This window comes from candidate division KSB1 bacterium (assembly GCA_034521575.1).
In the GTDB taxonomy this organism is placed as follows: Bacteria; Zhuqueibacterota; Zhuqueibacteria; order Residuimicrobiales; family Krinioviventaceae; genus JAXHMJ01.
Genome location: JAXHMJ010000002.1, coordinates 865,070 through 922,740, shown reverse-complemented (window position 1 = coordinate 922,740; position 57,671 = coordinate 865,070). Strand labels below are relative to the sequence as shown.

Genomic DNA, 57,671 nt, shown 5'->3' with positions numbered 1-57,671 from the left:
AGTTGCTGCTCAGGCAGTTCAAAAGCGTGGACAATATCAAAGCCGCCGGTTTAAAAGAATTGAAAAATGTGGATGGCATCTCAGAGTCCATTGCTGAAACCATCTATAATCACCTCAACTCCGGCGAAGGCGAATGATCAGTCCGCAGGACTTTGTTCCAAGGTATCCTCAAGCGCTTTGGAAAATGTTCTAAACTGTTCGTAAAACTCCCGGGGATGCGATGCCAAGTAATTTAACGTGGTATCAAACTGCGCCGCTGTCATAGTGTGAGCCGCCAGAGCGGAATCCAGTATTGCGGTCTTTTGCGAATCCGTCAGGGCCTTGCTCTCGGCGAGGAGCAGATATGTTTCATAGACCTGAAAAAATTGATCCACATCAGGTTTAATTTGCGGTGTCTTTTTTTCTGCACATGCGAGCAGGAGGGTGGTGACTATCGCGATGACCGCTATATGTTTCATGGTTTCAAATCCTGTTGATTTTTTCAATCAAAATATACGAAATAAAAGTGTAAAGAGTCAATAATAGTTACCCATTTTGTCATACAGCTTGACTGCTGGGCGACAACTACACGGGGCAGGGACAGCCGTTTCAAGTTCTTGCTATTTACACACGTTGTACCATAAAAATAGAGTTTAACCTAAACTGAGCGATTCTTCGAAAAATAAAAAACCTTTTGGGATTATAATGGATTGTTATTATTTTAATTAAGACAAAATCAACTAAAATCAATCCACGCACCCAAAAGGTGACAATAATATGAAGAAAAAAACCAATTCAAAGCAAGTAAAAATTTCAAAAATCGAGGTCACAACTGAAAAAATGAGCGGGCGCGGCGGCCTGTTTTTCTTTATCAAATATGTCGAAAACATTGGTTTTTTCAAGCTTTTCGAACAATGTCTTGGTTCTCTAAAAGGTTCGGCCAAGGGCATTAGTTGCTTTCAGTTTATTAAACAAGTTGTGGGCTGGTTCATTGATGGCACCGACCGTTCCATGTTAGGCTTTGATCGACGTAAAAACGACGACGCTTATGCCGCGCTCCTAGAGAATGAGCCTTGGCACATGGCGACATCGCATCAGATAAAGAGAATGTTTCGCCGACTTGGTTTTGTCGGACAATGGCTCTTTCGTTCTATTTTGCTCAAGCTTTTTATCTGGCGCCTTCATGTTGAAAAGCCCAAAGTGATCATATTATTCGCTGATACGGTGGTCTTTGACAATGACGATGCCCAAAAACGTCAAGGCGTTAAGCCAACTTATAAGAAGAAAAGGGCTTTCAGCCGCTGCAAATCAGCTGGGGGCCTTATGTGGTGGATGCATTGTTCCGTCCTGGCAATGTGCACTGCAATCATGGGACAGATTTGAGAAAAGCTGTTGGACGTTTGGTCAAAGCGATTCGAACCCATTATGCTGATGTGCCAATCATACTGCTTAAAGACAGCGGTTTTTTAGATGATAAGAATTTCAGATTTTTTGAAGAACGCCTCGGCATTCATTATGCGTGCAGCGGAAAGCTCTATAAGGGTATTAAACAATATGTTAAAGAAGTTCCTGTTGATCGATTTCACTTGTATCAAATGTCGTGGTCGTTTGTTGAATTTGGTAACCGGCTTGACACGTGGTCTACATTTCGGCGATGCATTTTCACATCACAAGAAACCGAAGATAATGGCCAGATGACCTTTGATTTTGCTCGACCGGACAATGTGATTTATACAAACATTGGCCAGAATAAAGAATGTGATGAAAAGCTGGTGCAGGCAGTTGGCGATGACTATTTAAAGGCGGAAAAGATCATTGAATTGGATCATAGTCGCGGCAAGGGTGAACTTGTTCATCGTTCACAAAAGGATTTTGTCGTATGCGAGCAGCTTCCCTTTAAAGGCTTTGGAATGAACAGAGCCTTTTATTACATTTTTTGATGAGTCATTTTCTATACGAAGCTTTCAAGCGTGATATGACCCAGGATGTGTTACCGGTTACGAGCTATCCCAGCACTTTTCGCCGGACTGTAATTGATTTTGCTGTCAAGATAATATCGACGAGTCAACAGGTAATCTTGAAAGTCACCCAAGCTACTTATGATGCATTAAAAATTCCACTTTTATGGCAGGCGATTCGCGAACAAAAACCAGCTTTCATGACATAGAGCAAAATGTTTCCAGAAAATTTTATTTCACAGGATTGATACGCCCTAATGTTAGTTTTTTCATGTTTTTAGGCATAGTTCATTTTAAAAACAGGTAAAAAGACTTTTGTAACATGAAAACAGAATAGAATTTACACAAATAGACATGACTGGCTCCCTTTTGAGCCAGTTTATTTTGTTCTGTTTTAAAATCGCTCAATTTAGGTTTAATATAATTTTTGAATTGAGATAATACGGTTGTTCGTAACGGCCCGTCGATGTCCGCCGGTCGACCAGCCTGGTCGACCTACATTCAAATCGTTCCGCCAGTCTCCTTGGCGGAATGCAGCCCGGACACTCTGTGTCTGCGGTCTGTTTCTCACCCGGCGCACAATCCGCCCCCAAACACCTCAATTGGCTTGCCCGTAGCTTCGAAATCCCGTGGTCCGGCTTTCTTTTAGTTTTCGAACCCTTGACATTAAGCATAAAATATGTTATCTTATGAAGTTTGTATACATATAATATAATATAATAGAAAATATCGCAAATAATTTAGGTATTTCGCAATGAATGATCAAATTATGACCGTGGAAGAAGTGGCAACGTTTCTCAAGGTCTCACAGCGCACGGTCTATGACTGGGCGCAGAACGGTGAGATTCCCTGCGGCAAGCTGGGCACATCCTGGCGCTTCAAACGCGACGAGATCGAAAACTGGGTATCGCGCAAGCTGACGCCGCGAATCCGTTCGGATGAATCGCATACCATGACTTTATCATCGATTTTCTCACCCGAGCGTTCGCTTGTACTGGAGGAGACGCGCAAGCAAGCCGTACTGAACCGGCTTGTTGATGTGTCTGTCGAACTGCCCGGGGTGCGCAATCGCGCCGAGCTGGCGGAAGCGGTGTACAATCGCGAAAAACTCATGAGCACCGGCATCGGACTGGGCATTGCCGTGCCGCATGTGAGGCTCCCGGAGGTCAAAGAAGTGATGGCTTCAGCTGCTGTGTGTAAACATCCGATTACCGATTATGAATCTCTGGACAATACGCCGGTACAGATTGTCATATTGATTATCGCCGGACGCAATCAGCATGCAGAATATATCCAGGTGCTTTCGTCTGTAGCTTCCATGCTCAAACAGGAGCATGTGCGTGAGAACCTGCTCGGCTGCAGCGAACCGTCTGATATTTATGAAATCCTGGGAGAGCGCCATGTCTGATACACTGAGCGGCGCCGGTGTTTTGATTCTTTTGGGGGCCGGCGTGTTCGGCGGCATCATGAATGCCATACTGGCCCGACGTATCAGTATTCCTCAAGTGCTCGGTTATATGGCGGCCGGTATTCTGCTGGGCAGCAGCGGACTCAAACTTATCAAGCCGGCTGATATTGAAATGCTGGCGCCGATCAATTTGTTCTGTCTCAGTATCATCGGATTTCTGGTTGGAGGCGAGATCAAATTCGGTACTCTGAAAAAATACGGCAAGCAGTTTGCCGCCATTCTGATAAGTGAAGGTCTGGGTGCCTTTATTATTGTAAGTGTTTCCACAGCGGGCGTTGTTTACTGGGTGAGCGGCAATGTTTCCATTGCCCTGGCCGCCGGACTGGTTTACGGCGCTATCGCGTCAGCCACGGACCCCGCTTCCACCATGGCGGTGATGTGGGAATACCGCAGCGCCGGAATTTTGACCACCACGCTCACCGCCATCGTTGCTCTGGATGATGCCCTGGCGATGACTCTGTACGGACTGGGCAGCGGCGTGGCGCAGTTCATCGGTGGGGGAGAGGCGCATATTGGCAAAGAACTGCTGCATATCGGATTTGAACTGTTCGGTTCCATCGGACTGGGTATCGCTCTCGGGCTCACCATTGCGCTCATTCTTAAACGTTCCGGTTCACTCGATGTGGCCACAGCGTCCACGGTCGGGCTGCTCATGGTGATCACCGGAATCACGGATTATTACGCCATGGATATCATCCTGGCTGCTATGGCCGGCGGCATTACCGTGGTCAACATGACGCCGTTCTATTATGAAAAACTGTCCGAACGCATCAATGCATTCTCTACATTTATTTATGTGCTGTTCTTTCTGTTCGTAGGCGCCCGGTTATCGCTGCAGTCCATGCCGGTCTGGCTGTGGTGGATTGTCGGATTGTATGTCATCGGACGCAGTATCGGCAAAATGGGCGGCGCCTGGCTGGGTGCTCGGTTGTCCAAAGCGGACCCGGTGGTACAGCGTTACAGCGGTCTGGGTCTGCTGGCCCAGGGCGGTGTGGCTATCGGATTGTCCATTATGGCGGCGCATAAACTTCAGGGCATCCAGGTGGCTGACGGTTTGGCCCTGGGTGATGTCATTATTTTTGGAATCACCACCACCACGTTTCTGGTGCAGATCATCGGACCGGCCTGTGTGAAACTCGCTGTGAATCGGGCTGATGAAGCCGGGCGCAATATTACAGCCGAAGACATTGCCGCCTCTCTGCGCCTGACCGAAATAAAGCTGTCCAAAGAACATCTGGTTCATTCTTTTCCCGTATCCGGGATGTCATTGCCATGTTTACGGAAACCGGCGCCACAACTATCCCCGTCGTTGATGCGGAGGATCGACTCGCAGGCGTCATCGGCGTAGAAGAATTGCGCAACCTGATTCTCAAAGAGCAAACCTGGGACTGGCTGGTGGCCGAAGATGTGCTTGTCAAACCGCGTGCCACCCTGCATCCCGGCCAGTCGGTGAAAGAGTCGCTGGGTACATTGGATCAACTCGATATATCAGAGGTGCCGGTTGTCGATGATGACGGACAGTATCTGGGAAATGTTCATCGCTCGGGTATGCGTGAAATGATTAATAATCGGCTGATTCGAAATCAAATTAAAACCACCTGATCATTGAAAATCAAAATGTCGGACGTATTCTGAACGGTGTTGTCAATGCCATGAACGGCTGGTCTCTGCAGCAGAAACGCTCTTTTTTACTGGACAAGCAGGGCGAACAGGTGGGCAGCAAGCTGTTCACGCTGATCGACGATCCGCATATCGTGGCCGGCCTCGGCAGCGGTTTGTACGACGGCGACGGTTTTGCCACGCGCAAGCGCGCCATGATTGAAAACGGGGTGCTGAATCAGTTCTACATCGACTGGTACCGCAGCCGCAAACTGGGTGTGCAACCCACCACCGGCGGCACGTCAAATCTCATCCTGCCGCCCGGAAAACGCTCGATTGACGAAATTATGAAAGATCTGGGACGCGGTATCCTGATCAATGGATTTATCGGCAGCAATTCAAACTCCAATACCGGCGATTTTTCAGTCGGCATCACCGGAACCCTGTTTGAGAACGGTGAACTGACGCAGCCGATCGCGGAAATGAATATCGCCGATAACCATCTGAATTTCTGGAACAAACTGGCCAAAGCCGCCAATGATCCCTGGATGAACAGCAGCTAACAGATGCCCCGTCTGGTGTTCACCGATGGGGTGGTGGCCGGTGTGTAGCTAAAGCATTAGATTCTTTAAAAACCCTGGCTGACGGCCGGATTCATTCGAGTCCGGCCGTTTTTTTGTGGAACGCCTGGAGTGACAAGGGCAGCAGGAGGGGAAATGTGCAAAGTCGAAAGGTCTGAAAGTCAAAAAGTCACAAGGTTGGTTGCTTTGAAATCCAGGCCCGCAGCTGTAAAATGGTTGAATTGTAAAAGCTGTCGAATTTAACGGCCTGTGCACGAAAATAGAGCAGCGAACGAAACGAACAAGACGAACTGAAAATGAATCATGAATAACCCATGTTAAAGAGAATACCGATAGAGGTATCAAAGGGAGGGCAAATTTTGAATCGAGTCATTTGCAATGTTTTTTCCAGACAGTATATGCTGGAGTATATACTGTTGCATTCCTATTGATCTGATTGACTGACCCGGATCTCACAAGTCAACTTCCCGGTTGTGCCGCGAGACTGGATTTATCTTTAGCAAGATGTGAATATTTATCACAAAAATGGAGGTAATATTGCAGCCACTTTAGAAAAGACGGAATTTTATCAACTATTATTTTATTTTTTTTAATTGTTCAAGATAACGTTTTCTGATGGATTCCGGTAAGTTTAGCAAAACAACCCCCTGTTTCCGTTTATCATTACAATTGCAATGCTAAACGATCTGTTTAGCGCACAAGCGAATAAGAAATTTATTTGATAAAAGCAATGATTTTTATTGATTTTATAACTAATATTGGGTAGTTTCTTTTGAATGCTCATAAGAAACTGTATACTTACTGTTGGCTGGAGAGGACGATAGCGACATGACACCAACGGATCGACAATGCGACGAACCCGAGCTGCCGACTACGGAGTACTCGACGTTCGTGGACTTCTGCAAGTATTCGGGCGGGATAGAGACCGCTCAGATTTCAGTGTTGTTTGCAGTGATGTCGGGGCTCGTCTACTCTCCTCTTTGGCGATAAGGCACCAAGCGAACCTTTGCTCACCTGGATGAAGGCCAGTGCAGCTGTCCTCGCGATGGGTCTCTGGGTGATTGAGGAGAGCCACGCCTACCTGGCGAGTGCTTTCTTCTGCCGCGCGCGTGAACTCGAGTCGGACCTCGATTTCCGGTGATTCACTCGGCTTCCGAAGGTAACGCCGTTCTGGCAGGGGCCGGCGAATTGGGCATTTCGGCTTCTGTACGCTGGGTTTGTCATGTTCTGGATTGTGGCTGCCTGGAAGACGTAGATCCGGGCTTCAGCCAACAAATGGGTGCTGCCTGAAGCCGCACCCCGCCGCGCCCTTCGGTCGCTCTGGGGTCCGGCGCAGCAGACCCTTGCGTTTGAACGAAACCGCTTTGCGGTAGCATAAAAAATAAAATAATGGATTTTTATGAACATAACGAATAATCAAAAAGATCAAATAAAGACGCAAATCAAGGATCGGCTTGCAAAAGAGCGAGAAATCCAGAAAATCGTAATTTTTGGTTCGTTCACAAAATCGAATGAGCCGAACGATATCGATATTGCAGTTTTTCAAAACAGTGATGAATCGTATTTGTCTCTTGCCTTGAAATATAGAAAACTAGTACGAGACCTTTCCAAACTATATCCGATTGATGTGATTCCTTTGAAAACCAATGCTAACGGAAGTTTTTTAGATGAAATAAAAGATGGTGAAACGATTTATGAAAGATGAAACCAGAATATGGTCGATTTATGCCGGGGAAAATCTTGAATCCTCCAAGATCCTTCTTGAAAGTAGATTATATAATCCTTGCCTTCAAAATATTCAACAAGCTGTTGAAAAAGCATTAAAATCAATATTTATCGAAAAATCGATAAAGCTTCAACGAACGCATGATATACTTGAGCTCAAGCAAGTGTTGCTCAAACATAACATTGAAATTGAATTATTCGACGATGAATGTGATTTTCTCAATTCAATCTACCTGCCGTCAAAATATCCGATTGGCAGTGTTTTGGCTGATTATGAGCCAGATGAGGGTATTTGTCGGGAAGGGATTGAAATTGCGGAAAAGACATTGCGGACTGTTAAATCCATTATTGAATAAAATACTCTTTGAAATACGATTGAAAGTTAGGACAGGCCGCGTCAGCTAACTAATTGTTTCAGCTAAAATGCAGCCGCCCGGAAGCTGCTAACAATAAGCTTTACCTGACACGCGGGACGTGTGCCTTTTGAGTTTTTATCGAGTGATTTGTAGATTGGATTTTTCTGCGCAGTCTGTACCGATTCAACCCGCGTGCAGGTTAACTAAGCGAACAATAAAAACAAAGATAAAACTCTAGAAAAAGTAAAAAAAAATAAAAAAAATGACGGGGTATACTGGATACTATAAGCTTAGGTTTGGTGATCATAAAGTTGGTTTAAAATATGAAAACAAGATGATAATATTTGAAAGAGTATTACATCGCAAAGATATTTACAACTATTTTCCATAAACATTACTAAAAATATCAGCATTGTTTCAATACCGAGTTTTATCTTGTACCCATTTTGCGGTTTAACTTTTCAACAAGGCAATTATTTTAAGTATCAGTATCAATAGCAAGCATATAACTTAAAATGCAGCCGACCGAAACACGGAGGATTTTGGGTTGTGTTGAGGGCTGGGTTCGTACAAAGTTTGGATTTTTGTTTGAATTTTGTGCGTTTTGTTTCGGCGTTTGATTAAACGTTATATGTAAAAAATACCTTATATTAACAGGCACTGTCATGAAAACATTTGTGCTCAATCTTTGGGAATCGCTTAAAACCAGCTTTTGGTTTCTACCCGGCTTGATTATTATTTCTTCTATAATTATCTCTTATTTGGCTATCGCTGTTGATAAAAGCTGTAACGCTAACGCTTACCAGCTTCCCGGGCTCTTATTTACAGGCGGCGCCGAGGGAGCGCGGACTGTTTTAGCCACTATCGCCGGCTCCATGATAACCATTACCGGTGTGACATTTTCAATCACAATTGTTGCGCTTACATTAGCATCGTCGCAATTTGGACCCCGTTTAATGCGGAATTTTATGAAAGACCGGGGAAATCAGCTTGTGCTGGGGATTTTTAGTGCAACCTTTATCTATTGCCTCCTCGTGCTTCGAGCGGTTCATACGAGTGAAACATTTGCTTTTATCCCCAACATCTCAACATCGTTCGCTATTGTCCTCTCCGTACTCAATGTCGGCATTTTGATCTATTTCATCCATCATATCTCATCATCCATTCAAGCTGACTCTGTTATATGGTCAGTCTACAAAGAGCTTGTGCAAAGCATCGAACGCCTTTTTCCCGAGGAATTAGGCCATGATTTGGAAAAAGATGAGCTTGATGCGATTGATTTTTCAGTCCAGGAAAAAGCCTTTCAGAACTCTCAGGTTCTGTCGGCCAGCCAAAGCGGCTATTTGCAGGCTGTCATTAATGAAACGCTGATGGATTATACTACGACAAAAGATGTGTTCATCAGCATTCATTACCGGCCGGGTGAATATATTATTTACGGCAGCCCGCTGGTGACTGTCTATTCCAATAAAGCCTTCGATGATGATACCGAAAAGATCATTCAATCATTTATCATAGGAAACAAGCGAACGCCCGAACAGGATGTCGAGTTCTCCATTCATCAACTTGTCGAAGTTGCAGCACGAGCACTATCACCCGGCATTAACGATCCGTTCACGGCAATAGCCTGCATTGACCGGCTGGGCTCTGTCTTGGGCATTTGTGCAGCAAAAATTTCCCTTCTGCCCGGCGTTTCGATGATCAGGGTAAACTCCGGATAATGACAAAACCATTTACGTTCGCCGGTATAACAAACGCCGCTCTCGATCAAATCCGCCAGTATAGCCAAACGAATCCGGCTGTCACCATTCGGCTGTTGGAAATTCTGAACACAATTGGCCCGCTTACCTGCAACCGGCAGCAACGCCAGGCGCTTCTCAGACAGGCTGAAATGATAGAAAAAGCCAGCCGTGAATCATTGCCAGATGAGAATGACAAAAAAGATGTGCAGGAACGCTATAAAGCCCTGCTCGATGCGCTTAAATTTGAAAACGAAAAATAGCAAGTATCTATTTATCAGGGAGGCCACTATGAAAATATTTTTTTCCGCGATTGGGCTTCTGCTTTTGGCCGCAGTAAATCCGGCCAATGCTCCAAAACTTCGCCTTCGGACCACTTTTTTCAATCGGTTTCATTTTCACATTTTAACTTTTAGCTCGGAGGAATCAATGATGAAAAAATAATCTTGAAAATTTTAGCCGGAATGATTATCGTGTCGAATACTGTCTTTGCGCAGGAAGAACCACTTGCCAGGCAAATTCAATCCATCACGCAACACGAGGCATTCAAAGTAAATGCACTGCTTCAGGCAGGTTTCAGGTATTCACTTGCCAATGATGAATTTCAGGGCGGTCGCACCTTCAAAGCCGCCAATGCCCGGTTGAGTTTCAGGGGGATGCTCGACGGCAAGTTTTACTATCGTGTATTTTTCAACATGGTCAGTGAACCCAATCTGCTGGATGTTTTTATTGGCTATCGCCACAGCGATGCGTTACGCATTACAACAGGGGCTATGAAACCGAGACAAACACAGGATTACATTCCTGATCCGGGCTCTACGGATTTTATTGACAGAACAAGAATTACCGGACTTTTGGTCCAATCCCGTGAAATTGGCATTTCTGCCGAGGGTGATGTGAACGGACTTTACTATTATTCGGGACTATTTAACGGCAACAAGATGTTATCAAATAGCAATAACAAATTTTACGGCATCGGACGGTTACAATATACGTTCAGGAATATCATTCCCGGAACGCTGCAATTAGCCGTTCAGGGTTCGCATGGCGATTCTCCTGACGTCCGCAGTGGTAGTTTTGGCCCGATGTTGAGGGGTGAACGGACCATTTACGGCGGCGATATGAGATTAGAGACGGACCACTTTTTGCTTGCCGCTGAATATCTTGCAGGTCAGCTTAAAACAGAGGATATTGCTGATAAAAAAGAAGAGATCAGCGGTTATTATGCCACAGCGGGTTACAAGCTCTTTAAAGAAACCATGTTCCTGGGACGCTGGCAATCGTGGGGCTATAAGGAAATGAATTACAGGGATAATCAATTTACTTTTGGGATTAATCAAAATTTTACCAGCATCACCAGTTTTCAGTTAAACTTTGATTCTTATTTCCCGGAGAATGGAGACAAGCAGCATGGTCTGTCTGTCTGTCTCTTATTTTGCAGGTACAATTTTAAATCAAGTCCTTGATGAATAAAATTATTACCAACGGTTAACAAGTTTACCAAAGCCAACGGAATAATACTTTACCACCTAAAGTGGAGCACATAGATTCTCTTACAAGACTCTGTAAAAAAAACAGTTCTTTGGCATAAAATATCAATTATATTTTTATATTTTTAAAATGAAACCAGATTACTATTTATTTTTCTGTCGATAAGATGGTCCTTCCATCAGTATAATCTCCGAGTTTTTAACGAGCCGGTCTGCGATGGCTTGAGCGATTACAGCACTTTGAAAATCTCTCCCCAGCGGCCAAAGGGCAGATTGGTGGTCACGATTGTACTCACACGTTCATGCCTGGCACTGAGCACCTGGAAAAAAAGATTTGATGACTGTTCGTCAAGCGAAAGAAAACCCAACTCGTCACAAACAAGCAGACTTGGAGTTTGATAAAATTTTAGTTTTTTTAACAACGACTGATCAGCTTGAGCGGCAATGAGGTGATTAATCATATCAATAGCTGTTGTGAAGAGTACACGTTCATTTTTCAAACAGGCTTGATAAGCTATGGTTTTTGCTAATCGGGTTTTTCCGGTTCCGGGGGCGCCAATAAAGATCACGTCTTGTTTTTTATGAATAAAATCACATTCGGACAAACGCAAAACAAGGGATCGGTTCTGTTGTCGGGAGACATGGAATTTAAAATCAAAGTCACTTGGCAAGCATTTATCAATCAAATGCGACGCTTTGATTCTGTTTTCAACAGAGCGTTTCCAGCGTGATTCGTTTTCCAGGTCAAGCAAATAATCGAGCAGCCACAGAAAGCCGTTGTTCTGCTCTTTTTCTTTTTCAAAGGCATCTTCGAGATATTCGGCCATGGTATTGAGTCGCAACTGCTGCAATTTGTGGATTGTATTTTCAATTTTTGTCATCATTGTTCCTGCTTTTTTTCAAAGTAATGGCATCATAGATTAACAGATCGGGTTCCTGTAATTGTAACTGATTGAGCGTTTCATCTTTGAGGGTAACTTTGGGGTAATATGTTTTAATATGCATTTTTTGATGCAGGATATTCTCAACATAATCGACGCCATAGGCTTTGTATTTGAGGGTTATTTCAACGGCCTCCACAACTGCTTTGGCTCCATATTGTTCTCTTAATTCCAGGAGATGACTGGATGCCCGGAAAGGCTTTTCCCGGCCTTGGCCAAATTTTCGATGAATAGTTTGATGGGTTCACCCATTGAAAACAAGAGTTGTTCTTGTCTGGTTAACCTTGCCTTTTTACGTGTTTTCAAAAGTTCTGAAATATGGTTCGGATTTTCAATAACAGCCCGGCGTTTCCAGCTTCGCGTGTGTACAGCAACAATTTTGTTTTTATGGCCTGCCCAAATTGTATGGTTATCCGCTTTGACACTGACTGTTTTACCGGCCATCCACCAAGGCGCTGAATAATAATTTGCATCAAATTTAAACCGGCAATCGGAATGGACTTTAGCTTCTGAATGATCTCTGGTATCCGGCAATACATCCGGCAATGGACGCAGGGCTTTCGGCTGAAAACGTTCAACCGGTTTTTCATTCGTTGTTGCGTGAATACGTGTATTTGCAATGTGATCGCGCCATTTGCAGGCTTGCACATTTACATCATCCAGATCGGCAAAGGTGCGGCACGGCCAAAAGTTATAGCGAACGTAATGAACACCGCCTTTTTCTATCTTGCCTTTTGCGGATGCGTCCCTTATGCCGCACGCGTAAGGTCTGATATGAAAAGGGCGCAAGAAATGCAAATAATCTTCGTTGAACCGGATAATATCGCCGATTCGTTCAATGACCGCTGTTTTCAAATTATCGTGCACCAGTTCTTTGGGAGCGCCACCAAAGAATAAAAAAGAATTCAACAGGGTGCGCATCACAGCTTCTTTGTTTTGACTATGTGTGAACTCGATGTAGAGCATTCTGGAATGGCATTCTATCACCGTCATGCAGTACAGTTTTCTGGAGGTGTTGCCATAAATGAGACTGCCGAAATGCCCCCAATCAAACTGACATTGTTCACCAGGGCTGCTTTCAAACCGAATGTAGGCTTTGGATCGTTTCTTACCTCCTCGTTTAGCAAGGAGGTAATCGCGCAAAATCGTAATCCCTCCGGTATAGCCTTTTTCGTCGATACGTTGTTTAATAACAACAGCGCTGGCGTTCGGCCAACCTTCCAGCAGTTCATCAATATAATTATAGAACGGTTCCAATTTACCTGGCTTTGGACGTCTGGGAGGTGTGGCAATATCCGGGGAGTTGAGATATTTTTGCACAGTTGGTCTTGAAATACATAACTTTCTGGCAATTTGGCGTTGTTTCATGCCCATATCAGCCAATTTGTGAATTTCAAAGATGATTCGTTTATTCATCATGACTTTTGGCCCTTTCAAGAGATTCAGTTACAAGTTTACGGATCGTCATGGGGTCCCAGTTTTCAAAATCGGAGCGGGTAGTCAAGGGTTTTGAAGGCAGTGCAACCGGCTTTTTCGGCAAAGAAAGCACCTGAAACATAAACCCGTCAAAGGCAATCAGGGATTTTTTGATCAAAGCGTTTCTGGCAGTGATAAAATCATCAAGACTTATCCTCAGCATCGTGCAGAGCCGGTCCTGACTGTAATAAGACAGCCCGTGCCGATCTCCGACAAGCACGAGCAAAAAGTAAATCAAAAGCTCGTGTTGATTCAAACTGGTAAAAAAATGGTCTGTGATAAACCGGTGTGGAATAAAACTAAATCCCCCATCAATGTTACGCACCCGGTCGGGAATAAGGGGTTTTTTGGTGATTTTCATCATTCTGCCTCCCAATAATAGATCACGTACAAATTCAACTGAAATCTACTATACCACAAGGCAAATAGCAATAGCGTCCATTTTTACAATTAAATTCTTAAAGACAAAAAAAGGTCAATATTTTTATGTAAATCAGCCAGTTGCACGATTAACGCGTCCATTTTTACAATTTTCCCGGATGAATCAATTTTATAAGGATTCATTACACAAGTGTATAATTTTTCTGACTGCTTTTTTAACGCGTCCATTTTTACAATTTTAATCAGCTCCGCTTTTTTTGACTGGTTCGCATTGCGTTTTTTCTGAAGGTCTCGGTTTCTTTTCACATAGTCTGGATGCTTTTTACGATACTCTTTTTGATATTTATCTAATGGATAGGTCTTGCGCCATTTCTTTAAACATGCGACTTGCTGTTCGTGATACTGAGAATCCTGAATCATTTTTTGTTTTTGCCAGGCACGTTTGCGGGCTCTTTGGCAGTTGGGGGCACTGCAGTATAACTGATTGCCTTTGAGCCGGGGATTAGCAGGTTTTTGCTTACAGCAATTCTTGCAAATAATGGTTTTCTTCATCACAGACACTCGTATTGGTGGAAGGATAGTTAGGGCTGAGAACCAACATACAGCCAAAAACAAGCCCAATAATCTAAAGTGCCATAAAAATTAATTTGTGAAAGGGGGAAAAAGAGAATAAAACGAATGATATGAAAATAAGAGAAAATTAGATGGAATTTTTATGAATATTTATGAAAATGAATTAAATGAAAGAAAATGTATGGTAAAGTTTTAGACCGGTGAAAATGGTAAAGAATTAAAGTGGTGGTAATATAAAATTGCGTTCTGCTGAATTTACCAATTGTTTAGCAGTTTTTAAGCTTTTTGAAAAATAATAATTTAAAACCAAACAAGGAGAACTAAAATGAAAGATCGAAAAGAGTATATCGACAAAATGTCGGCCAAACTGAAAGAATGGGAGGCCGAGATTCAGAAACTTGAAGCAAAAGCAGACAAAGCACCGGCAGATACCAAAGCTGAATATCGTCAGCAAATCGAGGATTTACGCAGCAAGAAAGAAAAAGCGCAACAAAAGCTCGATGAAATCCAGCAAGCGGGTGAGGATGCCTGGGAAGATTTGAAAGATGGTATCGAACAGAGACTGGAAAACACTGGGTGATTCCATAAAAAGTGCTTTCGGTAAATTCAAACAGGACAGCGAATGAAAAAACTAAAAAAAAATAAAAAAATAGGATTGGCTCTTGGGGGCGGCGCTGTTCTTGGCGCCGCCCATATAGGCGTGTTAAAAGCGCTTAAAGAGCATGACATTTCAATAAGCTACGTCTCGGGAACCAGCATCGGAGCGTTTGTCTCAGCGTTTGTTGCGTTCCAAAAAACCTGGGAAGAGGTAGAAGAAATCACTAAAGATTTGAATTGGCTGGATATTTCCGGGATTTCCCTTTCAAAATTTGGCTTGCTTGCAAATAAAAAACTGGGCGAGCTTATAACGGATCATGTCGGTGACGTCAATTTTGAGGACGCTAAAATCCCGGTCGCAATGATGGCAACAGATATTACCAGCGGCGACAAGGTTGTTCTGAATAAAGGCAATTTAGCTCAAGCTGTAATGGCAAGCACATGTATTCCCGGTATTTTTGTTCCTGTGGAAATCGAAAACAAATTGCTCGTTGATGGCGGTATCGTTGAAAATGTTCCCATTACACCGCTTGAAGATATGGGAGCTCAAGTTACCATCGGTGTTGATTTGAATGCCGAACACCTTTACAAAAAGCCGGAAAACATCATTGAAGTAATGCTAAGATCATTTGATTTCTTGATTAAAACAGCCACTGAGCTACAAACCGCGAAAGCGGATATTCTAATCAAACCTGATCTCTCGGATTTCAATATGGTCGATATTGAGCAAGCAGATGACCTCATTAAGGTGGGCTATAAGGAGGCAACCAAAATTTTGCAAAAAGTAACCTGATAACCACATCAAATTGATATCTTGGCAAGGACCACTGACAATCTGTCGACAACTGTAAATCCGGCTACAATAGCCATAGATTATTATCTTTGGCATCATTTTCGGGTGATAAGAAGGGCACTTCCACCTTTACATTCTCAAACTTTGTAAATGCTGACCGCAATAAAGACTGTCCACGAATTACTGCGATATCGAATGCGCTCGGAGGCGATAAATAAAAATCAAACTTGAAAGGGAGCGGAATAAATTGTAGATTATGATCGGTGTGATAAGCTTGATGAATGTGACAATGTGAGAGAACAGCGGGAGACCTATGAAGAAGAAAAACAGTGGTCTATTCCACCGGCCAAGGCAAAACCTGTCCGAATTGTGAACAGCCTGTAGATGAATGTGTGTGCAAATCTCAAACAAAAAATGCCGGGTCAGGCGCGCCGGTGATCAAAATCCGCCGGGAAACCAAAGGTCGCGCCGGTAAGACGGTGACAACGATATTCGGTATTGTGCCGAATCAGCAAAAAGACATCGCGACGCAATTGAAACAGCAGTGCGGCACCGGCGGATCGGCCAAAGATGGAGTGATTATCATCCAGGGCGATCATCGAACAAAAATCAAGGCATTTCTGGAAAAAAAAGGCTATACGGTCAAACTCGCCGGCGGTTGAGTTTAGCTGCGCTATCCCGCCGGCTTTTTACATGTTTTATTTCAGGTCCTGCCAGGCCAGGGTGGAGGCGCCCAGCGCAGCTGCGTCGTCGCCCAGTTTCGCTTCAATAATATGAATATTGCGCAGGGCGATATCAAAGACATTCTGGCGCGCCACTTTTTCGACAATCTCTACATAGGGTTTGCCCAGCGCTTCGACAACCCCGCCGCCCAGCACGACATATTCGGGATTAAAGATGTTTACCAGGGAGGCCACAGCGTATCCCACATAGATGGCGGACTGATGAATTGCCATGACAGCAGCCGGATCCTGATCCTTAAAGGCTTTGGCCAGGCGTCCGCTTCTGATGCGTTCGTCGCGGTCTTTACCCTTAAAGATTTTGGTTTTGACGCCCCTGGTTTCAGATTGACGGATGACGCGTTCAATGGCGGTGCGGCTTGCAAACGCTTCCAGACAACCGTGATTGCCGCATCCGCACAACGGGCCGTTCGGGTCCATGATCATATGTCCGAGTTCACCGGCGTTCTGGTTAAATCCGTGCAAGGGTTTGCCGTCAATGATAATGCCGCCGCCGACGCCGGTGCCGATGAATAAACCGACAACATGTTTCGCTTTTTTAGCTTCTCCGAATGCCCATTCGCCGATCAGGCCGGCGTTCGCATCATTTTCAACTTTGACAGGTTTGCCGGTCAGTAATTCCAGGCGCTCTTTGAGCGGCGCATTTTTCCATTTCAAGTTGGGCGTTTCGATTACAATCCCTTTGTCCATATCCAGAGGGCCGGGGGAACCGATGCCGATGCCGGCCACCTCTTTTTTGAAATCAAGTCCGGACTCTTCCGCCGCTTTGAATATACATTTTGCTATGCGCTTGACAACGGCTTCAAATCCTTTTTCGGGTTTTGTCTTTTTTTTTGGCGCTGCCGATAATTTTCCCTTTTTGGTCCGTTACGGCGGAATAGATTTTTGTGCCTCCAAGGTCTATACCAATCACAAAAGAGTGTTCTGTCATAGATTATCCTGGTTTTTTCGATGGTCAGTTTTGATATGATAATATGAGCAAAAAAACCGGTTAAACGCAAGAAAAAAATGTAAATTCGGGATGTGCCGGCTGATATTATTTTATGGTGAACTTTTACTAAACATAAATCTGTCCGCATGATTGAACAGTATTGACAATGTGCATATAAACGATTATATTTCATGTTCCAGAGTATTGAGAACAAACACGAAAGACGTTTATATGAAATTATCTCATTTCAGAGCAGCAGGAATGGTTTCATTCATTTTAATGGTTTTGATATCAGCATGCAGCCATCTCAAGCAGGCGCATGAATATTATGATCAGGGGTCGTATTCTCAGGTGGTGCGTCTGTGCCGCGAGGCCATCCGCGCCGATTCATCAGATACGCAGGCCTACTTTCTCATGGGCAATGCCCTTGAAGAACTGGACTCGCTGCAGGCTGCTGAAGAGGCATTTACGGCCTGTGTTCAACAATATCCCGATAATATGAACTATCGTCAGTCTGTTAATTGTGTGTTGCTGAAACGCGCCCGTACTGCGAAACAGGATTCAAACTATTATGATGCTTTAAACATGATCGAGCGGGCGGAACGCTTTCATACGGATTCAACCCGACAGGTAGCGTTGAAAGCAGATGTTTTGCGGGACATGGGCAAGCACGATCAGGCTGTAAAGCTGTACCATGTTTTACTGACATTCAAAAAAGACAGTATCCCGATTTTGCGGATTCTGGATGACCTGCAGACGCGAAAAGAGCGGGCGGAGCAATGGTTTGAAAAGGGAAATCAGTATCAATCGAAACGCCGATTTGAAGCGGCGATCGACCACTATGAAAAAGCTTTGACCTCCAAGCCGGATTTTGAGGAAGCGCAATATGAGCTTTATATCACCAAGGGCAGACTGTATTACAGAATGGGCAGTTCTGAAGATTTGTGGGAGTCCATTATGCAGTTCGGTTACGCTGCGAATATTCATCCGGAGCGGGCGGAACCGCACTATTATATGGGATTCGCTTACCACAAAAAAGATCGAAAAGAATATGATAATGCGATTCAGGCGTTTGAAAAGGCCGCTGACTTGCAGCCGGACAGTGAAATCGGACAAAAAGCGGTCAATAAAGTCAGAGAACTGCGCGCGCATCAAAAGAAAATGCAAGAGTTTTGGAGTCATTAGCCGTCATTTATTATGCAATCTTGAAAAAATATACTATAGATAGGGTGTTAGCTGTATGAAAGTTACAAAAGCGCTGAATGATTTGACGTGGGAAAAGGTCGCCCGGTTTGATGAACAGGCCACAAATGGCGAGGCCTGGTCCTACTGCGAGAACAGCCAGGTACGTGACGCAACCGTTTATCAAAATCATTTATTCGGACGTGTCGGTAATTTTGTTGAAGAATTTCAGGTTCAGATCGCTGTCAGTGATCAGGAAATATCCAGTTCCTGCACCTGCAGCAGTTCGCGGGAGACCTGCATCCACGTCATTGCTCTGTTGTATACCTGGGTGAGTGATTCCGAGGACTTTATACATGTGGACCGTGTGTCTGAACGACTTAAACATTCAGCAAAGATGAACTCGTTTCCACGATTGCCCGGATATTACGCACCTATCCGCAATTGACCGAGACGGTTCTTGGAAAAGATTTAAAAGACTGGGATAAAATTGACAGGGATCCCAAAACCGAGTTTTAACAGGAAAGCGTTCTTTTCAACCAAGCCGGAATGGAGCAGTGATGAAGCGGAAAATTACTTTTGGAGCGCGAATGCTGCATGTGTGTTATGTTCTTTTCATTTTATTGTTGTTTAGCGTTTCTGCAAGCGCGTCCGGAGCAGAAACGTTGCCTTTGCCTGAACCCTTGAAGGACAATGTCAGGTTCTGGATCAAGATATTTACTCAGGTATCCTCGGATCAGGTTGTGCTGCATGACCGAAATTATCCGGATATCATTTATACGGTCATACCGATGGACAGCACAGAGGACTGGGAAAAGGTGACGAGAATACGCACCTATATTGAAGAGAATCTCAAGGCACTCTCTCAATCCGGAGTGGTTGAAAATGATTCGCTGTCCCGGTTTCAGTATGACCTGTATATGCTCTGGTCCTCTGTACAGGATTCGGCAAAATTCGTAAAAGCATCGGAAAATATCAGAGCTCAAAGAGGCTTAAAAGACCGGTTTCAGCAAAGTATTGTCCGGTCTGGACGTTTTCTGCCGTATATAAAATCTGTTTTTAATGAATATGATATTCCGGAAGCCCTGTGCTATCTGCCGCATGTGGAATCTTCATTCAACTGGAATGCGCGCTCCAAAGTCGGGGCCGCCGGGATGTGGCAGTTTACAGCCTACACGGCGCGTAAATATATGAGGATCAATTCAATTGTGGATGAACGCTACGATCCGATCACGTCCACGATTGCAGCGGCCAGGCTGTTAAAAGACAACTATAATGAATTACAGTCGTGGCCGTTGGCGATCACTGCGTACAATTACGGTCTGAACGGCATCAGACGCGCCAGTGAAAAACATGCAACGCGCGAGCTGGATGAGATAATCGCGCAACATAAAAGCCGATTGTTCGGGTTTGCATCAAAAAACTTTTACGCTGAATTTTACGCGGCCTGGAAAGTGTCAACTCAATACAAGATTTATTTTGGCGAACTTGATCTACTGCCTCAAGTCGAGTACAAATCGGTGGTTTTGGACCGTCACGCGACCCTGGACCAGCTGTCTCTGGAGTATGATATTGATGCACAGACGATTCAACAATACAATCCGGCTTATCGGATTTCAGTCAAAGTGATTCCGGCGGGATATACGATACGACTGCCAATTACAGCGGGCAGCTTGAACGATCAGAGTTGAACGGGTGTCCGGGTTGCCGGCGATTATTAATGCTGGTTTGTCATTAAACTGTGGAGCTTGACAACAAGTGACTTTGAAAAGAAAAAGCTTTCATGCCAGTCCCTCTCAGATCTCTAAATACCCACAATTGCGTCATGATCTTGAGCCGTTTCATGTCTATGACCGCAAAGGCCGACTGTATTATGGTTTGAATGATCCGCTGAATCTCGGCGACGAACAGCTGCTCATTTCTTCGGATCTTTATTATCTGCTGCAGTTTATGGATGGAGAGCATTCACAGGATGAGATACAGGCGGAATATCTGTCAAAATTCGGCAACCGGATCGAGGCGCAGCGTTATTTTAATCTGCTGAAAAAACTGGACAGCTGTCTTTTGATGATGAATGACCGTTTCCGGCATACATTGCGGCAGGCGCATACTGAGTATAAAAAGACAGATACACGATTGCCGGCCTGCAGTGAGCACAGCTATCCGGAGGACCCGCAGGAACTCACCCAATTTATGAACGAGTTGACACGCAACGCCCAATCCCATCTGGAGCTTGCCACCCAATTGGTGAACCGTACCGTCAAAGCTGCAGTAGCGCCGCATATTGATGTGCGAAAAGGCGGAAAGATGTACGCCCAGGTGTATAAACTGTTGGCCTTGTCCAAACCGGCTGATCTCTATGTCATTCTCGGAACCGGACATATGACCATGCAAATGCCGTTTGCTCTGACCCGAAAACATTTTCAGACCCCGCTTGCCAAGGTGAAAACCGACTGGGAAATGGCGGATCATATCGCCCGTCAATGCGAATTTGATGCGTATGCCGATGAGTTTGCGCATCGGAATGAACACAGTATCGAGTTTCAGACTCTGTTCCTTTCACATTTTTTCGAACCCACGTTTAAAATCCTGCCTGTGTTGTGTTCATTCCAGCATCAGCAGGATGATGAAACAGAAAAAATGTTAAAGTCCTTCACCCGGACCCTGAACAATGTTCTAAGTCAGTTCAAGGGCAGCATTTGCGTGATTGCCAGTGTAGATCTGGCGCACGTCGGTCTTGCCTATGGAGATACTTTCAAGCCGGATCCGCGGTTTTTAGCTGATGTGGAACGCAGTGATAAAAATACTTGATATTGTAGCCAACCAGGATAAACATCAATTCCAGCGCTATTTCCAGCAGAACGGCAATGAATATCATGTGTGCGGCTATGCGGCGCTGCGGACCTTTCTCGAAATACTTCCGGACGCAGAGGGTTATTTCCTGGATTACGATAATACAATCATGGATAATAATCGTTCAACCGTCACGTACGGCGGGATGATTTTTTTCTAAAAATGTGTTGATTTTTTTATATAAAAGTGTTACTTTTTAAGAAAATGTAACACGGAGGTTTGAATGAGTTCACTGTTGAGGTTTGGTGTTTCTCTGGATTCAGATTTACTGTCAGAGTTTGATAAACTGATTGACAGACGCGGTTATGCGAATCGTTCAGAGGCGATTCGTGATTTGATCCGGGATGCGCTGATCAAGGATGAATGGGAAAATCCCAAAGACAAGGTTGTCGGTACCATTACCGTTATTGTCGACAATTGTCTGAATACGATCACCAAAAAGCTGGCCCAATCCGAGCAAGGGCCCCTGCAGGAAATTATTTCCACCATGCACGTGCAGCTGGACGAGAATAACAGTCTGGAAGTCTCGGCGGTGCGCGGCTGTGCGAAACGGGTGCGTCAGTTGGCTCAGGAACTGATGGGTATGAAAGGGGTCAAACATGGTGATTTGGTGATGACTACGACAGGTAAAAAATTAAAATGAGGCTAATATGAAAAATATTAATGTAATGCTTACATTGACCGTTTTGCTATTCTCACAAACCGTAATTTCAAGTTCTGCTGATGTGGATTCTGTGAAATACCGGTTCAATCCGGTTGTGGTGACGGCGACTAAGGTTGAAGGCGCGCAGCGGGATATTGCCGCCAGCGTTTCCGTCATTGACCGGGAAACCATTGAAAAAGCCACTGCATACTCGGCTCTTGAATTGATCAAAGAACAAGTGCCTGGTGTCTTTCTTACAGAGCGCGCTCTGATGGGATATGGTGTGGCGAGCGGCGCTGCCGGGGGAGTCTCCATCCGCGGGACCGGCGGATCACCGGTGACCGGGGTGCTTGTTCTGCGTGATGGTCGGCCGGATATCATGTGGGAATGATGGGACATGCGATTTCGGATGCTTATCCCCTGGAAGGGCTGGAGCGTATTGAAGTGGTACGCGGCCCGGCTTCTTTTCTCTACGGCACCAATGCCATGGGCGGTGTCATCAATCTGGTGACGCGTGATGTGGATCAGCCTGGATTTGAAACCGGTATTGCCGTTGGAGCCGGCTCGTTTGATACCCGAAATTTATCAATCAGACATGGCGGGAAAGCGGGGAATTTCAATTATCATCTCTCCGGCGGACTGCGCGCAACCGACGGTCATCGTGACAATTCTGATTTTGACGGAAATCATATGACGGCGCATATGGGATATGAATTTTCTGAAAAAACCCGTCTGGAGATCAATGCCAATTATTCAGATATTTATCTTTTGGACCCGGGGACAGAGACCGAGCCCTATCGCGAGGAAAAACACTGGTATCAGCTCTATCGTTCCGGCGCCGATTTGACGATAGATCATGAAAGTGGTTTGGGACGTTCTGTGCTCAAACTGCATGGAAATTTCGGGCGGCACCGTATTTTTGACGGCTGGCGATCGAATGATCAAACATTGGGAGTCATGTTTTATCACAATATGGAATTGTGGCGGGGCAACACCACGACGGCGGGACTGGATTACAAGCAGTACGGCGGAGATGCGGAGGACACGATCAACAAGGTTCCTTATATCCAATATGATGAAAAATTCATGAGGGAATACGCCCCGTATGTCCATATGCAGCAGTTGTTGTACCATCGCTTTATTCTTTCCGCCGGTTTGCGCATGGAGCAACATGAGCTGTATGGTTCGCAAGTTCTGCCCAAACTCGGGTTGGTGTCGCATCTGACGTCAAATACATCGGTACGTGTATCCGCGTCAAAAGGCTTTCGCAGTCCTGCGATTCGGGAATTGTATGTGTTTCCGCCGCGCAATAAAGACCTGAAACCGGAAGAGATGTGGAATTCTGAATTCGGAATTCGACATCGAATCGGTGATCGCGCTGTTTTGGAAGGTGTGGTATTCCGCGCAAAAGGCAGCAATATGATTAGAATGAATTTTATAGGCGGCAAACCGCAATTTCAGAATTCAGGAGATTTTGTCCATACCGGATATGAGCTGAGCGCCCACTGGTTACCTTTAAATGATCTCCAGGTTACGGCTTCCTGGTCGGATATGGACCTAAAAGACGAAACCCGTGGATATCCGGAACGAAAACTGACATTGAATGCCGGCTATGTTTATAACATTGCCCGTTTCTCGGTATCTCTGCTGCACGCACGCGACTTGTTCGGTTCCGATGGTCGACAGGATCCGTTGCCGGATTATACGATTGTCAACACCAGCGCTTCAGTTCAGATTTGCAAGTCGGTATCTCTGGCGCTGCATTTGAAAAATGTGCTGGACAGCTCCTATCAAACCCTGCTGGGGTATCCGATGCCCGGACGTAGGCTGCTCACCCGTCTCAATTATTCGTTCTGATATGCCGGGAATGACCAGACATATCACACTGAGCGCTATGTTTATGGCGCTCAGTGTGCTGTTTCCGATTCTGTTTCATGCTGTTGGGCTGGGTCCGTTTTTTCTGCCCATGTTCTGGCCCATTGCCATCAGTCTGTTTTTTTTGCCGTTCGGATTTGCTGTGGCTGTGGCGGCGCTTTCGCCACTAATTTCTACGCTGATTACCGGCATGCCGCCTGTTTCTCCGCCTATTATTTATATCATGATCGCAGAATTAACGGTGATGGCTGTTGTTGCCAGAGCACTGTTTAATTCGACAAAACTGGGGGTGTTCTGGGTCCTGGCAGCCGGTCTTGTCGCCTCCAGAATCGTATTGTTTTTTATGGTAACGGTTTTGGCGTCACTATTGGGGCTTCCGGAAGCGTTTACTTCCATCCTTTGGGTCCTGAGGGGGGCGCCGGGACTGTTGATGATACTGGTTGTCGTACCGATTCTGGTGCGTCGTATATCCCATCATTCAGTCTTTATGCAGCGCCGATAACAGGGAACCCGACTCGAATAAATCATAAAAAGGTGAAACAAAGATTGGGTTCACCCGTACTGGATATTTTAAAGGGGCGCGTTCCTCTGTATAAAACAAACATGATAATTTTGAGGAGATGAAATGCAAAAGCTGTTTGCAGTTAGTTGGATTATTGTATTTATATCAGGCGTTCTATCCGCCCAAAGTTCGGGTACGATCAGCGGATTCGTCTATGATGATCAGACCGGGGAAGCGCTGATCGGCGCCAATGTCTTTATACCGGATACGTATATCGGTTCTTCGACCAATTCTATGGGGTTTTTCTCGATCCCGGATATTCCGCCCGGTTCCTATGAATTGACGTGCCGATACATGGGCTATAAAACCCGGCTTCAAGACATCAAAGTGAGACCGGGGCGCAAACAAGAAATCGAATTTTTTCTCAAACCAGCTGCAATTTATTCAGAAAAAGTGACCGTGGTCGCGGATTCGGCGCGCACCAGTACAAAGTTGTACCGTAAACCGATATCTGAAATCAGCGTGACTCCGCGGCAGATTGAGAGCATACCCCAGGTTGTGGAAGCCGATTTACTGCGATCATTGCAAACCATGCCGGGGATCGCGGCAGTCTCTGACTTTTCGTCTGAACTTTATGTGCGCGGCGGCACACCGGATCAGAATTTGTATCTGATTGACGGTACGGACGTATATAATCCCGAACATTTATTCGGATTATTTTCAACGTTCAACACAGATGCCATCAAGCATGTCGAGATTTCCAAAGGCGGATTCGGGGCCGAATACGGGGGACGATTGTCCTCGGTGCTAAATGTGACCAACCTGGACGGCAATCGGCGCAGTTATACCGGAAAAACCAGTATCAGCCTGTTGTCCGCCAAAACCACCCTGCAGATGCCGCTGGGTGATCTCGGAGCCTTGTCCGGGTCGTTTCGCCGAACCTATTTTGACAAAACAGTTGCCAAACTTCCGGCTTTTAAAGATGAGAACATACCGAATTATTATTTTTATGATGGACATCTGAAAGCGTATCTTGATCTGGGCCCTCACGATAAACTGACACTGAGTGTATACAAAGGCCAGGACGATATGGATCAGGTTTTTGATGCCGAGAATGACAATTCGCAATCTTTATTATACCGCTGGGGAAACACCACAGCCAGCGCCCGCTGGACTCATATATTTTCGTCAAAGCTGTTTGCAAATTTTTGGTTGACATCCAGTTCTTTTGATTCCTATTTTGAATTTGCAGACAATATTGATGAGACCAACAATATTGATGATCGAACATTAAAGGGGAATTTAGAGTATTTTTATAATCAAAAGCTGAATGTGAAAGCGGGATTCGAATTCAAGCAGCTAAACGGGGTATACACATCTGTGTTTCCCGGTGGTGAAACCGATGTCACACAGTCACCGGTGCATGCTGCGGCTTATATTCAGACAGAGTGGACACCGAGTCCGTTGTTCGAACTGCAGGCCGGACTGCGCTATAACGCGTCCTGGAATAATGTAAACCAGCAGGATATCGATCCGCGTCTGAGCTTGAAATACCGTCTGTCTGAAACCGTTAATTTAAAGGCGGCAACCGGGCGATACCATCAGTATTTATTCCGGATTCCCAGACTGTTTGTGGCTGACATCTGGTCCGCCTCAGATCAGTATTACGATGTTTCTCAGTCCGATCATTATATTGTGGGTTTGCAAAAAGAAGTTGCGGAGAATTATTCTTTGGAAATAGAGGCATATTATAAAAACTATGACAATATCTACCATTTTGATCCGTTTTTCTGGATTGATTTGCGTCCGGACAGCTACAATGACAAAGGCGAACCCCTGTATACCAGCGCCAAGGGACTCTTTCATTCCGCCAGCGCTAAAGCGTACGGGCTGGAGGTGTTGATGCGCAGAGATCAGGGACCGTTGACCGGCTGGCTGTCTTATACACTCGGGCGGGTTGAAAATACGGTTCCCGAGTTGAACAGCGGCAATGTGTTTGTTCCCCGGCATGATCGGACTCATACGTTGAACCTTGTCAGTAACATTGATGTAAAAAATGCGCTGCGGGGTTTGCGGGGTCAGCCGATGCACGCCGATAAAAAAAGCTGGCAGTTTGGAGTCAATTTTGTCTATGCAAGTGGTCAGCCGATTACGACGACCAAGTCTGTGTATGTGACGCAGCGGATGCCGGATCAGGCTTTTTATACCGGCTATTATTTATATCCAACCGAGCGCAATAATTTCCGGCTGCCTCCGTACGTACGCCTGGATTTGAGCATGACCTATAAGCGCCAATTTAAAAATTTTCGGCTTGAACCTTATCTTCAGATATTCAATGTAACCAATCGCAGAAATGTGTGGTTTATCGATTATCAGGATGAACTGAACGATAATCGAATTGTACAGAATATCGATACCCAGGGCATGTTACCCATACTGCCTTCAATCGGAATGAATCTGATCTTTTAACAAAGGAGACTGATTGTGAAACGTTTATATATAAATTTTGCAAGTACCGTCATGATATGCATTCTGGCCTGCGGGGATGTGCCGGTCAATGTCGATCAGGATACCTATAATCCCAAAATTGTTGTCGACGGTTATCTTTTTGCCGGAAAACGTCCGGCCGGTATCCGTATATCCAGAAACTATCCTCTGAATAGGGAAATCAACATGAGCGATTTTATTCTGACAAACGCGGCGGTCAGTGTCACGGATTTGCAAACCGGTGAGGTTTACCCTCTGACTTTTAACCCGTTGGCCATGAGTTTTCAGTATGACGGAACCGATTGTATTGTGCAAAGCGGTCAATCCTATCGCCTGCATGTGCAGGCGCGTGTTGACGGCCAACAGCTCTCCGCATCCAGCGTCACGCATGTACCGCAAACCGGATTTGAGATTCAAGAGTCCGCATCCAATCTGGAGCCGCGTCAATATGATTCAGCAGTGGCGAACAGCGACCGTTTTCAAATAGCCTTTAATCGGTCACCGTCAACCGGCTCGTATATTGCATCCATCGTGGCTCTGGATGCGTCAGTGGAAAATTTTATCGAAAAAAATGTTCTCGGATTGGACAAAGATGAACTCGATGATCTTTCGGATACTGATGAACAGCAATTCTTTAACTATACCAAAAATCAATGGCAATGGCATCAGACCCGCGTCGGAAATGGAAAAGAGTTGTCTGTGCTGGATATCGAGTGGTTTTCGACCTGGTTTTACGGCAAATATCAAGTGATTTTATACGCTGCTGATCAAAATTTTACGGATTATCTATTGACGGCTGATAATATTCAGGAAATAGACGGCAACCTGCTGGAACCCCGGTTCCATTTTAAAGGTGACGGAATTGGTGTGTTTGGATCGGCTATTGGTGATACCACAGAGTTTGAAATTTTGCGATAAAAGATGTATCCGGGCTGCAAAAGTTCGGCCCGGATCAAATCCGGAAAAATATCAGCTATACGAAATAAACAAGCTGTTTATATTTGTTCATAGAGTAAAGCCCTGAATTTTAGACCTCCGAGAATGCATATTTTGCGACCGTATTCGAGTCTGTATATAAAAATAATATAAAAGGAGGTTTGCATGCGATCTGTCAAAAAACATTATCTGGCCATTCTTTCCGTCGAACTGGATGATCTCAAAGAAGACATTGAGCATCTTATCACAGAACTGGAACAAAGTAAAAAGCAGCATCGCTGTACCGAACATGTTTTTCTGCATAACCTGACTCTGTTTCGCAATGAGCTTTTAGGGGTAAACGCATTTCATAAAATCCTGGATGAAATTGATCCGGCCGACTATGCGACACTGGAAGAGATGATACACGAGATTAAAACGAGATTCAAATTGCGGGTTGAAATGTACGGATTGGCACAAGTGATTAATATATTGATCGAACGCAAATTGAACAAAGTGGCCAGGTATGTGGGACTGGGGCAAATAGCAGCAGAGCATGAATAAAAATGCATCGATCGATTTTTTTAATCGTCTGAGGGGTGGGAGACCGTTCTGAACGTTTATAATGCAACTATCGGGGCAATACTTATATTTTGTTTGCATATTGTTTAAAATAGTGGTAGATTCCGTCATAAAAATTAAATTATACCATTAATTCAAGATCGAGTAGGAGGGGAGTTCTATGAAGTCTTTATGTCTGATGGTTGCAGGGATTCTTACTGTTTGTTCGTTGTACGCGCAACCCACTTTTACCGGTTATCTTTATGAGGGCCCGGAGGGATCGACCTCGCGTCCGATTGAGGGAAGCACAATAAGACTATTGAATGTAGAGTCTGGCAGCGGTGTGCTTTTGGATACTGATGTGACATCCGCAGACGGATCTTTTTCCGTATCCATCAGTGGTTCAACCACTCCCAAAACGATTCGTATTGTCCAGGATGACTTGCCGGGACACACATCGATTGCCGCTCAAACAATTGGCGGTAGTGTGTTTAATTCTACCGCAGTAGAATATACGGGCAGTCAAATTCTCAATGGCCCGTATCACGGCAATAACTTTTGGGACAACCCACCCAATCGTGCGCCGGTTGCTGACGCCGGCGGACCTTATCACGGACTGGTCGGACAATCCGTTAGACTGGACGGATCGGGCTCATATGATCCGGATGAGAGGGATTACATCGCTCAGTGGTTATGGGATTTGGATGAGGACGGCATGTTTGGCGATTCGGATGAGGAGACGTTTAATCAGACCTGGGCCGCCCCCTTTGAAGGTCAGGTGTATCTTCGGGTTTATGATTCACATGATCAAAAGGATGAGGATTCGGCCAGTGTGATCATCTCGGAGAACTGGGATTTTGGCGACGCGCCGGCGCCGTATCAAACCACGTATGCGGATAACGGCGCCTCACATCGACGCGGCAGCGCTGTGCTGGGATCAGAGTGGGACGGGGAAAGCAGCGGCAGTCCGTCCGCCAATGGTCTGGGCGATGATACCAACGGCTCGGATGATGAAGACGGCATCCATTTCGAATCCATGACACTGTATCCCGGACAAACCTTGACGGTTCCCTTTACCGTCAAATATCAACCGACCGAAGGCATGCCGCCGCTGGGTGGCGCCGCTACTGTTTCTGTATACGGCTGGATGGACTACAACCATGACGGTGAATGGGATGCGGGTGTTGGTTCTGAGGAAATGATTTGCGAGCAGAGCATGACTGTATCATCCGCCTTGCCTGTTTATAATTCAAGTTTTACATTTACGGTTCCCGGGGACGTCGAGCCCGGGCATACCTACGCCCGGTTTAGATTATATGTAAATGATGCAGATCCCGGCGGTCCTGTTGATTTTATTTCTTCTGTCGGTCACGGCGGTGAAGGTGAAGTTGAGGATTATTTTTTGAATATTCTGCCAGCAAGGGATAGAGATTACGGTGATGCACCGGATTCCTATCCTACACTGGAAGCGGATGGAGGCGCCTGTCATTTTGTTGGCGCTCTTTCATTGGGTGAACATATTGATGCAGAAATTGACGGTATACCATCAGCGTTGGCAAGGGGTGATGATGATCATGGAATCGATGATGAAGACGGAGTCACATTCAGCAGAACTTTTTTTCACCGGGATGATGAAATTGATGTGCAGATTACTATACACTCTGAAGATTCATCAAAACATTGTTTGGTCCAGGGCTGGGTGGATTTTAACCAGAACAATGTTTTTGATTCGGATATGCTGGGATACAATGAACTGGTATATTTTTCCAGTGATGTGGTATCTGCGGGTGCGACAGCCACCCATGACTTTACACTGGAAATCCCTGAAGATGCCGAGTTTGGGCGTATAGCAGCACGTTTTAGATTATTCACCGGCCCGGATGCTTCCGAAGTGGTGCAGTGGAATGTTAATTCTCCGACCGGAATGGGAGGATATGGCGAAGTCGAGGACTATATGCTTCAGTGTTCTCCCCGCCAGACGGTGCAGGTCTATGATCTTGGCGATGCACCCGAACCGTATCCAACCCGCTGGGAGGATGAAGGTGCGGCACATACTGTGCATCCATTCGTACGACTTGGAGAGCTGATTGATCACGAGGGAGACGGACAACCGCATCGAACAGCTGAAGGTGATGATGATTCCGGAGAGAATGATGAAGATGGCACTACTTTGCCCCGGATGGACTATTATCCCGGTGGAACATTGGAACTGACCACACAAGTTCATTCAAATGCGCCCGAAGGCACTGAATTGTATTATTATCTGATACGCTGGATCGATTTTGATATCAGCCACACCTGGGATGAAGATGAAATGTTCTTAACCGGCCCATTTTTGATGACCGGAGGTGATACAGATACCTGGCCTCGTAGCATCCCGATCCCGGAGGATGCTGAAATCGGACATACTTTTATGCGCACCCGTTTATTTGTTTCAGACAGTCAAAATACGGAATTTGATCTGCTTCCAACAGGATATGGAGGAGATGGAGAAGTAGAAGATTATTTTCTGGTGTGTATTGATCGGGAGGGTACCGATTACGGCGATGCCCCGGTCGGCTATCCGGAAGCCTGGAATCCGCTCGGCGGTCCCTGGCTTGGCGGTGCGAGTGATCGACCGGATGACGACAGCGGTATGCAATGGAATATGATCGCTGTGGGTGATGATGAGGACGGCAATGATGATGAAAACGGTTTGACCGGCTCTTTTTTGGCGCCGGGCGTTCCGTCTGTTGTGTTTGTTAATATCACGCCGTTTCAGGATCATGATGCCGATCAGGTGTCCATGCAGTTGTGGATCGATTATAACCGCAACGGGCAGTTTGATGAAGGGATGGGAGAAACCGTCACGTCCAGGACTTTTTCGCGTGAACATTTTGACGGCATTGTTTCACAACGCATCCCCGTACACTTTATCACCCCCGGTTTCGTTACGCCCGGCCCCATCGTTGCGCGCTGCCGAATCTCTGTGGGCAACTCGGCGATGGTGATGATGCCGCCGTATGGTGAGGGTCTGGCCGGTGAAGTTGAGGATCATATACTGCAAGTACATGAGCTGTCAATGGATTTTGGTCAGGTCGCCGTGATCGGATTCAAGTTCAATGATTTGAACAGAGATGGCATCCTGTCCGGTGGGGATGAGGGACTGGAAGGCTGGAGAATGTATCTGGATGCCAATGACAATGCTCGGCTTGACCCCGGTGAAGCGTCAGCCGTGACCGATCATCGAGGATTGTTTGCTATTATTGATCCGGATTACGGACATTACAAACTGCGGGAACAGCTGCAGCCGGGCTGGCGGCAGGTTTATCCGGGCCCGATTCCGTATTACGATATCAATATCGATGCGGATGATTTTTATGCGCCGTATATATTTGGAAATGTTTTGACCGAGTTGCCGGGGGGTACGGATACTCTCAAATGGGCGCAACCGCCCCTGCTGCCCTTGCGGGCTCCAAGAGACTGGTTTGAAGGAAAAGCCATATCCAGCCGATTCGGTTCGCATCTTTTAGCCGATGACTGGTATTGCAGCAATTCTGAACCCGTAACCGGCGTAACCTGGTGGGGTGCGTACGATAATTGGGATGAAACAACCCCGCCTGCGAATGCACCTGACAGCTTTCTCATTGCCATCCTTGATCATGAAACGACAACCGAGGGCGAAGGGCCGGCCAATGGAATATACGGCTGGCTGGTCGGCCGGGATCAGTTTACCGAGACGCTGGAAGACAGCATTCACGTACCGGGTAGCTCCGATGATCCTCAAAGTTGTTTCAAATATACCTATCATATTCCGGATGATGCGGACTGGTTCTATCAGCTTGGTGATTCCAACCATTACTGGATCTGCATTGCACCGATTTATGAGGATATTCCTGATGCGAATGAATGGGGCTGGGTCTCGCGTCAGCATTATTTTCACGAGGATGCGGTGCGGATTACCGAACCGGTGAATACCGCCGAGCCTGTGGAAATTACTGAATACGCCCCTGTAGGAACTGATGTGGATCTGGCTTTTCTGCTGCATACCAACCGGTACGGCGTCCAGTATGACTTTGGCGATGCAGCCGGGGTACTTTATCAAACCCTGGATGCCCACAACGGCGCCAAACATCTCCAGTCCCCGGATGTGTATCTTGGTGAATTCATTGACATGGAAAAGGATGCCGGGATTCTGAACAACGCTACAGGTGATGATGCCCGGGGTGTGGATGATGAAGACGGCATCGAAGAGCCGATTGTTTTATTAACCGGTGAAAACTTTTACAGTTGGATGGATGTGTCTGCTGCCGGATATCTGAACATCTGGATTGACTGCAACAGTGACAGCGCCTGGAATGACGGGTTTGAACATGTACTGCAGGATTATGAAATGGATGCAGGACAGGATTTGGTGGCCGTCCCTGTTCCTGCTGTTGCGGATTCCGGCAATACGATGATGCGCGTCAGATTCAGTACCGAACCCAACCTGCCGTATTACGGACTCGCATTGGACGGCGAGGTTGAGGATTATGCTGCTGTTATCAAGCCGGGAGATACAGCGCATCTGCCGGACACCTGGAAATCCGTACGAAACACCGGATATAATGCTACGATCGTCCTGCCGCTGTCGGCAGAACCGAGGGTGGATGACATATCTCTTGCAACCGGCAATTATGTGGGTGTGTTTAGCAGTGAAGGTATTTGCTGCGGTTATTCCAGATGGCAGGGTGAGAATATGCAAATTACGGCGTGGGGCGATGATCCTGCTACAGCGGATGTGGTTGAAGGATTTACAGCCGGTGAAGACATACAATACCGGGTGCTGCAACCCGAAACACAGCGGGAAATCCGTGATGTCCAGGTGACCTATTCCCAGGGCAGCGGTGTTTACCAGACTGATGCACTTTTTGTCATTGCAAGTTTCAATACTTCTTCTGATGTGACATTCGAAAAAGCATTCTCCACAGGCTGGAACGGATTTTCCTACAATATCACCAATGATGATAACAGAATCGATACCGCTCTTGAAGGCATTAGCAGTCATATTCAGATTATGAAAGACGGATTGGGAAATACCTGGCTGCCTGAATTTGGGATTAATAATCTCGGTGATCTGAATTTTACCAAGGGATATAAAGTATTGATGAAAACCGAACAGACAATAGAGGTCAACGGGACTCCTGTCGATTCGGACTTTTTGATTCAGCTGCAACGCGGCTGGAACATGATTGGTTATCTGCCGCAGTTCCCCGCTCCGGCGGCTTTCTGTTTCTCGGAATTAGGATCAAAACTTTTGCTGGCCAAAGATATGCAGGGCAATTCGTTCATTCCCGAATTTGGTATTAATACGATCGGTGAACTTGAACCCGGCGAAGCTTACAAGCTGTCCATGGCCGAATCCGCGAGTCTGAGATTTCCGCTGGTTGTGACGATATTGGGAAAATCAAAATCCACGCAAACCGCTCAACCTGTGCATTTCACCGTTAAAGGGAATACCGGCGAGAATGCCAGTCTGGTGATCCCGACATCCGCCAATCCGGTGTTCTCCGACGGTACCGCATTAAAAGATGGCGATGAAATCGGAGTTTTCAACTCGGACGGACTCTGCTGCGGCGCTTCGGTCTGGGAAGGAGATAATCTGCTGATCACCCTGTGGGGTGATGATGGTATGACATCAGTCAAAGACGGTTTTTACGCCGGAGACAGCTTGTACTTTAAAGTCTGGGACCATGAAACAGAATATGAGTACCGGGCGGAGGCGCAGGCTGATTCGATGCCGATTGTTTACCGGCCGGATCAGATGTATGTATTGACCGGATTAACAGGCGGCGCCGGAACAGCTGTGGATTCGAGAGCAGAGAGACCGGACAATTTTGTACTGAGACCGAATTTCCCGAATCCCTTTAATCCGGTGACCCGGATCAGTTTTGAGACCCCGGTGCGTACTCTTGTTAACATCAAAGTGTTTAACATGAGTGGCCAGTGCGTTGCGACTCTGATGAATAATGTGATGAATGCGGGGTATCACAGTGTTGAATGGGATGCTGCTCAACAGCCGTCAGGTGTGTATTTGTGCAAAATGACAGCTGAAATCGTTTTCCAGCACTCAAAAGATGCTGCTGATTAAATAGTATCAAGATTCCAACCGGCCGTCTGTTGAATACAGACGGCCGGGAATGAGGGGATGATCCAGCTCATTTATATTGTTATCCGCATTGAATGTTTAAAAAACTGTTTCTATTCCCCGAAAATGTTTTTATTTTATAAAACAATAAAAAGCAAACCATAGTCAGACGGGACAGGTTATGAATCGCGATAAAATGCTGGCGCAGCTTCAGGATCAAAAAGGTAAATGGGATATTATTATTATCGGCGGGGGAGCGACCGGAATGGGCGTTGCGGTGGATTCGGCCGCGCGAGGATACAAGACTCTGTTATTGGAAAAAGGTGATTTTAGTCAGGGTACCTCAAGCCGCAGCACAAAACTGGTTCACGGCGGCGTACGCTACTTACAGCAGGGAAACATTACGCTGGTTCTGGAGGCACTTCGCGAGCGCGGCATTCTGATGCGCAATGCTCCGCATCTGGTGAGTGATTTGCCGTTTGTTGTGCCGAATTATGACTGGTGGGAGGGACCTTTTTACGGAATCGGGCTCAAAATTTATGATATGATGGCCTGCAGGAGGGGCTCGGTAAATCAAAATGGATTTCCAAAGAAAAAACCATTGAGCGTATTCCGACGATTGAAACCAAAGGACTTGACGGCGGTGTTATTTATTACGACGGACAATTTGATGATGCGCGTCTGGTGATTAATTTGGCCCGTACTGCCGAAGAACAGGGCGCTGTTGTGGTGAATTACATGCCGGTAACCGGAGTGATGAAAGAGAATGAAATGATCTCGGGAGTGATCACCGTAGATCTTGAAACCGGCAGAGAATACGAATTGTCAGCGAAAGCCGTTATCAATGCCACCGGCCCGTTCGCAGACGGCGTTCGAAGGATGGATGATCCACAGGTGCAGCCGATGATCCAGCCCAGCCAGGGCATACATCTGGTCCTGGAACGCGAGTTTCTGCCCGGTGATACGGCTATCATGGTGCCGCATACGGCGGATGGCCGGGTGATGTTTGCCATTCCCTGGTACAATCACGTCATTGTCGGGACGACGGATACACCTGTAGAAACGCTTGATGTTGAACCCGTACCAATGGATGAAGAAATAGGATTTTTGCTCAAACATGCGGCGCAATATTTAAGCAAAGACCCGGATATGCAGGATATACAAAGCATTTTCACAGGGATTCGCCCCCTGGTTCTTGATCCGGAAACCAAAAATACAGCCGCGCTCTCCAGAGATCATGTACTTACTATTTCCAATTCCGGACTGGTTACTATTGCCGGCGGTAAATGGACCACTTACCGCAAGATGGCTCAGGATACCATCGAAAAAGCTGCGCTGGTTGCTAATCTGCCCTCAAAACCCTGCAATACTGAAAATCTGCTCATTCACGGTTACCATCAGCATGCTGAAATATTCAAAGAATTAAAACACTATGGGGCTGATGCGGTAGAAATCCGTAATCTGCTTCGGGAAGACAAGAACTTTGATGAGAAACTGCACGAGCGACATGATATCCGTGCCGGAGAGGTCGTGTGGGCGGTGCGTGAAGAAATGGCACGCACGGTAACGGACTTTTTAGCGAGACGAACGCGGGTATTATTCCTGGATGCCCGCGCAGCAAAAGAAATGTCACCCAAAGTGGCCAGAATTATGCGTAAAGAGCTTGTAAAATCAGCTGCCTGGGAGAAACAGCAAATTGAAGAGTTTGCCAAACTGACGAGAATCTATTTGCCAAATCTTTGAGTTCCCTGATCGATGAAAATGCACATGTGCAGGTTCTGTTCATGTTGTGCAATACTGCCAATTAACGATCATCGGGAAAAAGGCCCTGCTCACAGATACAGGACCTTTGTTATTTATATTGAATGAACTTGGGATGTAAAATAATCAACATAGCTTGTGTCATCAGTCTCGAGAAACTCATAATGCATCATCCGCTGATACAGCGAATCCCGATTTGCTTTCAATTCAGCGCTGCTGATATTTAAATCCGGATGATTCGCTGCATATGATTCAAAGGCGGTATAAAACTCGATAAAAATGGATTTGATGATCCAGTTATCCAGTTTGTCGTCAATATCGCTGGTATCAATTCCTGCCTTTATCCATTTGATTTCCTGTTCAGTGAATTCCTGCTCCAGAGGTATACCCCGGAACGGAAAGATAGTCTGGAATGTTTCACTGTAATAGAAAAATGTATAGAACCAGCGAAATGCCTTTTGCCAATGTGCCGAACTGCTTATCGCGACAGAATCATCCGGAAAAACGAGCTCCTGATTCATTTTTTCAACGGAAAAGAATGATTTATGGGCTGATACAAGATAGGTTGTATCCTGATTGCTTATGTTCTCCTCCAGATCAGTCTGTTCAGCAAAACTTGGGCAATCATCATTAATGGATTGGTGATGCTGATGCCAGGCGCATCTCATTTGATCGTAGCACAAATTGACAATAATTTTGTACAACCAAGTACTGAATTTTTTGCGGTTGTTAAATTTCTCCAGGTGTTTCCAGACCCGGATAAATGCTTCCTGTACGACGTCGTGTGCATTTTCCTCATGACACAATAGACGAAATGCCACTCTGAAAGCAAACATCTGATGCGCTTCAACCAACGATTGAAAGGCTATACTGTCTCCGGTTTGAGCTTTTTCTATGATTTCGCGCATGAATTCTTTTTGTGTGCTGTTCTGTTTTCATATGATACGATATAACAGTAAAAAGGTCAAAGAAATATATCCTGCAGACAAAAAGAATGGTTTCATTTTGCTGTTATGTTTTATATCTTGCAAAAATGAATGTCGGTTATTATCTGTTTTTGTAAAAAGAATAATCATTACATAATCTTGCGGAGATTGATCATGGACTTTGAGAAAAAACATATTGTTATTACCGGAGGATCGCGCGGCATTGGTGCCCAGGTGGCCCGCTGCCTGTCGCAGCAGGGGGCGGTGTTGTCGATTTTATATCATACCAACACAGAGGCTGCCCGCGGGTTGATCCAATCTCTTGGAGATGCGGCTGCTGTGTTTGCGTTTGAATGTGATGTGCGTGATCGGGATCAGGTTGCATCAGCATTCCGTGATATCTATGCTGATATCGGTACGATTGACGCATTGGTGAATAATGCCGGCGTCTGGCTCCCTACGCCCATAGATCACATTGAAAAAGAGATTCGCGACAAGATTGTGAATGTTAATTTAAATGGGGTCATGAATTGCTGTGAATCTGTTTTACCCTATATGAAATCCGGTGCAGCCATTGTGAACATATCGTCCACAGCCGGTCAACGCGGCGAACCCCGGTATTCCGCTTATGCGGCATCCAAAGGGGCCGTGATCAGCTATACCAAATCGCTTGCGGTAGAATTGGGAGCACGCAATATTCGGGTCAATGCCGTGGCGCCGGGATGGGTCTATACCGATATGACCAGAGACGCTATTGATGCACGCCGTGAAGAAATCCTATCCGAGATTCCTTTAAAACGAGTTGCCACTGTTAAAGATATTGCGGAACCTGTCTGCTTTTTGCTTTCGGACGGTGCCGGGTTCATTACAGGTGAAGTTTTAAATGTCAACGGAGGATCTGTATTGCGCGATGAACAACAGTTCTGATAGTTTACCGCTCGGCAAACTGGATCATGATCTGCTGGATCGTCTCATCAAAAAGTATACCCGGCACTCCGATCGTGTAATACAGGGCGCACGATTGGGTGAAGATGCCACGGTTATCGAAATGACAGACCGGTATTTAATCTGTAAAACCGATCCTATCACGTTTGCAACTGATCAGATCGGTTATTATGCCGTGCATGTTAACATGAACGATATTGTCTGTATGGGCGGTGTTCCCAAATGGTTTATGGCGTCGATCATTCTGCCGGCGGGTACAACTCAAGACCAGGCCGACGGGATATTCAGGCAACTGTCAGAAACCTGTCAACAGGAAAATGTCATCTATTGCGGCGGACACACTGAAGTGACTGCTGATGTTCCGCGTCCGATCGTATCCGGTCATATGATTGGAGAAACGGATTTCGACGGACTGATTTTAAAAAAGAACGCACGGGTCGGAGACCGGCTTGTCCTGGCTCAGCCCATTGCTGTGGAGGGCACATCGATCATAGCCAGAGAACATGCTGCCGGGTTGAAAAAAAAATATTCACCGGAATTTATCAAAGCATGTCAAAATATGCTTTTCGACCCCGGGATTAGTGTAAAAAGAACCGCCCTTACAGCCGTTGAAACGGTCAATGTACATGCCATGCATGACCCCACTGAGGGTGGACTGGCAACCGCAGTATATGAACTGGCCAGTGCCGCCAATTTGGGAGTACGACTGGACCGCGACAGAATACCTGTTCTGGAATCTACTCAACTACTGTGCGGCGTCTATAATTTGGATGTTTTGGGGCTGATTGCCTCCGGGTCACTGCTGATTGCCTGTGCGGTTCCGGACGTGGATACGCTCCTCACTGCGCTGCAGGACCAGGGAATCGTTGCAGCTGATATCGGTGAACTGTTGCACCCGGACAAGGGGAAACGGATTTTGCAGGATGGAAAAGAGACAGAGCTGCCGATATTCAGTCAGGATGAGATTGTCAAGGTTTTCAGCTGAGCAATTGTATGATTGACCTGATATTTATTTTTTGAGGGCATCAACCCACTGGAAAAAAAGCAGATCCCTGGCTATGGATTCCGTGAAATCTGCTTTTTAAAAAAGGCGCGGATCATCAGAATTATTTTTTGCGTTTGGGACGATATACATGTGTGCTGGTTCCGTATATCATCTCGGCAGTTTCCATCAAAGTTTCAGAGAGAGTGGGGTGGGGATGGATGGTCATTTTAAGGTCTGTTGCGTTGGCAGCCATTTCGATGGCCAGGGTACCTTCGCCGATAAGTTCGCCGGCGCCCGGGCCCACAATTCCCATACCCAAAACACGTTCACTTTCCGGATCAATGATCAATTTGGTCAGACCATCTGTCCGGTCCATAGTCAACGAGCGTCCGGATGCCGCCCATGGAAAACGGGCGACCTGAATCTCGCGCTTCTGTTTTTTGGCCTGTTCCTCGGTCAGGCCGGTCCAGGCCAAATCTGGATTGGTAAATACGACCGCCGGAATCGCCGCCGGTTCAAACGCTGTTTTTTCTCCGGCAATGGCTTCAACGGCTGTTATCCCTTCATGCGAAGCCTTGTGCGCCAGCATCGGTTCGCCGGCAATGTCGCCGATAGCATAGATATTCTCTTCATGGGTACGGCGCTGTTCATCGATTTGAATAAAGCCGCGATCCGTGAGCTTGATTCCGGTGTTTTCCAGTCCCAGGTTTTCAGAATTGGGTATTCTGCCGATGGATACAATCACCTTGTCAAATGTTTCTTGTTTATTTGTGTCACCCTCCAGGGATACCTTGATTCCTTTACCCGTATCCTCAATTTGGGTCACCTTTGTATTCAGCATGATGGATTCGAACCGTTTGTCCAGGGTTTTCTGCAAAACTTTGACCAAATCACGATCTGCGCCCGGAAGAATGCCCGGTAACATCTCCACCACGGATACCTTGCTTCCCAGTGATGCATAGACGGTACCCATTTCAAGACCGATATACCCGCCGCCAATGATCAGGAGTTTTTCAGGCACATTTTCGAGTTCCAGGGCACTGGTTGAATCCATAACCCGGTTACTGTCAATTTGAAAGGCAGGTAAAATAAACGGACGCGATCCGGTGGCTATGATCGCTTTATTGAACGATAGTGTTGATTCATTTCCTTCAGTATCTGTAATATGCAGTGTTTTATTATCAGCGAATGCGGCCGTGGCCTGGAGATGATTGACTTTACGCTGTTTAACCAGCTGGCCCAGTCCGCCGGTCAGCCGTTTCACAACTTTATTTTTAAAGGCCCGCAGTTTGTCTATATTTATATCTGGTTCGGAAAACGTGATGCCCCAGTTCTCAGCTTCCCGCGCTTCTGCGATCAAGCCGGATACGTGAAGCAGAGCCTTGGATGGAATACAGCCTCTGTAAAGACACACACCGCCGGGATTTTTAGCCGGATCGATTAATGTGACATCCATTCCTTGATCGGCTGCATAGAATGCTGCGGCGTAACCGCCGGGCCCGCCACCAATGACGACAAGATCGGCTTTTTCTGAACTCATAGTTCTGTCTCCAAATTCAAGTGATTAACATATTTATTTTCTTTCATTACCACGGTCTGTAAACAAAAAATCAGACATGGCGTCAGCCTTCCAGTAATACAGTGAATGGTTCTTCAAGCGCTTCACAAATCCAGCGCAGAAAGCGTACGCCGTCCGCACCATCGATTAAACGATGATCATATGAAAGTGACAGCGGCATCATCATTTTCGGAACCCATTCACCGTCTTCATATCGGGGTTCATATCCACCGCGGGACACACCTAATATGGCGGGTTCAGGAGCGTTTACAACGGGGGTGAATGCCGTACCTCCGAGACCTCCCAGATTGGATATGGAAAAATTTCCGCCCTGCATATCTTCCAGACTAAGTTTACGCTCGCGTGCTTTGACTGCGATTTCCGACAATTCTACGGACAAGTCGATGATATTTTTTTTATCTACATCGCGCACTACCGGTACAACGAGTCCGTGTTCCGTATCGACGGCAATACCGATTGAGAAATATTTTTTATAAATTATTTCCTTGTTTTCCATATCAATGGCGGCATTGAACTGGGGGAATTTCTGCAATGCCGACGCCACAATTTTGAGCAGAATGGCAGTGATGGTCAGTTTACCGCCTGCTTTTTCGGCTTTGGGGGCCTGCTGCTTGCGCAGTTTTTCCAGCTTGGTGACATCCGCTTTATCGAATTGCGTGACATGCGGTACTGCGTTCCAGGCCTGGCTTAGCCGTCGCGCCGTAGTTTCGCGGATTTTTGACATGCGTTTGCGCTCGATCTCACCCCATTTGGAAAAATCCGGCATGGGTACCTGCACGGCAGTCGGTGAGGGTTGAGCCGATTTTTGTTCGTGCTGTTGCTTACTGTGAGCTTTAACATCATCCATACTGATTCGTCCGCCGGCGCTTGTCCCTTTGACCTGGTTGATATCAACACCGATCTCTCGGGCAAAACGGCGAACCGACGGAGCGGCCGGTGCGGGCGAGTCGGTTAAAGGATAGGAGGAAGCCGGCCTGAAAGACTTTTGTTTTTTAGGCTCTGTCTCTGCTTCAGTTTTGGCTTCTTTTTTTTCTTCTTTAGACTCTTGCTGCGAAAAAGTTTTCTTCTTTTGAGAAGCGGGAGCCTGAGTTCCGGTTATTATGCGCGCCACTGTATCTCCTACCTGCAGTTCCTGGCCTTCTGAAACCAAAATTTCCTGTACCGTACCCGATACTTCTGAAGGCATCTCTGCAACCGCTTTTTCTGTCTCAATTTCAAAAAGATTCTGGCCTTCCGAGATCGTATCTCCCTCTTTTATGAGTATCCCCGCAATGGTTCCATTGGTGACGTTTTCGCCCAAAGCCGGGAGTTGAAGATCCACAGTTTGGGTTTCACCGGCAGGCGGTTCGTCTGCTGCCGGTTCCTCCGGTTCCGGTTCTTTTTGTGTTTCTTTTTTCCGTTTTTTAGATTCCTCCCCAGGTTCTTCTTTTTCCGTGTCTTGTGAAGACTCTTTCTCTGCGGGTTTGCTGGTAGAAGCTTGCCCTTCCTCAAGTTTTACAATCACCTGACCGGTCTTTACTTCATCACCTTCATTGACCAGTACGTCTTGAACTACACCTGCTGCGTCTGAAGGCACTTCAACGACTGCTTTTTCTGTCTCCAATTCAATCAACGGCTGGTCTTTTTCAACCGTGTCACCTTTTTTGATCAGGACGGATGCGACTGATCCGCTGTCTATATTTTCTCCCAGTTCCGGAAGTTTAATTTCCATTGACATTCTTGATCCTCATATGTTTTTGAGACTATTATTTCTAAAGACTGCGGATGCTGAACTATACATTTTCCGCATCCGCAGTTTAATAGGCGCAATTGAAAAATCAGGTTGTAACCGGATTTGCCTTGTCGGGATCAATATTCAGATCCTTGACTGCTTTTTTCAGATCCGCCGCTTTAATTTTCTTTTCCTGATATAACATATACAGGGCAGCATAAGCGATATGGTATTCATCAACTTCAAAGAACGAACGAAGGTGAGCGCGACCGTCACTCCGGCCGAAACCGTCTGTTCCCAATGACAGCATTTTATTGGGAATCCATTTAGAGATGGATTCAGGCAGTGCGCGAACATAATCACTGGCAGCGATCACCGGGCCATTGGCGTCTTTTAACGTACGGGTGATAAATGGCGTTTTCGCTTGTTTGTCGGGATGAAACATATTCCAGCGGTCACACTGAAAGGCATCATAATGCAGTTCCTTGTAGCTGGTGACACTCCAGACGTCCGCTTTTATGTTATACTGATCGTTCAGTATGTCCTGAGCTTTCAGAACCCGGTTCAGAATCGTACCGCTCCCGAATAACTGTACTTCGTGGTCACCGCCGGTCTTGCCGGGCTGATACTTGTATATGCCGTTCAGAATGCCGTCATGAACATATTTTTTGTTGGGCATCGGCGGCTGTGGATAATTTTCATTCATGACTGTTATATAGTAAAAAATTTGTTCCTGTTCTTTATACATGCGTCTGATTCCGTCCTGAATGATCACCGCCAATTCATACGCAAAGGCCGGATCGTAGGTTTTTAAATTCGGGTGCGGATAGGCCAGAAGATGACTGTGTCCGTCCTGGTGCTGAAGGCCTTCACCGGCGAGCGTGGTTCGACCTGAGGTGCCGCCTATGAGGAATCCGCGCGCCCGCATGTCACCGGCAGCCCAGACGAGATCGCCCACCCGCTGCAGGCCAAACATTGAATAATAAATAAAAAACGGGATGGTGTTAATGCTGTGTGTGGAATAAGCAGTCCCCGCTGCGATAAACGATGACATGGAGCCGGCTTCTGTTATGCCTTCTTCCAATATCTGACCATTTACAGCTTCTTTATAGTATAACAAATTTTCCTTGTCCACGGGTTCATAGAGCTGTCCGGTGTGAGAATAGATGCCAACCTGACGGAACAGGGCTTCCATACCAAAGGTGCGTGCTTCATCCGGCACAATCGGGACTATGGATTTGCCGATTTCTTTGTGCTGCAGCAATTTGTTCAGAATGCGCACAAAGGCCATGGTGGTTGAGACCTCACGGTCTTTGGTTCCATCCAGAAATTCCTGGAAAAGGTTTTTTTTCGGCGGCTCGACTACAACACTGGAAGTGCGACGTCTCGGCATTGAGCCGTTTAATTTTTCCCGGCGTTCTCTGAGGTACTGCATTTCTATGCTGTCCTCATCGGGTTTATAAAATGGAATATCGTCAATATCTTCATCCGATATGGGGATCCCGAAACGAGATCGGAAATGGCGCAGTTCCTGCTCGTTCAATAACTTTTGCTGGTGAGTGATGTTTTTACCTTCACCGGCTTCACCCAGTCCGTAGCCCTTTACCGTGCGCGCCAGAATAACAGTAGGGGAGCCTTTATGCTCAACAGCTTTTTTATAAGCGGCATACACCTTTTGCGGATCATGACCGCCCAGGCGCATTTTTTCAAGTTGTTCATCCGACAAGTGTTCGACCAGTTTCAACAAGCGCGGATCACGACCAAAAAAGTGTTCACGCATATAGGCGCCGCCGCGTACTGAATAACTCTGTAACTCGCCGTCAACGATATCTTTGAGATGCTGCTGCAGAACGCCTTCACGGTCACGCGCAAACAAATTATCAAAATCCTGTCCCCAGGCCACTTTGATAACATTCCAACCGGCGCCGCGGAATACCTTTTCGAGTTCCTGCATGATTTGACCATTGCCGCGTACAGGCCCGTCCAGCCGCTGGAGATTGCAGTTGATGACAAAAATGAGATTATCCAGTTCTTCGCGACTGGCCAGTGAAATGGCGCCCAGTGTCTCCGGTTCGTCAGTTTCGCCGTCCCCTAAAAATGCCCAGACTTTTTCATCGGCCGGTTCTTTGAGTCCGCGATCCTCAAGGTAACGATTGAAACGCGCCTGATAAATGGACATAATGGGACCCAGCCCCATTGAAACCGTAGGAAATTGCCAAAAATCCGGTTTTAACCAGGGTGGGGATAAGAGGGCAGACCTTTATCGGTATGACATTCATGTCGAAAGTTTTTTAATTCCTCTACAGAGAGCACTCCTTCAAGATAGGCGCGCGCATAGATACCGGGAGAGGCATGTCCCTGGAAATAAACCTGATCACCGCTAAACGATCCATCGCGAGCGCGGAAAAAATGATTGAATCCTACCTCGTATAATGTAGCTGCAGAGGCATAAGTAGATATATGTCCGCCCACTCCTTTTTCATGACGGTTGGCGCGAACAACCATGGCCATGGCATTCCAGCGCACAATACTTTTTATATTGCGTTCTATTTCACGGCTACCCGGAAACGCCGGTTCCTCATGCGGGGGGATGGTGTTGATATAAGGCGTGTTGGCTGTAAACGGGAGCTTGATTCCAGCTGCATAAGCATGTTCCTGCAGGTCTCGGAGTAGAGTTCTAACCCGGTCATTATCACCCGTCTGCATTACATATTCCAAAGATTCCAGCCACTCACGTCGTTCAATATCCAGTATTTTCTTTTTTTCATGATCCATGGGCGTCTTTCCTTTGTTAGTAACCATAAGATAATATTCTAATAAGAGTCTACAAATGCAACAGTTATCCACGTGCTGTTATTCCGGGCCGATTTAAAAAAGCATTTCTTTAATTTACAATATTATAATAGGTTAGTGCATGAACAAAATATGTGTTTCACTATGCAAAATCGGTTCCTTTTAAAAATGCACATCCAAACAATATTAAAGTTGTTATTGACCCTGGAATTTTGTAAACTTGTATTTAATATTCAGAAAGAAAAGACGGAATGAATAGGGCCAAAATATCAAAGGCAGGTTTTGTAGTATCGTTAATGATTTTTTCTCTGCTTTACGGTGTATACAGTGGAATCTCGGAAACATTTCCTTATCCATCACTCATGCAAGCTTATCAGGCGGCTTTGAATATTGCCCAGAGATTCGCCCCTGAAAAGAATTTATATTTTAAAAAAACAGACTATACCGACAACGTGCCAAGGCACAAACCGGATTTGACGGATGACGGCTTGACGTTGATGACCTGTATAGAGCAGGATAGAATACCCACTGTCAAGGTCATTAACATGAAGGGAGAGACTGTTCATTGTTGGAAATTGAGCTGGTTTGAACTATGGCCGAATGCTTCACATATCCCGCAGGAGGATTTACCAAAATTCAAACCCGGCACTCATGTACACGGTTGTGTCCTGATGGGAAATGGTGATTTAATTTTCAACTTTGAACATCTGGGACTGGTGCGTGTGGATGTCTGCGGGCGCGTGGTCTGGAAACTCCCTTATCGAACGCATCATTCCGTTTTTTTGGATAAAACCGGAAATCTCTGGGTGTCCGGACAAATCAACTATTATACAAAAGTGCCTGGTTTTCATTGTTTTAACCCGACTGCACAGGAGCCGACAATTGAACCCACTGTATTAAAGGTATCGCCCCAAGGTGAAATCCTGTCAGAGATTCGAATCTTTGAACTGCTTAAAGAGAATAATCTATCAGGATTGCTGGTCTTGTCAACTCTTGATAATGACCGCACACGCGTCACAGGGGATGTATTGCATCTGAATGATGTAAAAGTATTTGAGGGGGCTGACAAAGCCGGATTTTTTAAAAAAGGGGATATTGCCATTTCATTACGCAATATTAATGCTGTATTCGTGTTCGATCCGGATACCCGCAAAATCAAATACAAATCAATTGGCAACGTGGTGCGCCAGCATGATCCTGACTTTGTTGATGCAAATACGATTTCGGTATTTGATAACAATAATATTGCCCTGGATAAAAAATCCAATCAGAGCAGGATTGTAATGCTGTCGCCGTTAGCGGCAGAGGATCGTGTTTATTATCAAGGCACAACTGATGATCCCTTTTTTACTCATATTATGGGTAAACACCAATGGCTTAAGAACGGTAATTTACTGGTGACTGAATCGATGAAAGGCAGGGTTTTTGAAATAGACCGGAACGGAGACATTGTCTGGGAATTCATAAATATCATTGATGACGGCTATGTCGGCATTGTGGAAGAAGCGACACGATTATCATCAGAGTACACACATGCTTTTTTTGAACAATTGTCGGAAAAGTGTGATCAATCCAAATCAATTCAGGATTAATTATTTTTACCGAGCGCACTTATCTGGTGTTCGCTGACCGGAGTTGCCTGTGTCACCCGACCGACGACACCTTTCTTAATCAGGTTGATATACTCCCATACAATTTTGTCGGTTTTTAGGTCTATCTGGAAGATACGTCCGCCTTCGGACTCTACGGCAAGGATATCGCCATTGTCAAGTTCCTCTAACCATCCTTGTATAGAAGTATAGAATGGATGTTCTACAGTACCCTGGTATTGCCATTCTACCACCCGGCTTTTCAGATCAATAGACAGCAGTCTCGAATAATCCAATGCCTGGGGGTCGGTAAGATACCGGGCTGCTCCTCCGGTTTGTCCGCGCGCCGTCCGGTTGTCAAATACCAATAGTGATCCAGTGGCGCTGATTCTCGGACTGTGTTGGCGCAGAAACGGTCCCGTTATCGTCCATAAAATAGAATGTGAATGTCTGTCAACAATCATCACTGTATTGATGGTTCGCATAGAGATTATCAAATCACCAGGATTTACATTTTTGAAATACCCAGCCTGCTCTTGTGTCATGATGCGTACATCATTTACATGCAGAGGATCTTCATGATGTATCGCTGGTCTGGCGGGATGTCCGCCGTAAAGGATACCTTCGTACTGATTGTCAAAAATAATGTCCAATACCGAAAATGATTCTATTATTTCACCTTCAGGTGAAATATGGACTATCAAGTCATTCCAATAGGGCTGAGTTGCAAAAGGAATCCAATCTTTTGTATCATTGATTTTATTTCGGCTGATCGTCCATATAGATTTGTCTTTATCCACTGTTACGGCGTGATGAACAGGCATGTGTAATGTCCATATATTCTCGGAAGCTGAATTTAATTTGATCAGGCCTCTGAATTCAATAACCAAATAAATGTTACCCTTGTCATCAAGCGATGCACCGTGGATCATCAGGTTTTTCTTGGACAGAGATACTTTGGTGTCTTTTGCCATGAACAGTTTTTGTTGTTTATAAGGTATTTTCCATTCATGAATGTTATTCCCCTCTCGGTCCATAATGATCGCGACAAATTCCTCGTTTTTATAAAGAGTGGTCAGTAAAAACTGATCTTTGTTTTGAATTAATTTATTGATAGTGACACCGCCACGGGTTCGCGATGCACTGATTTCGTTGGCTGAAAGGCTGGTTGTGACGTTATTCTTAAATAGCCACTGAACGGTGCTGGCCGTCATTATTGTATTACGAATTGTATAGTATGGAAAAACTTTGAATTTGGCTGATAAAAATCCCCAACTGAAGGAAAAGACAAACAGGAGAAAAAGCCACGAGAACAAAAACCAGATTTTACTCCAATTGATTTTATGCCTGATTGCTTGCATCATGATCTGCTCCCTTTAAATTCATATGCCTGGATTCTACCAAAATACCCGAGAATCTATCTTAATCTGAATAATTCACAAAAATAGCTGTCGCCTCTTTTAACTTTATTTTTTATAATTAGTTGTCAAAAAAAAGTGAGAGCAACAGCTATGGACAAAAATACGAATCAACTCTGTTTATTCAAAGAAATTTCTGGTAAAAAAGTACACGTTGACTTTGGCGGCGAACTGTCATCCGATAGCGGCATAATTTTAATCCGAGAGTTCATTGAAAAACTCGATATTATCGATAAAATTGCCAAGTTGTTGCCGGATCATAGAAATCCGTTTTATATACAACACACGACAAAAGAATTGTTCTTCGTATCCATATCAAAGAGAATTCAGAGAAATTTATGAAACTTTGACCGGATTCGCTTAGTCGAGTTCCTGGGTTGTCCGGCGCTCTTTGTCATTATTCAAATATTATTCTGGGGCTCGGGATACCTATGGTCATATGTTCTCATGATTTGCCCCGTTTGATTAAAAGAGTAAAAAATTATCAGTTTCCTATGTGTTTGCAGTCAGCAACCTACACCAGTTTACTGATTTTGTAAATTCATGAATTATTCAGGTTAAAATATTAATTATCAAATAGGTTTGATCGACCAGGTGTTGACATTTTATATTAAAACAATTACATTAATCACTTTTATTCAAAGTGGTTAAAATTACTATTTATCTGACAATACCCGGGAAATATGCTATCTGTAATAAAAACATTTTCTGACATACTTGAAAAATACAAAGGGGCTTTCTCTTTAGCGGTTATGTGCATGATTTTTATGGATATTATTGCCTATTTACTGCCTCTGGCTGTGAAATATGTCACTGATGATGTGTTTCCTTGCGTACGGGAACCGGGTATGCTGAATCATTTATATGTTGTCAGCGCCCTTGTTCTGTTGGCCAGCATTTTAAGAGGGATTTTCGCACATATCATGATCCGATCCTACTGGTACGTGGGGGAAAGTGTGGTACGTGATTTGCGCAACCGACTGTATGAAAAACTCCATCATTTGGATGCCGCCTTTTATGCGCGTTCCCGCACCGGTGATTTGATGTCAAGGGTTTCTACAGATATTCAGCGTATCAGGAATTTTTTCGCGTTCGGAATTGAGCACAGACTGCGAATTATTTTGATATCTTTGAGCGTGCTTGTTCTGATGTTATTGCAGAATTGGCGTCTGGCTGTGGTGGTTTACGCGATGATACCTGCCGTTTATTTGATTGTTATCCGATTCAGTAAAAAACTTCAAACCGCAGTCTTGCGGAAACATCGTCAGGCCGGCCGGCTCAGCGCTGCGCTGCAGGAAAATTTAACGGGAATCCGTATTGTCAAAGCATTTGCCATGGAAAATCCGGAAATGAAGAAATTTGATACCGAGAATAGCGCATTGAAAGAAGCGGATATTTATGTAACCACTTTGCAAGCCCATCTAAATCCTATCCTGCAGCTTACCGCAGGTATTGGCTCGCTCCTCATCCTCGTTTATGGCGGCTATCAGGTGATCACCGGAGATATGAGTCTTGGAGTTCTTTTGGGGTTTGTGACCTATTTGATGATTATGCGTTTCCCTCTGATGATTCTCGCTTTTAACACCTCATTGATCAATTTAGCCAGAGGCGCCGCTGTACGTATTAATGAGATCCTGACAATCACGGATCAGAGGGAAAACGATAGGGGAGAGGTTAAAAAGCATATTCAGGGGCGTCTTGAGTTTGATGATGTCTGTTTTCAGTATGAGCCTGAACAGCCCATTCTTGAGAATTTGTCTTTTGATATTCAGCCCGGTGAACGGGTGGCTATTTTCGGCCTGACGGGATCAGGAAAGAGTTCACTCATATCGTTAATCCCACGATTTTACAAGCCCTGTGACGGACAAATTCGACTGGATGGAATTTGTCTTGAAAACTGGGACCTGGAATATCTGCGATCGAATATTGGAACGGTTCTGCAGGAAACATTTTTGTTTTCCATGAGCATCCGTGATAATATTGCTTTTGGCCGGCCTTCTGCCTCGATTGATGAAATTGAAAGCGCTGCCAAAACAGCCCAGATACACGAGTTTATTAAAAAACTGCCCGATGGTTATGAAACCATGGTCGGCGAGTACGGTGCAGGCCTTTCCGGGGGGCAGAGGCAGCGAATTGCTATTGCCCGTGCTTTGCTGCAGGACCCCCGGATATTGATTCTCGATGATTGCACTTCAAGTCTTGATTCTTTAACAGAGCGTCAGATCCAGCGCGAACTTCAGTCACTCATGAAAGGGCGAACAACAGTTATTATCGCCCAGCGTATTACAACACTAAGGCTGGCTGATCGGATTATTGTCCTGGATCAGGGAACGGTACAGGACTTTGATTCGCATGAAAAATTACTGGAAAAGAATGATTTGTATCGAACGGCTTATGAAACCCAGATGGTGTGTTCGGAATCCATAAATGAAGACTCGATGAGTGCAGGTTAAATGCAAGAAAAATTAAACATACTCCGCGGTCAGAACCGGTATATCCTGAAGCGATTTTTGCAGTATTTAAAGCCATTCACACGTGTTATCACGGTCATGTACGTATTTGCCCTGCTGAATGTGGCCGCAACCCTGGCGATCCCTATTTTGATACAAAAGGGCATTGACAAAAATATTGCGAATGACGATTTGCATGGACTTTTGATAACAACAGGTGTACTTGCCGCTGTGTTGGTCGTCCAGTTTATTTCTTTTCGCTACCAGGGTGTCTTGCTCATGCGAACTGCAAATGAGGTGTTTTACAGGTTGAGGCGCGATTTATTTGAGCATATGCAAAAGCTTTCGTTCCGGTTCTTTGATACCCACAAGGCCGGAAGCTTGATGACCCGGGTGACCAGTGATGTCCAGGTTCTTGAAGAACTGTTGATGACGGGTTTGGATACTATTTTGGTTGATTTTTTGATGATAGGCGGTATTATCGGCGCCATGCTTTTTCTGGATGCCCGTTTGAGTTTGATTTTATTATTTATCATTCCTTTATTATCTCTGGTTGTATTCGGGTTGCGCAAACGGATTGTAAATGCTGCAAGAGATATTCAAAAACAATTGTCGTCAGTCAATGCTTATTTGAACGAATCCCTTTCGGGTATTATGGTGAGTCGGGCTTTTGCACGTGAAAAGTTGAATATTCGTCAATTCTCCGATTTTAATGAAGCATATTTTCAGCGCACTCGTTCCTTTTATCCGCTGCACGCATACTTTTGGCAAAGTGTCTCAACTTTGAATACTTTTTCCATGGGATTGGTGATACTTGTAGGCGGTATTCTGTTGTATCAACAGTCTGTGACGATCGGTGTCATTGCCGCTTTTTTAACTTTGATAACACAGTTGTTTCATCCCATGCAGAAAATAAGCAATATGTTGAACCAGTTAAGCCGGGCCATGGCATCCGGTGAGCGTATTTTTTCTATCCTGGATGAACGCCCCGATGTACAGGATCAGGACAACGCAATAAAGAATAATCAGCTGAAAGGTAAAATTGAATTCAATCATGTAAAGTTTGAATACAAGTCGGATGAGCCTGTGCTCAAAGGCATTCATTTTATCGTTCAGCCGGGTCAAACACTCGCGATTGTAGGGCATACCGGCTCGGGAAAATCCACAATTGTAAATCTGCTCAGTCGATTTTATGATGTGACCGGCGGCAAAGTCTGTGTGGATGATCGCGATGTTCGTGAATATGCTCAACATGAATATCGCATACAGACTGCGGTGGTTATGCAGGACCCGTTTTTGTTTTCGGGGTCGGTGTATGATAATATTCGTTTTTCGATGCCAGAGGCAACACAGGAGCAAATCGAAGGGGTCTGCAAAGAATTGGGGATTCATGAGATGGTTCAGGAATTTCCGCGCGCTTATCATACTGAAATTGGTGAACGAGGGGGCAATATTTCCATTGGTCAGAAACAATTGCTGGCTTTTGCGCGGGCTATGTTGCGGGATCCCAGGATATTAATACTGGATGAGGCAAGTTCATATCTGGATACCCGGACTGAAGCGCTTGTTCAGCAAGCTCTGCAGCGATTAATGAAAGACCGCACAACTATTGTTATTGCGCACCGATTATCTACTATTCAATACGCAGATACAATTCTTGTTCTTGAACAGGGGAATATTCTCGAGTCCGGCACACATGAAGAACTGGTTAGACATAACGGGGCTTATGCACAGCTATTAAAGAGTCAGTTTCAGCAGGTTGCTGACTAGAAAAATATTTTACTATGAAATTTTACACTGCAGGGAAATGTTTCTATAACAGTTGTCTTATAATAAAGGATTAGTATGTCCATCAACTCGATGAATGTGTTGCAAAAAAAATCTACTGATATTAATTCACAAAATATATTTGAGCGGGATATACTTGCAGGTTTATCTTCCTCTCCCAAATACTTGTTCTCAAAATATCTTTATGATACGGCCGGAAGCCGTATTTTCCAGGATATTATGTCAATGCCCGAGTATTACCTTACGGACTGTGAGTTTGAAATACTGGTTGCTCATAAAAAGCGGATTGAATCATTGTTTTTTGAAAATGGGAACGAGATTGATTTGATTGAGCTGGGTGCAGGTGATGGAGCCAAAACCCGGATATTATTAGAATATTTTCTTTCTAAAAATAAACAGTTCAAATATATACCCGTTGATATCAGTAAAAACGCAGTGCTTGAACTGGTGGAACAATTGAATCATGACTTTGAAAGTCTTGTCGTGGATGGAAAGATTGGAGATTATTTCGAGGAAATACATAAATTAAATAAATATGATCATCATCCCAAAGTGCTTTTGTTCCTGGGGTCCAATATTGGGAACTATGAACCGCGGCAGGTCCAGCACTTTTTTGAACAACTCGCAAGTGTGATGGGACCGCAAGATCGTTTGTTTATCGGATTTGATTTGAAAAAAGACCCTTTTGCTATTTTCAATGCATATAATGATCCGCATGGGCATACCAAAAGATTCAACTTGAATTTATTAAACCACATTAATCGGGTGATGGACGCTGATTTTGATATTAGTGCTTTTCAGCATTATGAAAGCTATGATCCTCAGAGCGGTTTGGCGAAAAGTTATTTGATCAGCGCTCTGGAGCAAAAAGTTACTTTGAAAAAGCTTGATCGTACGATCAATTTTGCACATTGGGAACCCATTTTGGTCGAGATTTCCCAAAAATATGATGTTCCGATGATCAAGGAAATGGCTGCACAAAACGGATTCAGAATTATTGAAAACTTTAGCGACAGCCGGCAATACTTTATCAATTCACTTTGGCAGCCTGTGCAGTGAAAAGTCAAACACAGCCATGTCGGTTCAGGGTTTTTGACGGTTTTCCCAAGGTCTGTATCAAATAAAATATGGAGAATTTTATGTTTAACTCTGTCACGTCTTATCAGTTGCTCCAGGATATTGAAAAAGAAGATACGATGGTATTGGATGTGCGGCCCTCTGCGACTTTTAACGGATGGACGTTGAAAGATATGAACCGGGGGGGACATATTCCGGGCGCTGTGTCATTCCCGCTTGAATGGTTCGAAGAACTACAGATTGAAGAACTGGAGGAAAAACTGGACGCCAAGATTTCCGGCCGCTCTCATGTTATCATAACCGGTTTTTCAGGAAAAGATGCGGAAAAAGCCGGGCAACTGCTGACTAAACTCGGTTTCGATAATGTAACCCTGCATAATCCGGGTATGAAAGAGTATTCACTTGAACCCGGTTTACCACTGGATCATCTGCCCGGCTACCGCAAATTGGTTCCGGCTGTATGGCTTGATCTTTTACTCAAAAACCGGATCCAGGAAGAACAAATAGATTATTACGTGCTCGCTCATGTAAATTTCGATAACTGGGGAGATTATGACAAGGGGCATATTCCGGGAGCGATTTGGCTTGATACTCTGGACCTCGAATCGGAAGAGGACTGGAATCGCCGCAGCCCCCAGGAACTGGAAAAAGAACTTTGTAATCATGGTATCACCAAAGATACCACTGTCATTTTGTATGGTCGCACGTCGAATCCGAACATGTCTCAGGAGCATCCCGGAAAGCAGGCGGGACATCTGGGCGCTATGCGGGCTGCGTTGATACTGATGTATGCCGGTGTTCAGGATGTGCGCGTATTGGATGGTGGTCTGGACGCCTGGCTGCGTATTGGCGGAGCTGTGACCCGAAAAGAATTCTCTCCCAACCCTGTCAAAGAAACCGGTCTGAATATTCCAGAACATCCCGAATATATTGTCGATATGCCCAAAGCCAGAGAAATGATTGACGATTCCCGGGCTGAACTGGTCAGTATGCGCAGTTGGCCGGAATATATTGGAGAGGTCAGTGGTTATCACTATGTTAAACAAGCTGGAAGAATATCCGGAGCATTATGGGGTAATAACGGTTCTGATGCCTATCACATGGAAAATTACCGTAATCACGATGATACGATGCGGAGCTATGATGAAATAGAAGCAATGTGGAGTAAAATGGGAGTGACCCCCGATAAAAAGATCGCGTTTTACTGTGGAACAGGATGGCGGGCCAGCGAAGCATTTTATTATGCATGGCTGATGGGGTACAAACATGTTTCGATATATGACGGCGGCTGGTCAGAGTGGAGTTCTGAAAAGGAAAACCCGGTCGAGACCGGTACGCCTGCGTAAAACAGGTACAATAAAAGGTAAAAAAAATCAATAAATGAATAAAAAATAAAACAGGAGACTAAAACATGGAAGAAAAAATGAATATGCCACTGCTCGGCGACGATTTTCCGGAAATTCAGGTTGATACAACACACGGACCGATGAATATACCCGGGGATTTAAAAGGGTCCTGGTTTGTATTGTTCAGCCATCCTGCTGATTTTACACCCGTTTGTACAACTGAATTTGTCGGATTTCAAAAACGGTATGAAGAATTTAAAAAAATGGACTGCAAATTGATTGGCATGTCAATTGATCAGGTGTTCTCCCATATTAAATGGGTGGAATGGATCAAGGAAAAACTGGATGTACAAATCGAGTTTCCAATTATTGCCGCCAATGATCAAGTGGCTTTAAAACTGGGCATGCTGCATCCCGGAAAAGGAACAAATACGGTACGAGCGGTATTTGTGGGGGATCCGCAGGGAAAAGTGCGGCTGGTTCTTTATTATCCGCAGGAAATCGGACGTAATATGGATGAGGTTGTTCGTGCCGTCCGGGCTCTGCAGCTCTCTGATGACGAAAAAGTCGCAGTACCCGCCAACTGGCCGGATAATGAGTTAATCAAAGATCATGTTATTGTACCGCCGCCCAAAAACATCAAAGATGCTTCGGAGCGGTTGAAGCAATATGAAGGATATGACTGGTGGTTCTGCCACAAACCAAGAAAATAAGTATTCTGAAAGGCGGTATTTTTGAAATACCGCCTTTTTTATTTCCTTGGTGAAGAAAAATTGTTGTTCCATTCTACTTTGTCGGAGTGGTGTTTGGGTCCGTGTTTAAGATAAGTTTGATTCCATCTGTGCTCCGGGGAGTCGCTTTTGCCAATATTCTGCATAGTGTTCCGATAAACTCTGACATGCAAAAGTCAATGCCGTATAGTGGCCGATAATTACTTGACTTTTATGAAAAATATTGTATATTATATATAAACAAATAGTTAAATAATAATTTCTATTATCTTCCAAATGTTTCACACATTTGCTGTGAGCGAATTCTAGCCTTCTATTAAAACTTTATATTTCACGACTGCAAAGAAAGCTGTGGCTGTCACATATTGTGAATATCTGTTCATTAACTGATGAGGTATATATATATGTCTATCTATAATAAGAAACAAAAAACTCTGGCCAAAAAGATCGACTCTAAAGTCGTTCTGGATAAATGGAAAGACTGGCGCTGGCAGCGCAAGCACGTCATCACCACAATAGATGATTTTGAATTGCTGACCGGTATACAATTCCCTGCAGATGAACGTGGAAAACTTGAGCAAACTCTTGATAAATTTCCACTTTCGATTACACCTTACTATTTGTCCCTGATTGATCCAAAAGACTATAAAACTGATCCCATCTATATACAATCTTTTCCATCACCTTCTGAACTGATGATTAATGATTGCGAGATGGCGGATCCACTGGCTGAGGATAAAGACAGTCCCGCCGCCAATATTACGCATCGATATCCGGACCGTGTTTTATTTCATGTGAGCAATGTCTGCTCTATGTATTGCCGCCATTGTACGCGCAAGCGCAAGGTAGGAGATGTGGACTTTATTCCAAATAAGGAAATTCTGAGAGAAGGGATTGAATATATCAGAAATACTCCCAATGTTCGCGACGTCTTGCTTTCCGGCGGCGATCCTTTCTTATTGGGTGATAATTATCTCGATTGGCTCTTATCCGAACTGACATCAATTGAACATGTAGAGATTGTGCGCATTGGAACCCGGACACCGGTAGTGCTTCCGTATCGTATTACTGATAATCTGGTCAACGTGCTGCAGAAATATCAACCGATCTGGATCAATACACATTTCAATCATCCGCGTGAATTAACCACATCTTCACGCGAGGCGTTGAAAAAACTGGCCGATGCAGGATTCCCGTTGGGAAATCAGTCCGTGCTGCTGGCTGGAGTGAATGACTGTCCGCGTATTATGAAGACGTTGGTGCATAAACTGGTGCAGAACCGGGTACGGCCCTATTATCTGTATCAATGTGATCTTTCGGAAGGATTGGCGCATTTGCGTACACCTGTGGGTAAAGGAATTGAGATTATTGAAAGCCTCATTGGCCACACCAGTGGATTTGCCGTGCCCCGTTATGTTATCGATGCACCCGGCGGCGGCGGAAAGATTCCGGTGATGCCGAATTATTTGATATCCTGGTCTACCAACAAAGTCGTTTTGCGGAATTATGAAGGTGTCATTACCACCTATAAAGAACCCGACTCTTATGAACCGTTGTTTTGTGATCGGAACTGTGAAAAATGTGAACTTCAGCTCAATCTGGACAGTGCAGATGAGTACCAGTCAGTCGGCATCGCAAAACTGCTTGCTGATTATGATGGAGATTATTCTCTTGTTCCTCAGAGCAATGAACGGTTTGATCGTCGGGTTGAGGAAGTTGATTGATGCATTTTATTGATTTTGTTATCTTTGCAATTTATTTTATCGTGGTTCTGGGCATTGGTGTCTATTTTTTCAGAAAAAACAAAACCCGCAGTGAGTATTATGTCGGAGACCGCTCGATATCCGCTTCACATATTGGATTCTCCATTGTGGCCACTGATGTGGGAGGCGGGTTTTCGATTGGTCTGGGCGGCCTCGGGTTCCTCATGGGATTGTCCGGAAGCTGGCTCTTGTTCACCGGATTGTTGGGCGCCTGGCTTGCCGCTGTACTGGTGATCCCTAAAATTAAAAGCATTGATAAACAGGAAAATTTATTAACCTTTCCGGATTTTCTCAAACTGCACTATAACAATAAAGTGGTATTGGCTGCTGCACTGATTTCCGGAATCGGATATCTGGG

The 57,671-nt window shown here is 45.2% G+C and carries 48 protein-coding genes and 4 pseudogenes (2 of these 52 running past the window's edge); 39 read left to right on the top strand and 13 right to left on the bottom strand.

Features of this window, described 5'->3' with window-relative positions:
- Positions 1–137 carry the end of an excinuclease ABC subunit UvrC gene (gene uvrC / locus U5R06_07125; GenBank protein MDZ7722577.1) on the top strand. The gene continues 1,699 nt to the left of window position 1, outside the view, so 137 of the gene's 1,836 nt are visible here — the last part of the coding sequence; the start codon falls outside the window, past its left edge; it ends in the stop codon at positions 135–137.
- Here uvrC and U5R06_07120 read toward each other — a convergent pair whose 3' ends face one another.
- Positions 138–458 carry a hypothetical protein gene (locus U5R06_07120; GenBank protein ID MDZ7722576.1) on the bottom strand — a complete coding sequence of 107 codons (321 nt, stop codon included), beginning with the start codon at positions 456–458 and terminating at the stop codon, positions 138–140.
- 298 nt (positions 459–756) lie between these two features.
- Between U5R06_07120 and U5R06_07115 the strand changes: the two genes are divergently transcribed.
- From U5R06_07115 to U5R06_07065, 11 genes are all read left to right on the top strand, one after another.
- On the top strand, positions 757–1,362 hold the full coding sequence (locus U5R06_07115) for a hypothetical protein (protein ID MDZ7722575.1): 606 nt from the start codon (positions 757–759) through the stop codon (positions 1,360–1,362).
- A complete protein-coding gene (locus U5R06_07110) occupies positions 1,305–1,919 on the top strand; it encodes a transposase (protein ID MDZ7722574.1) in 615 nt (204 codons plus the stop codon). The genes U5R06_07115 and U5R06_07110 overlap by 58 nt, the downstream gene beginning before the upstream one ends.
- Positions 1,920–2,691: 772 nt before the next feature.
- On the top strand, positions 2,692–3,345 hold the full coding sequence (locus U5R06_07105) for a PTS sugar transporter subunit IIA (GenBank protein ID MDZ7722573.1): 654 nt from the start codon (positions 2,692–2,694) through the stop codon (positions 3,343–3,345).
- Entirely contained in the window at positions 3,278–4,753 is a 1,476-nt protein-coding gene (locus U5R06_07100; protein MDZ7722572.1) for a cation:proton antiporter, read from the top strand. Before U5R06_07105 ends, U5R06_07100 begins: the two co-directional genes overlap by 68 nt.
- Positions 4,678–5,007: a CBS domain-containing protein gene (locus U5R06_07095; GenBank protein MDZ7722571.1), complete on the top strand. Its 330-nt coding sequence runs from the start codon at positions 4,678–4,680 to the stop codon at positions 5,005–5,007. Before U5R06_07100 ends, U5R06_07095 begins: the two co-directional genes overlap by 76 nt.
- The gene (locus U5R06_07090; protein ID MDZ7722570.1) at positions 5,004–5,567 is read left to right on the top strand and encodes a metallopeptidase TldD-related protein; all 564 of its coding nucleotides are present in this window, start codon (positions 5,004–5,006) and stop codon (positions 5,565–5,567) included. The genes U5R06_07095 and U5R06_07090 overlap by 4 nt, the downstream gene beginning before the upstream one ends.
- Before the next feature lie 1,417 nt (positions 5,568–6,984).
- Positions 6,985–7,290, top strand: a complete 306-nt coding sequence (locus U5R06_07085) for a nucleotidyltransferase domain-containing protein (protein ID MDZ7722569.1) — start codon at positions 6,985–6,987, stop codon at positions 7,288–7,290.
- Positions 7,280–7,666 carry a HEPN domain-containing protein gene (locus tag U5R06_07080; GenBank protein ID MDZ7722568.1) on the top strand — a complete coding sequence of 129 codons (387 nt, stop codon included), beginning with the start codon at positions 7,280–7,282 and terminating at the stop codon, positions 7,664–7,666. Before U5R06_07085 ends, U5R06_07080 begins: the two co-directional genes overlap by 11 nt.
- A 665-nt stretch (positions 7,667–8,331) precedes the next feature.
- Positions 8,332–9,387: a DUF2254 domain-containing protein gene (locus tag U5R06_07075; protein ID MDZ7722567.1), complete on the top strand. Its 1,056-nt coding sequence runs from the start codon at positions 8,332–8,334 to the stop codon at positions 9,385–9,387.
- Positions 9,327–9,668 (top strand): DUF2254 family protein, encoded by a 342-nt coding sequence (locus tag U5R06_07070; GenBank protein MDZ7722566.1) that lies wholly within the window; start codon positions 9,327–9,329, stop codon positions 9,666–9,668. Before U5R06_07075 ends, U5R06_07070 begins: the two co-directional genes overlap by 61 nt.
- A gap of 210 nt (positions 9,669–9,878) precedes the next feature.
- Positions 9,879–10,871, top strand: a complete 993-nt coding sequence (locus tag U5R06_07065) for a porin (protein MDZ7722565.1) — start codon at positions 9,879–9,881, stop codon at positions 10,869–10,871.
- A gap of 254 nt (positions 10,872–11,125) precedes the next feature.
- Here U5R06_07065 and U5R06_07060 read toward each other — a convergent pair whose 3' ends face one another.
- From U5R06_07060 to U5R06_07040, 5 genes are all read right to left on the bottom strand, one after another.
- Entirely contained in the window at positions 11,126–11,779 is a 654-nt protein-coding gene (locus U5R06_07060) for an ATP-binding protein (GenBank protein MDZ7722564.1), read from the bottom strand.
- The gene (locus U5R06_07055) at positions 11,763–11,975 is read right to left on the bottom strand and encodes a hypothetical protein (GenBank protein MDZ7722563.1); all 213 of its coding nucleotides are present in this window, start codon (positions 11,973–11,975) and stop codon (positions 11,763–11,765) included. Before U5R06_07055 ends, U5R06_07060 begins: the two co-directional genes overlap by 17 nt.
- A 26-nt stretch (positions 11,976–12,001) precedes the next feature.
- A complete protein-coding gene (gene istA, locus U5R06_07050) occupies positions 12,002–13,255 on the bottom strand; it encodes an IS21 family transposase (protein MDZ7722562.1) in 1,254 nt (417 codons plus the stop codon).
- On the bottom strand, positions 13,245–13,676 hold the full coding sequence (locus U5R06_07045) for a hypothetical protein (protein ID MDZ7722561.1): 432 nt from the start codon (positions 13,674–13,676) through the stop codon (positions 13,245–13,247). Before U5R06_07045 ends, istA begins: the two co-directional genes overlap by 11 nt.
- An 86-nt stretch (positions 13,677–13,762) precedes the next feature.
- Positions 13,763–14,248 (bottom strand): hypothetical protein, encoded by a 486-nt coding sequence (locus U5R06_07040; protein MDZ7722560.1) that lies wholly within the window; start codon positions 14,246–14,248, stop codon positions 13,763–13,765.
- A gap of 343 nt (positions 14,249–14,591) precedes the next feature.
- On the opposite strand from U5R06_07040, the gene U5R06_07035 reads away from it, so the two are divergent.
- Together U5R06_07035 and U5R06_07030 are read left to right on the top strand one after the other, a co-directional pair.
- Positions 14,592–14,846, top strand: coding sequence for a hypothetical protein (locus tag U5R06_07035; protein ID MDZ7722559.1), 255 nt, complete (start codon positions 14,592–14,594; stop codon positions 14,844–14,846).
- 42 nt (positions 14,847–14,888) lie between these two features.
- Complete coding sequence (locus U5R06_07030; GenBank protein MDZ7722558.1) at positions 14,889–15,656, top strand: patatin-like phospholipase family protein; 768 nt, start codon at positions 14,889–14,891, stop codon at positions 15,654–15,656.
- A 49-nt stretch (positions 15,657–15,705) separates the two neighbouring features.
- Here U5R06_07030 and U5R06_07025 read toward each other — a convergent pair.
- Positions 15,706–15,752, bottom strand: a pseudogene (locus U5R06_07025) (hypothetical protein).
- 233 nt (positions 15,753–15,985) lie between these two features.
- Here U5R06_07025 and U5R06_07020 point away from each other — a divergent pair.
- Positions 15,986–16,318 carry a translation initiation factor gene (locus tag U5R06_07020; GenBank protein MDZ7722557.1) on the top strand — a complete coding sequence of 111 codons (333 nt, stop codon included), beginning with the start codon at positions 15,986–15,988 and terminating at the stop codon, positions 16,316–16,318.
- A gap of 36 nt (positions 16,319–16,354) precedes the next feature.
- Here U5R06_07020 and U5R06_07015 read toward each other — a convergent pair.
- Positions 16,355–17,236, bottom strand: a pseudogene (locus tag U5R06_07015) (ROK family protein).
- A 352-nt stretch (positions 17,237–17,588) separates the two neighbouring features.
- On the opposite strand from U5R06_07015, the gene U5R06_07010 reads away from it, so the two are divergent.
- The 14 genes and pseudogenes from U5R06_07010 to U5R06_06945 all read left to right on the top strand — a co-directional run bounded on the left by U5R06_07010 (position 17,589) and on the right by U5R06_06945 (position 36,194).
- On the top strand, positions 17,589–18,512 hold the full coding sequence (locus tag U5R06_07010; protein MDZ7722556.1) for a tetratricopeptide repeat protein: 924 nt from the start codon (positions 17,589–17,591) through the stop codon (positions 18,510–18,512).
- A gap of 55 nt (positions 18,513–18,567) precedes the next feature.
- Entirely contained in the window at positions 18,568–18,957 is a 390-nt protein-coding gene (locus U5R06_07005) for a hypothetical protein (GenBank protein ID MDZ7722555.1), read from the top strand.
- Positions 18,958–19,069: 112 nt separating this feature from the next.
- On the top strand, positions 19,070–20,200 hold the full coding sequence (locus U5R06_07000) for a lytic transglycosylase domain-containing protein (protein MDZ7722554.1): 1,131 nt from the start codon (positions 19,070–19,072) through the stop codon (positions 20,198–20,200).
- 67 nt (positions 20,201–20,267) lie between these two features.
- Complete coding sequence (amrB, locus tag U5R06_06995; GenBank protein ID MDZ7722553.1) at positions 20,268–21,320, top strand: AmmeMemoRadiSam system protein B; 1,053 nt, start codon at positions 20,268–20,270, stop codon at positions 21,318–21,320.
- Complete coding sequence (locus tag U5R06_06990) at positions 21,304–21,522, top strand: hypothetical protein (protein ID MDZ7722552.1); 219 nt, start codon at positions 21,304–21,306, stop codon at positions 21,520–21,522. Before amrB ends, U5R06_06990 begins: the two co-directional genes overlap by 17 nt.
- Positions 21,523–21,585: 63 nt before the next feature.
- On the top strand, positions 21,586–22,005 hold the full coding sequence (nikR, locus tag U5R06_06985; protein MDZ7722551.1) for a nickel-responsive transcriptional regulator NikR: 420 nt from the start codon (positions 21,586–21,588) through the stop codon (positions 22,003–22,005).
- 7 nt (positions 22,006–22,012) lie between these two features.
- Positions 22,013–22,396 (top strand): TonB-dependent receptor plug domain-containing protein, encoded by a 384-nt coding sequence (locus tag U5R06_06980; protein MDZ7722550.1) that lies wholly within the window; start codon positions 22,013–22,015, stop codon positions 22,394–22,396.
- A complete protein-coding gene (locus tag U5R06_06975) occupies positions 22,393–23,862 on the top strand; it encodes a TonB-dependent receptor (protein ID MDZ7722549.1) in 1,470 nt (489 codons plus the stop codon). Before U5R06_06980 ends, U5R06_06975 begins: the two co-directional genes overlap by 4 nt.
- 10 nt (positions 23,863–23,872) lie before the next feature.
- Complete coding sequence (locus U5R06_06970) at positions 23,873–24,382, top strand: ECF transporter S component (protein ID MDZ7722548.1); 510 nt, start codon at positions 23,873–23,875, stop codon at positions 24,380–24,382.
- A gap of 123 nt (positions 24,383–24,505) precedes the next feature.
- Positions 24,506–26,851, top strand: a complete 2,346-nt coding sequence (locus U5R06_06965) for a TonB-dependent receptor (protein MDZ7722547.1) — start codon at positions 24,506–24,508, stop codon at positions 26,849–26,851.
- Between the two features lie 15 nt (positions 26,852–26,866).
- A complete protein-coding gene (locus U5R06_06960; protein ID MDZ7722546.1) occupies positions 26,867–27,787 on the top strand; it encodes a DUF4249 family protein in 921 nt (306 codons plus the stop codon).
- Between the two features lie 183 nt (positions 27,788–27,970).
- Entirely contained in the window at positions 27,971–28,348 is a 378-nt protein-coding gene (locus U5R06_06955; protein MDZ7722545.1) for a hypothetical protein, read from the top strand.
- Between the two features lie 178 nt (positions 28,349–28,526).
- Positions 28,527–34,454, top strand: coding sequence for a GEVED domain-containing protein (locus U5R06_06950; GenBank protein ID MDZ7722544.1), 5,928 nt, complete (start codon positions 28,527–28,529; stop codon positions 34,452–34,454).
- A gap of 178 nt (positions 34,455–34,632) precedes the next feature.
- A pseudogene (locus tag U5R06_06945) lies at positions 34,633–36,194 on the top strand (glycerol-3-phosphate dehydrogenase/oxidase).
- A 113-nt stretch (positions 36,195–36,307) separates the two neighbouring features.
- On the opposite strand, the gene U5R06_06940 reads toward U5R06_06945, so the two are convergent.
- Positions 36,308–37,120: a sigma-70 family RNA polymerase sigma factor gene (locus U5R06_06940; protein ID MDZ7722543.1), complete on the bottom strand. Its 813-nt coding sequence runs from the start codon at positions 37,118–37,120 to the stop codon at positions 36,308–36,310.
- A 192-nt stretch (positions 37,121–37,312) separates the two neighbouring features.
- On the opposite strand from U5R06_06940, the gene U5R06_06935 reads away from it, so the two are divergent.
- Positions 37,313–38,065 (top strand): SDR family oxidoreductase, encoded by a 753-nt coding sequence (locus U5R06_06935; GenBank protein MDZ7722542.1) that lies wholly within the window; start codon positions 37,313–37,315, stop codon positions 38,063–38,065.
- Positions 38,022–39,068 (top strand): AIR synthase family protein, encoded by a 1,047-nt coding sequence (locus U5R06_06930; protein ID MDZ7722541.1) that lies wholly within the window; start codon positions 38,022–38,024, stop codon positions 39,066–39,068. The genes U5R06_06935 and U5R06_06930 overlap by 44 nt, the downstream gene beginning before the upstream one ends.
- Before the next feature lie 121 nt (positions 39,069–39,189).
- Here U5R06_06930 and lpdA read toward each other — a convergent pair whose 3' ends face one another.
- The 3 genes and pseudogenes from lpdA to aceE all read right to left on the bottom strand — a co-directional run bounded on the left by lpdA (position 39,190) and on the right by aceE (position 45,133).
- The gene (lpdA, locus tag U5R06_06925) at positions 39,190–40,608 is read right to left on the bottom strand and encodes a dihydrolipoyl dehydrogenase (protein MDZ7722540.1); all 1,419 of its coding nucleotides are present in this window, start codon (positions 40,606–40,608) and stop codon (positions 39,190–39,192) included.
- Between the two features lie 82 nt (positions 40,609–40,690).
- Positions 40,691–42,364 carry a dihydrolipoyllysine-residue acetyltransferase gene (gene aceF / locus U5R06_06920; protein ID MDZ7722539.1) on the bottom strand — a complete coding sequence of 558 codons (1,674 nt, stop codon included), beginning with the start codon at positions 42,362–42,364 and terminating at the stop codon, positions 40,691–40,693.
- A gap of 100 nt (positions 42,365–42,464) precedes the next feature.
- Positions 42,465–45,133, bottom strand: a pseudogene (gene aceE / locus U5R06_06915) (pyruvate dehydrogenase (acetyl-transferring), homodimeric type).
- Between the two features lie 269 nt (positions 45,134–45,402).
- On the opposite strand from aceE, the gene U5R06_06910 reads away from it, so the two are divergent.
- The gene (locus U5R06_06910; GenBank protein MDZ7722538.1) at positions 45,403–46,743 is read left to right on the top strand and encodes an arylsulfotransferase family protein; all 1,341 of its coding nucleotides are present in this window, start codon (positions 45,403–45,405) and stop codon (positions 46,741–46,743) included.
- Here U5R06_06910 and U5R06_06905 read toward each other — a convergent pair.
- Positions 46,740–48,104: an arylsulfotransferase family protein gene (locus tag U5R06_06905; protein MDZ7722537.1), complete on the bottom strand. Its 1,365-nt coding sequence runs from the start codon at positions 48,102–48,104 to the stop codon at positions 46,740–46,742. The genes U5R06_06910 and U5R06_06905 overlap by 4 nt on opposite strands.
- A 737-nt stretch (positions 48,105–48,841) precedes the next feature.
- On the opposite strand from U5R06_06905, the gene U5R06_06900 reads away from it, so the two are divergent.
- The 7 genes from U5R06_06900 to U5R06_06870 all read left to right on the top strand — a co-directional run.
- Positions 48,842–50,611 (top strand): ABC transporter ATP-binding protein, encoded by a 1,770-nt coding sequence (locus U5R06_06900; protein ID MDZ7722536.1) that lies wholly within the window; start codon positions 48,842–48,844, stop codon positions 50,609–50,611.
- Entirely contained in the window at positions 50,612–52,378 is a 1,767-nt protein-coding gene (locus U5R06_06895; protein MDZ7722535.1) for an ABC transporter ATP-binding protein, read from the top strand.
- A 90-nt stretch (positions 52,379–52,468) separates the two neighbouring features.
- Positions 52,469–53,455, top strand: coding sequence for an L-histidine N(alpha)-methyltransferase (locus tag U5R06_06890; GenBank protein ID MDZ7722534.1), 987 nt, complete (start codon positions 52,469–52,471; stop codon positions 53,453–53,455).
- Positions 53,456–53,535: 80 nt separating this feature from the next.
- Positions 53,536–54,819: a rhodanese-like domain-containing protein gene (locus tag U5R06_06885; protein MDZ7722533.1), complete on the top strand. Its 1,284-nt coding sequence runs from the start codon at positions 53,536–53,538 to the stop codon at positions 54,817–54,819.
- Positions 54,820–54,884: 65 nt separating this feature from the next.
- Complete coding sequence (locus U5R06_06880; protein MDZ7722532.1) at positions 54,885–55,532, top strand: peroxiredoxin; 648 nt, start codon at positions 54,885–54,887, stop codon at positions 55,530–55,532.
- A 422-nt stretch (positions 55,533–55,954) separates the two neighbouring features.
- Positions 55,955–57,274, top strand: a complete 1,320-nt coding sequence (ablA, locus tag U5R06_06875; protein MDZ7722531.1) for a lysine 2,3-aminomutase — start codon at positions 55,955–55,957, stop codon at positions 57,272–57,274.
- Positions 57,274–57,671, top strand: the start of a protein-coding gene (locus U5R06_06870; GenBank protein ID MDZ7722530.1) for a sodium:solute symporter family protein. It continues 1,012 nt past the right edge of the window; 398 of the gene's 1,410 nt are visible here — the first part of the coding sequence; it begins with the start codon at positions 57,274–57,276; the stop codon falls past the right edge of the window. The genes ablA and U5R06_06870 overlap by 1 nt, the downstream gene beginning before the upstream one ends.

Excerpts from the sequence above, each read along its gene's own strand:
- ablA (MDZ7722531.1), top strand. The coding sequence starts at position 55,955 with ATGTCTATCTATAATAAGAAACAAAAAACTCTGGCCAAAAAGATCGAC.
- U5R06_07010 (MDZ7722556.1), top strand. The coding sequence starts at position 17,589 with ATGGTTTCATTCATTTTAATGGTTTTGATATCAGCATGCAGCCATCTC.
- U5R06_06965 (MDZ7722547.1), top strand. The coding sequence starts at position 24,506 with ATGCAAAAGCTGTTTGCAGTTAGTTGGATTATTGTATTTATATCAGGC.
- U5R06_07030 (MDZ7722558.1), top strand. The coding sequence starts at position 14,889 with ATGAAAAAACTAAAAAAAAATAAAAAAATAGGATTGGCTCTTGGGGGC.
- U5R06_07045 (MDZ7722561.1), bottom strand. The coding sequence starts at position 13,676 with ATGATGAAAATCACCAAAAAACCCCTTATTCCCGACCGGGTGCGTAAC.
- U5R06_06955 (MDZ7722545.1), top strand. The coding sequence starts at position 27,971 with ATGCGATCTGTCAAAAAACATTATCTGGCCATTCTTTCCGTCGAACTG.
- U5R06_06950 (MDZ7722544.1), top strand. The coding sequence starts at position 28,527 with ATGAAGTCTTTATGTCTGATGGTTGCAGGGATTCTTACTGTTTGTTCG.
- U5R06_06930 (MDZ7722541.1), top strand. The coding sequence starts at position 38,022 with ATGTCAACGGAGGATCTGTATTGCGCGATGAACAACAGTTCTGATAGT.
- U5R06_06900 (MDZ7722536.1), top strand. The coding sequence starts at position 48,842 with ATGCTATCTGTAATAAAAACATTTTCTGACATACTTGAAAAATACAAA.
- U5R06_07005 (MDZ7722555.1), top strand. The coding sequence starts at position 18,568 with ATGAAAGTTACAAAAGCGCTGAATGATTTGACGTGGGAAAAGGTCGCC.
- U5R06_07085 (MDZ7722569.1), top strand. The coding sequence starts at position 6,985 with ATGAACATAACGAATAATCAAAAAGATCAAATAAAGACGCAAATCAAG.
- U5R06_07105 (MDZ7722573.1), top strand. The coding sequence starts at position 2,692 with ATGAATGATCAAATTATGACCGTGGAAGAAGTGGCAACGTTTCTCAAG.
- nikR (MDZ7722551.1), top strand. The coding sequence starts at position 21,586 with ATGAGTTCACTGTTGAGGTTTGGTGTTTCTCTGGATTCAGATTTACTG.
- U5R06_06910 (MDZ7722538.1), top strand. The coding sequence starts at position 45,403 with ATGAATAGGGCCAAAATATCAAAGGCAGGTTTTGTAGTATCGTTAATG.
- U5R06_06970 (MDZ7722548.1), top strand. The coding sequence starts at position 23,873 with ATGACCAGACATATCACACTGAGCGCTATGTTTATGGCGCTCAGTGTG.
- U5R06_07095 (MDZ7722571.1), top strand. The coding sequence starts at position 4,678 with ATGTTTACGGAAACCGGCGCCACAACTATCCCCGTCGTTGATGCGGAG.
- U5R06_06895 (MDZ7722535.1), top strand. The coding sequence starts at position 50,612 with ATGCAAGAAAAATTAAACATACTCCGCGGTCAGAACCGGTATATCCTG.
- U5R06_07120 (MDZ7722576.1), bottom strand. The coding sequence starts at position 458 with ATGAAACATATAGCGGTCATCGCGATAGTCACCACCCTCCTGCTCGCA.
- U5R06_06890 (MDZ7722534.1), top strand. The coding sequence starts at position 52,469 with ATGAATGTGTTGCAAAAAAAATCTACTGATATTAATTCACAAAATATA.
- U5R06_06975 (MDZ7722549.1), top strand. The coding sequence starts at position 22,393 with ATGATGGGACATGCGATTTCGGATGCTTATCCCCTGGAAGGGCTGGAG.
- U5R06_07035 (MDZ7722559.1), top strand. The coding sequence starts at position 14,592 with ATGAAAGATCGAAAAGAGTATATCGACAAAATGTCGGCCAAACTGAAA.
- istA (MDZ7722562.1), bottom strand. The coding sequence starts at position 13,255 with ATGATGAATAAACGAATCATCTTTGAAATTCACAAATTGGCTGATATG.
- U5R06_07115 (MDZ7722575.1), top strand. The coding sequence starts at position 757 with ATGAAGAAAAAAACCAATTCAAAGCAAGTAAAAATTTCAAAAATCGAG.
- U5R06_07080 (MDZ7722568.1), top strand. The coding sequence starts at position 7,280 with ATGAAAGATGAAACCAGAATATGGTCGATTTATGCCGGGGAAAATCTT.
- U5R06_06940 (MDZ7722543.1), bottom strand. The coding sequence starts at position 37,120 with ATGCGCGAAATCATAGAAAAAGCTCAAACCGGAGACAGTATAGCCTTT.
- U5R06_06880 (MDZ7722532.1), top strand. The coding sequence starts at position 54,885 with ATGGAAGAAAAAATGAATATGCCACTGCTCGGCGACGATTTTCCGGAA.
- U5R06_06905 (MDZ7722537.1), bottom strand. The coding sequence starts at position 48,104 with ATGATGCAAGCAATCAGGCATAAAATCAATTGGAGTAAAATCTGGTTT.
- U5R06_07075 (MDZ7722567.1), top strand. The coding sequence starts at position 8,332 with ATGAAAACATTTGTGCTCAATCTTTGGGAATCGCTTAAAACCAGCTTT.
- U5R06_06885 (MDZ7722533.1), top strand. The coding sequence starts at position 53,536 with ATGTTTAACTCTGTCACGTCTTATCAGTTGCTCCAGGATATTGAAAAA.
- U5R06_06980 (MDZ7722550.1), top strand. The coding sequence starts at position 22,013 with ATGAAAAATATTAATGTAATGCTTACATTGACCGTTTTGCTATTCTCA.
- U5R06_07060 (MDZ7722564.1), bottom strand. The coding sequence starts at position 11,779 with ATGATGACAAAAATTGAAAATACAATCCACAAATTGCAGCAGTTGCGA.
- U5R06_07000 (MDZ7722554.1), top strand. The coding sequence starts at position 19,070 with ATGAAGCGGAAAATTACTTTTGGAGCGCGAATGCTGCATGTGTGTTAT.
- aceF (MDZ7722539.1), bottom strand. The coding sequence starts at position 42,364 with ATGTCAATGGAAATTAAACTTCCGGAACTGGGAGAAAATATAGACAGC.
- U5R06_06935 (MDZ7722542.1), top strand. The coding sequence starts at position 37,313 with ATGGACTTTGAGAAAAAACATATTGTTATTACCGGAGGATCGCGCGGC.
- lpdA (MDZ7722540.1), bottom strand. The coding sequence starts at position 40,608 with ATGAGTTCAGAAAAAGCCGATCTTGTCGTCATTGGTGGCGGGCCCGGC.